Annotated in this window: 45 protein-coding genes, 1 tRNA gene and 1 pseudogene (2 of these 47 cut by a window edge); 13 read left to right on the top strand and 34 right to left on the bottom strand. The window is 34.2% G+C overall.

Going from position 1 to position 57,671, the window contains the following annotated elements; all coding sequences use genetic code 11:
* The 4 genes from LPC23_RS09065 to LPC23_RS09050 all read right to left on the bottom strand — a co-directional run.
* On the bottom strand, positions 1–48 hold the 5' end (the start) of the coding sequence (locus LPC23_RS09065) for a hypothetical protein (RefSeq protein ID WP_229329702.1). It extends 147 nt beyond the left edge of the window; only the first 48 of its 195 coding nucleotides appear in the window; the start codon lies at positions 46–48; the stop codon falls past the left edge of the window.
* A gap of 3 nt (positions 49–51) precedes the next feature.
* Positions 52–888 (bottom strand): cation transporter, encoded by an 837-nt coding sequence (locus LPC23_RS09060; protein WP_229329700.1) that lies wholly within the window; start codon positions 886–888, stop codon positions 52–54.
* Positions 889–1,002: 114 nt separating this feature from the next.
* Positions 1,003–2,421 (bottom strand): MBL fold metallo-hydrolase, encoded by a 1,419-nt coding sequence (locus LPC23_RS09055; protein ID WP_229329698.1) that lies wholly within the window; start codon positions 2,419–2,421, stop codon positions 1,003–1,005.
* Positions 2,422–2,499: 78 nt separating this feature from the next.
* Complete coding sequence (locus LPC23_RS09050; protein ID WP_229329697.1) at positions 2,500–3,288, bottom strand: sulfite exporter TauE/SafE family protein; 789 nt, start codon at positions 3,286–3,288, stop codon at positions 2,500–2,502.
* A gap of 319 nt (positions 3,289–3,607) precedes the next feature.
* On the opposite strand from LPC23_RS09050, the gene LPC23_RS09045 reads away from it, so the two are divergent.
* From LPC23_RS09045 to LPC23_RS09030, 4 genes are all read left to right on the top strand, one after another.
* Positions 3,608–3,919 carry a rhodanese-like domain-containing protein gene (locus tag LPC23_RS09045; RefSeq protein WP_229329695.1) on the top strand — a complete coding sequence of 104 codons (312 nt, stop codon included), beginning with the start codon at positions 3,608–3,610 and terminating at the stop codon, positions 3,917–3,919.
* Between the two features lie 29 nt (positions 3,920–3,948).
* Positions 3,949–5,529, top strand: coding sequence for an NADP-dependent glyceraldehyde-3-phosphate dehydrogenase (locus tag LPC23_RS09040; RefSeq protein ID WP_229329693.1), 1,581 nt, complete (start codon positions 3,949–3,951; stop codon positions 5,527–5,529).
* Between the two features lie 311 nt (positions 5,530–5,840).
* On the top strand, positions 5,841–14,027 hold the full coding sequence (locus LPC23_RS09035; RefSeq protein ID WP_229329691.1) for a T9SS type B sorting domain-containing protein: 8,187 nt from the start codon (positions 5,841–5,843) through the stop codon (positions 14,025–14,027).
* 6 nt (positions 14,028–14,033) lie between these two features.
* The gene (locus LPC23_RS09030; protein WP_229329689.1) at positions 14,034–15,044 is read left to right on the top strand and encodes a type IX secretion system membrane protein PorP/SprF; all 1,011 of its coding nucleotides are present in this window, start codon (positions 14,034–14,036) and stop codon (positions 15,042–15,044) included.
* A gap of 61 nt (positions 15,045–15,105) precedes the next feature.
* Here LPC23_RS09030 and LPC23_RS09025 read toward each other — a convergent pair whose 3' ends face one another.
* The 9 genes from LPC23_RS09025 to LPC23_RS08985 form a co-directional block, all read right to left on the bottom strand.
* Positions 15,106–17,514 (bottom strand): alpha-ketoacid dehydrogenase subunit alpha/beta, encoded by a 2,409-nt coding sequence (locus LPC23_RS09025; RefSeq protein WP_229329687.1) that lies wholly within the window; start codon positions 17,512–17,514, stop codon positions 15,106–15,108.
* A 161-nt stretch (positions 17,515–17,675) separates the two neighbouring features.
* Positions 17,676–20,423 carry a gluzincin family metallopeptidase gene (locus LPC23_RS09020; protein ID WP_229329685.1) on the bottom strand — a complete coding sequence of 916 codons (2,748 nt, stop codon included), beginning with the start codon at positions 20,421–20,423 and terminating at the stop codon, positions 17,676–17,678.
* Positions 20,424–20,571: 148 nt separating this feature from the next.
* Entirely contained in the window at positions 20,572–21,300 is a 729-nt protein-coding gene (locus LPC23_RS09015; RefSeq protein WP_229329683.1) for an LOG family protein, read from the bottom strand.
* 58 nt (positions 21,301–21,358) lie between these two features.
* Positions 21,359–24,190, bottom strand: a complete 2,832-nt coding sequence (gene uvrA, locus LPC23_RS09010; protein WP_229329681.1) for an excinuclease ABC subunit UvrA — start codon at positions 24,188–24,190, stop codon at positions 21,359–21,361.
* Positions 24,191–24,291: 101 nt separating this feature from the next.
* The gene (locus LPC23_RS09005; protein WP_229329679.1) at positions 24,292–25,245 is read right to left on the bottom strand and encodes a Fic family protein; all 954 of its coding nucleotides are present in this window, start codon (positions 25,243–25,245) and stop codon (positions 24,292–24,294) included.
* Positions 25,246–25,307: 62 nt separating this feature from the next.
* Complete coding sequence (locus LPC23_RS09000; protein ID WP_229329676.1) at positions 25,308–27,092, bottom strand: chloride channel protein; 1,785 nt, start codon at positions 27,090–27,092, stop codon at positions 25,308–25,310.
* Between the two features lie 29 nt (positions 27,093–27,121).
* A complete protein-coding gene (locus tag LPC23_RS08995) occupies positions 27,122–27,787 on the bottom strand; it encodes a DNA alkylation repair protein (RefSeq protein ID WP_229329674.1) in 666 nt (221 codons plus the stop codon).
* 9 nt (positions 27,788–27,796) lie between these two features.
* Positions 27,797–29,479: a gamma-glutamyltransferase gene (ggt, locus tag LPC23_RS08990; protein ID WP_229329672.1), complete on the bottom strand. Its 1,683-nt coding sequence runs from the start codon at positions 29,477–29,479 to the stop codon at positions 27,797–27,799.
* Positions 29,476–30,060: an acyl carrier protein phosphodiesterase gene (locus LPC23_RS08985; RefSeq protein ID WP_229329670.1), complete on the bottom strand. Its 585-nt coding sequence runs from the start codon at positions 30,058–30,060 to the stop codon at positions 29,476–29,478. The genes ggt and LPC23_RS08985 overlap by 4 nt, the downstream gene beginning before the upstream one ends.
* Before the next feature lie 148 nt (positions 30,061–30,208).
* Between LPC23_RS08985 and glmM the strand changes: the two genes are divergently transcribed.
* On the top strand, positions 30,209–31,597 hold the full coding sequence (gene glmM / locus LPC23_RS08980; protein WP_229329668.1) for a phosphoglucosamine mutase: 1,389 nt from the start codon (positions 30,209–30,211) through the stop codon (positions 31,595–31,597).
* Positions 31,598–31,650: 53 nt separating this feature from the next.
* On the opposite strand, the gene LPC23_RS08975 is transcribed toward glmM, so the two are convergent.
* Positions 31,651–32,523 carry a lysophospholipid acyltransferase family protein gene (locus LPC23_RS08975; protein ID WP_229329666.1) on the bottom strand — a complete coding sequence of 291 codons (873 nt, stop codon included), beginning with the start codon at positions 32,521–32,523 and terminating at the stop codon, positions 31,651–31,653.
* Positions 32,524–32,634: 111 nt separating this feature from the next.
* Between LPC23_RS08975 and LPC23_RS08970 the strand changes: the two genes are divergently transcribed.
* Positions 32,635–33,273, top strand: a complete 639-nt coding sequence (locus LPC23_RS08970) for a rhomboid family intramembrane serine protease (RefSeq protein WP_229329664.1) — start codon at positions 32,635–32,637, stop codon at positions 33,271–33,273.
* A gap of 54 nt (positions 33,274–33,327) precedes the next feature.
* Here the strand turns inward: LPC23_RS08970 and LPC23_RS08965 are convergent.
* The 5 genes and pseudogenes from LPC23_RS08965 to LPC23_RS08945 form a co-directional block, all read right to left on the bottom strand.
* Positions 33,328–33,408: transfer RNA gene (locus LPC23_RS08965), tRNA-Tyr, on the bottom strand.
* Positions 33,409–33,585: 177 nt separating this feature from the next.
* Positions 33,586–33,972, bottom strand: a pseudogene (locus LPC23_RS08960) (peroxiredoxin family protein); the annotation flags it as partial.
* An 18-nt stretch (positions 33,973–33,990) separates the two neighbouring features.
* Positions 33,991–34,746, bottom strand: coding sequence for a DUF4369 domain-containing protein (locus tag LPC23_RS08955; RefSeq protein WP_229329662.1), 756 nt, complete (start codon positions 34,744–34,746; stop codon positions 33,991–33,993).
* 192 nt (positions 34,747–34,938) lie between these two features.
* A complete protein-coding gene (locus tag LPC23_RS08950) occupies positions 34,939–35,379 on the bottom strand; it encodes a KTSC domain-containing protein (RefSeq protein ID WP_229329660.1) in 441 nt (146 codons plus the stop codon).
* A gap of 146 nt (positions 35,380–35,525) precedes the next feature.
* Complete coding sequence (locus LPC23_RS08945) at positions 35,526–35,771, bottom strand: hypothetical protein (protein WP_229329658.1); 246 nt, start codon at positions 35,769–35,771, stop codon at positions 35,526–35,528.
* An 88-nt stretch (positions 35,772–35,859) separates the two neighbouring features.
* On the opposite strand from LPC23_RS08945, the gene LPC23_RS08940 reads away from it, so the two are divergent.
* The 4 genes from LPC23_RS08940 to LPC23_RS08925 are packed head-to-tail and all read left to right on the top strand — an operon-like array spanning position 35,860 to position 37,179.
* Positions 35,860–36,405 carry a hypothetical protein gene (locus LPC23_RS08940; RefSeq protein WP_229329656.1) on the top strand — a complete coding sequence of 182 codons (546 nt, stop codon included), beginning with the start codon at positions 35,860–35,862 and terminating at the stop codon, positions 36,403–36,405.
* 7 nt (positions 36,406–36,412) lie between these two features.
* Positions 36,413–36,568, top strand: a complete 156-nt coding sequence (locus tag LPC23_RS08935; RefSeq protein ID WP_229324757.1) for a hypothetical protein — start codon at positions 36,413–36,415, stop codon at positions 36,566–36,568.
* 3 nt (positions 36,569–36,571) lie between these two features.
* Positions 36,572–36,793 carry a hypothetical protein gene (locus LPC23_RS08930; RefSeq protein WP_229329654.1) on the top strand — a complete coding sequence of 74 codons (222 nt, stop codon included), beginning with the start codon at positions 36,572–36,574 and terminating at the stop codon, positions 36,791–36,793.
* A gap of 5 nt (positions 36,794–36,798) precedes the next feature.
* Complete coding sequence (locus LPC23_RS08925) at positions 36,799–37,179, top strand: YchJ family protein (protein ID WP_229329653.1); 381 nt, start codon at positions 36,799–36,801, stop codon at positions 37,177–37,179.
* Position 37,180: 1 nt separating this feature from the next.
* On the opposite strand, the gene LPC23_RS08920 is transcribed toward LPC23_RS08925, so the two are convergent.
* The 10 genes from LPC23_RS08920 to mnmE all read right to left on the bottom strand — a co-directional run bounded on the left by LPC23_RS08920 (position 37,181) and on the right by mnmE (position 50,113).
* Positions 37,181–37,900 (bottom strand): DUF4339 domain-containing protein, encoded by a 720-nt coding sequence (locus LPC23_RS08920; RefSeq protein ID WP_229329652.1) that lies wholly within the window; start codon positions 37,898–37,900, stop codon positions 37,181–37,183.
* Between the two features lie 973 nt (positions 37,901–38,873).
* Complete coding sequence (locus LPC23_RS08915) at positions 38,874–39,122, bottom strand: hypothetical protein (RefSeq protein WP_229329651.1); 249 nt, start codon at positions 39,120–39,122, stop codon at positions 38,874–38,876.
* 197 nt (positions 39,123–39,319) lie between these two features.
* Positions 39,320–41,584 carry a multicopper oxidase domain-containing protein gene (locus LPC23_RS08910; RefSeq protein ID WP_229329650.1) on the bottom strand — a complete coding sequence of 755 codons (2,265 nt, stop codon included), beginning with the start codon at positions 41,582–41,584 and terminating at the stop codon, positions 39,320–39,322.
* Positions 41,585–41,641: 57 nt separating this feature from the next.
* Positions 41,642–42,505, bottom strand: a complete 864-nt coding sequence (locus tag LPC23_RS08905) for a DUF3347 domain-containing protein (protein ID WP_229329649.1) — start codon at positions 42,503–42,505, stop codon at positions 41,642–41,644.
* A 192-nt stretch (positions 42,506–42,697) separates the two neighbouring features.
* Positions 42,698–42,910: a hypothetical protein gene (locus LPC23_RS08900; protein ID WP_229329648.1), complete on the bottom strand. Its 213-nt coding sequence runs from the start codon at positions 42,908–42,910 to the stop codon at positions 42,698–42,700.
* 732 nt (positions 42,911–43,642) lie between these two features.
* Positions 43,643–45,937 carry a DUF3987 domain-containing protein gene (locus tag LPC23_RS08895; RefSeq protein WP_229329647.1) on the bottom strand — a complete coding sequence of 765 codons (2,295 nt, stop codon included), beginning with the start codon at positions 45,935–45,937 and terminating at the stop codon, positions 43,643–43,645.
* 5 nt (positions 45,938–45,942) lie between these two features.
* Positions 45,943–46,242 carry a helix-turn-helix domain-containing protein gene (locus tag LPC23_RS08890; RefSeq protein WP_229329646.1) on the bottom strand — a complete coding sequence of 100 codons (300 nt, stop codon included), beginning with the start codon at positions 46,240–46,242 and terminating at the stop codon, positions 45,943–45,945.
* A 225-nt stretch (positions 46,243–46,467) separates the two neighbouring features.
* Positions 46,468–47,316, bottom strand: coding sequence for a hypothetical protein (locus LPC23_RS08885; RefSeq protein ID WP_229329645.1), 849 nt, complete (start codon positions 47,314–47,316; stop codon positions 46,468–46,470).
* Positions 47,317–47,390: 74 nt separating this feature from the next.
* On the bottom strand, positions 47,391–48,491 hold the full coding sequence (locus LPC23_RS08880) for a site-specific integrase (RefSeq protein ID WP_229329644.1): 1,101 nt from the start codon (positions 48,489–48,491) through the stop codon (positions 47,391–47,393).
* A 221-nt stretch (positions 48,492–48,712) separates the two neighbouring features.
* Positions 48,713–50,113: a tRNA uridine-5-carboxymethylaminomethyl(34) synthesis GTPase MnmE gene (gene mnmE / locus LPC23_RS08875; protein WP_229329643.1), complete on the bottom strand. Its 1,401-nt coding sequence runs from the start codon at positions 50,111–50,113 to the stop codon at positions 48,713–48,715.
* 171 nt (positions 50,114–50,284) lie between these two features.
* Between mnmE and LPC23_RS08870 the strand changes: the two genes are divergently transcribed.
* Positions 50,285–51,118, top strand: coding sequence for a universal stress protein (locus LPC23_RS08870; protein ID WP_229329642.1), 834 nt, complete (start codon positions 50,285–50,287; stop codon positions 51,116–51,118).
* 73 nt (positions 51,119–51,191) lie between these two features.
* On the opposite strand, the gene dnaN is transcribed toward LPC23_RS08870, so the two are convergent.
* From dnaN to LPC23_RS08845, 5 genes are all read right to left on the bottom strand, one after another.
* Entirely contained in the window at positions 51,192–52,310 is a 1,119-nt protein-coding gene (dnaN, locus tag LPC23_RS08865) for a DNA polymerase III subunit beta (RefSeq protein ID WP_229324745.1), read from the bottom strand.
* Positions 52,311–52,394: 84 nt separating this feature from the next.
* Positions 52,395–54,080 carry a gliding motility-associated ABC transporter substrate-binding protein GldG gene (gldG, locus tag LPC23_RS08860; RefSeq protein ID WP_229329641.1) on the bottom strand — a complete coding sequence of 562 codons (1,686 nt, stop codon included), beginning with the start codon at positions 54,078–54,080 and terminating at the stop codon, positions 52,395–52,397.
* Positions 54,080–54,805, bottom strand: a complete 726-nt coding sequence (gldF, locus tag LPC23_RS08855; protein WP_229329640.1) for a gliding motility-associated ABC transporter permease subunit GldF — start codon at positions 54,803–54,805, stop codon at positions 54,080–54,082. Before gldF ends, gldG begins: the two co-directional genes overlap by 1 nt.
* Positions 54,806–54,871: 66 nt before the next feature.
* Positions 54,872–55,168 (bottom strand): putative quinol monooxygenase, encoded by a 297-nt coding sequence (locus tag LPC23_RS08850; protein ID WP_229329639.1) that lies wholly within the window; start codon positions 55,166–55,168, stop codon positions 54,872–54,874.
* A gap of 7 nt (positions 55,169–55,175) precedes the next feature.
* Positions 55,176–56,006 carry an SAM hydrolase/SAM-dependent halogenase family protein gene (locus tag LPC23_RS08845; RefSeq protein ID WP_229329638.1) on the bottom strand — a complete coding sequence of 277 codons (831 nt, stop codon included), beginning with the start codon at positions 56,004–56,006 and terminating at the stop codon, positions 55,176–55,178.
* Positions 56,007–56,179: 173 nt separating this feature from the next.
* Between LPC23_RS08845 and LPC23_RS08840 the strand changes: the two genes are divergently transcribed.
* Positions 56,180–57,130, top strand: a complete 951-nt coding sequence (locus tag LPC23_RS08840; RefSeq protein ID WP_229329636.1) for a PhoH family protein — start codon at positions 56,180–56,182, stop codon at positions 57,128–57,130.
* A 21-nt stretch (positions 57,131–57,151) separates the two neighbouring features.
* Positions 57,152–57,671 carry the 5' portion of a Cof-type HAD-IIB family hydrolase gene (locus tag LPC23_RS08835; protein ID WP_229329634.1) on the top strand. Its footprint extends 293 nt past the window's final position, so only the first 520 of its 813 coding nucleotides appear in the window; it begins with the start codon at positions 57,152–57,154; its stop codon lies off the right edge, out of view.

Genomic DNA, 57,671 nt, shown 5'->3' with positions numbered 1-57,671 from the left:
ACGTACCCAGCGCATTAAATGCCAATTGGTTAAAAGTAAGTTTTTCATAGTTTAGTAATTCGCTTTTATAATTTTATATTTTTCATCATAGGAAACCGTGTCTTGTAGTTTTTTAAGCGCTACTTCTTCAGTACTGGTAATTACTACTTCGCTAAAATTGGAATTCATATTAACATTTAAAACGGTGTCTAATGACGTTAATTTTTCAGAAACAGTGGCTTTACAACCACTACAAGTGATGCCTTCAAAATTGTATAAATGAACTTCGGCAGCGGTGTTTTTTTCTAATTCAATAAACAATTCAGAATTGGCTCTTGGCGTTACCGAATTGGTACAAACGTCCATTTTTAGAATAGTAAAAGCGCCAAAAAATAAGTTCATATACTCTAGTTTGTTTCCACCAAAAGGAGGTCCTTCTTCAAATTCGCGATTAAACAACAATCCTGCAATTTTTCCTTTAGGAGCTAACAATTGGTGCATTTTCCAAACGTATTTTGGTCGCATCGTTGGCGGAAGCGCACAGAAAAAAGTTTGTTCAATGATCCAGTCGTATTGTCCTTGGTGTTCAAAGAAATCGCTTAAAATGATTTTGACATGGGGCTGATTGACAAATTTTTGTTGCAGTACTTCTATTAAAGTGGGCGCAATATCAATTACAGTTATATTGGTAAAACCTTGCTGCAGCAAGTATTCTGCTTCATACGAATTCCCACCACCGGGAATTAAAATGGCACTATTTTTATCTTCAATAGTATCAATTAGTTCTTGGATAGGAGGGGAAACGGTTCCCAAATCCCAGCCTGTAGCTTTCGCTCTGTATTGAGCATCCCAATAGGCTTGGTCTAAAGGTTTATCGCAAGAAGCAACACAACATTTTAAATCTTCCATGATGTATTTTTATTTTTTGCCACGGATTACACAGATTAATTTAAATTAAACATTCTAATCCCTTAATCTGTGGCAAATATTTGAGATAATTGGGAAGTACTAAAAAGCAAATTTTTATTGTTTTAGAACCTTACTTTGACAAACAAAATTAGTTTTTGGAACATCAGTTTTTGCAATCGCATTAAAACCACCTTCCACTTCGCTAAAGTTTCTGAAACCGCGCGCCTCTAAAATAGAAGCTGCAATCATAGAACGATAACCACCAGCACAATGCAAGAAAAAATGCTCCTCTGGATTGATGTCTTTTACCCATTCGTTGATGTAAGCCAAAGGTTTGCTATAGGCTTCTTCGATATGTTCCGCTTCGTATTCAATTTCTTTACGAATGTCGATAATTTTGCTTTCGCCAATGGTTACTTGTTTTTCAAACTCTTCTGCCGAAATTCGGTTAACAGTATCTATTTCGTGACCAGCGATTTTCCAAGCCTCAAATCCTCCATCTAAATGTCCGATTAAGTTGTCAAAACCAACGCGGCTTAAACGAGTTACCGTTTCTTCTTCACGTCCGTTAGCTGTTACAAGTACAATAGGTTGTTTCACATCGGCAATTAAAGCACCTACCCATGGCGCAAAATCACCATCGATTCCAATATTGATGGATTGAGGAATGAATCCATGAGCAAACTCGGCATTGTTACGTGTATCAAGGATTAACGCTCTAGTTTCTTCGACTAGTAACTCCAATTGAGTCACAGGAATAGCGCGCATTCCGTTGTTTAAAACCGTTTCGAAACTTTCGTATCCTTTTTTATTCATGGCTACATTCATACCAAAATAAGCAGGTGGAGGCAACAAACCATCTGTTACTTCTTTGACGAATTCAGCTTCAGTCATATTAGCTCTCAACGCATAATTATTTGCTTTTTGGTTACCCACAGTAGAAACTGTTTCCTTACTCATGTTTTTTCCACAAGCACTTCCGGCACCGTGAGCAGGATATACAATTACATCATCAGCTAAAGTCATGATTTTGTTTCGAAGCGAATGAAATAAAGTAGCGGCCAATTCTTCTTGTGTCATTGAAGCCGCTTTTTGAGCCAAGTCAGGACGTCCTACATCTCCAATAAATAAGGTGTCTCCAGAGAAAATCGCGTGGTCTTTTCCGTTTTCGTCAATTAATAGATAAGTAGTACTTTCCATAGTATGACCAGGAGTATGCAATACTTTTATTTTTATTTTACCAATATCAAAAATTTGTTCGTCAGAGGCTACAATAGCTTCAAATTCTGGATTAGCGGTTGGCCCATATACAATTTTAGTTTGGGTTGCTTTAGCTAAATCTATGTGACCCGATACGAAATCAGCATGAAAATGTGTTTCGAAAATGTATTTTAATTTGACGTTATCGCGTTTTAATCGATCCAAATACGGTTGTATTTCTCTCAATGGGTCAATAATCGCTGCTTCTCCATTAGAAGTAATATAGTAGGCACCTTGTGCTAAACATCCTGTATAAATTTGTTCTATTTGCATGATATATTGTGTGATTTTATTTTTTTTACAAAGGTAATTTAGAATTACTATTTGATTTGTGACATTGGTTACAATTAATTAATTAAAAAAAACTTCTTTAGTGATGATGTAAATCCCCATAATTAAAACGAACCATCCAAAAATGGGTTTTAATTTAGCGCCATCTATTTGTTTTGATAATTGAGTTCCAATAAGCATTCCGATAAATGCTATTCCTGATATGATAAACAAAAAGCCATAATCTATTGGAGTTCCAATATACAAATCGCCGCCAAATCCAATACTTGAATTGATGAAAATGATTAACAATGAAGTTCCTATGGCTTGTTTCATTGGTAATTTTGCAAAAAACAACAAGGCCGGAATAATTAAAAATCCGCCTCCAGCACCCAAAAATCCAGTGACAATTCCAACAAAGAAACCAATGATTCCTAGCTGAATATAGTTGGTTTCCCCAGTAGTTGTAGTGACCTCATTTTTTCTTATCATAGATACTGAGGCTGCAATCATAAGCAAAGAGAAAACAATCATAATTAGAAAACTCTTTGAGACTTGGTAAGAAGCTATGGAAAATAGTGTTTCGGCAATTTGCGGAAAAATTACTTCGCGAATTATCAAAATTGAAACAATTGAAGGAATTGCAAAATACAGTGCTGCTTTTATTTGTAAATTTCCCATTCGGTAATGGCTAATACAACCCATTAATGAGGTAATTCCAACAATAAATAAGGAATAACTTGTGGCTAGCTCAGGATCAATTTTAAATAAATAGACTAAAATAGGAATCGTTAATATGGAACCGCCACCTCCGATTAAACCAAGTGAAAGCCCTATAATTATTGACGCAAAATAACCTATGTATTCCATAATTAATCAATTTAAAATACAAAAATGAACATTTTGTATTAGAACGAATGTAACATTTGTTACAAATCTAAGAATTTAAAGGTATCCATTTAAAATTTCTACTATTAGAACTCAGTCAAATAGTCACTAAAGTAGTTGTATTAGAAGAGATTTGAATTAGTAAGCATTTTATTATTGCAAATAATGGTTTAAATAGTCCAATTTGCTGACAATTATTACAATAGGAAATCGTTTTCGTAAATTATCTTTTTAATTCGTAACTGTCTCATTTATTGTTAACTATAAAAAATGTATTTTTACACAAACAAATTTTTTTACTATGAATTTAACACAAGAAGATTGGATTGCTCAATATGAGTCAGACGAAAATGCTGTGATACTGGATGTGAGAACAGCAATGGAATTTAATGAAGGATTTATTGCTGGTGCAATTAACTATGATTTTCATCAAGGTGCCGGCTTTATTGCTGATTTAGAAACATTGGATAAATCCAAAAACTACTATGTTTATTGTCGTTCAGGGGCAAGAAGTGCTAATGCCTGCTTCATGATGAATGAGATGGGATTTGAAAACACCTATAATTTATTAGGTGGAATTATTGAGTGGGACGGCGACATTGTCGAACCCTAAATTACTAAACAACAACACAACAACACATTATGAGTACAATTCCTCAAGAATTTCAAATTACGTCCCCCTTAATCCAAGACACTTATTTAGTTAATGGTGAATTAAAGAAATGGACAGGAGCCACGTCTTCAGTTTATTCAACCATTTCGTCTACGCTAGATTATGCGCCTACTTTGTTAGGTACGATTCCGGCTATGGGAGAAAAAGAAGCTATGGAAGCGGTGGAATCAGCTGATTTAGCCTTCAACAACGGTCAAGGTTTGTGGCCTACTATGAAAGTAGGAGATCGTATTAAGTGCATGGAAGATTTTGTAACCAAAATGAAAGACACTCGTGCTGAAGTTGTAAAATTATTAATGTGGGAAATTGGAAAAACCCTAGGCGATTCTGAAAAAGAATTTGACAGAACGGTGGAGTACATTTATGACACGATTGATAGTTTGAAAGAATTGAATAGTCGAAGTGCTCATTTTAGTAAAGTGCAAGGCATTCACGCTATGGTTCGTAGAGGACCTTTAGGTGTTGTTTTGTGTCTTGGGCCTTACAACTATCCTTTGAACGAAACCTTCTCTTTGTTGATTCCTGCTTTAATTATGGGAAATCCTGTGGTTTTTAAACCAGCGAAACATGGAGTTCTATTATTAACTCCGCTATTGGAAGCGTTTAGAAGTAGTTTTCCAAAAGGCGCCATTAATATTTTATATGGTAGGGGTAGAGAAGTAGCTTCGCCAATAATGAAATCGGGTAAAGTTGGTGTTTTGGCTTTGATTGGAAACAGTACATCAGCGATTGCCTTGCAAGACCAACACCCTAACAAAAACAGATTGCGTTTGATTTTAGGATTGGAAGCCAAAAATCCAGCGATTATTTTACCAGATGCCGATTTGGATTTGGCTATTCAAGAATGTATTACAGGTTCGTTGTCCTTTAACGGTCAGCGTTGTACCGCTTTGAAAGTGTTGTATGTTCACGAATCGATAGCACAAGAATTTAATACACGTTTTGCTGCTAAAGTAAACGCATTGGCTTTTGGTAATCCATGGGAAAAAGGAGTGATGTTAACACCACTTCCTGAGAAAGAAAAACCGGCCTACATTCAAGAATTGATAGATGATGCCAAAGCAAATGGCGCTCAAATTTTGAATGCAAAAGGAGGGGAGCATAGTGCAAACTTCATCTTTCCAGCAGTTTTATATCCTGTTAACAAAAAAATGCGCGTGTATCACGAGGAGCAATTTGGTCCGGTAGTTCCTATCATTTCATTTAAAGACATTCAAGAACCTTTGAATGATATGGCCGAATCCAATTATGGACAACAAGTGAGTTTGTTTGGAAAAGATATTAAAACGATTGCACCGCTTATTGATACTTTAGTGAATCTAGTTTGTCGAGTTAACTTGAATAGTTCTTGTCAGCGGGGCCCAGATGTATTTCCATTTACTGGTCGTAAAGATTCTGCTGTAGGAACTTTGAGTATTCACGACGCCTTGCGTTCGTTTTCTATTCGAACTTTTGTCGCATCAAAAGACAACGATTACAACAATGCTATCTTACAAGAATTATTAAATAGCAAGGAGTCTAACTTCATTAATACCGATTATATTTTGTAGTCTATTTTTTATTAAATAAAAGCGCCTTATTGTTAAAATAAGGCGCTTTTTTTATTTGTAGTTATTAACAATAAAATGTTGAAAACTTTAATTTATGAGTATTATTTTTTTAATCAATCGTAAAAAATATGAATGTGCCATCGATAAGAAGTAATTTTGATTAATTATGGTAGTTGCTAATTCAATTTGATGTAAAAATCGTTTTTAAAATAATTATTCTCATTTTAATATTAGCTGTAAAGACTATATAAATTGAAGAAGAAAACAGGAATAATCTTTCTTCTTTTAAAATTAATTTATTGAAAAATAGTATGAAAAACACCCACTTATTTCAGTCTGTTCTAATTGTATTATTTCTATTAGCTAGTGTTTCTTCTTATTCTAAGAAATACCTTATAGAGTACAATATAAAATCAAATGATTTAATTCAAACTAGTTTGCCAGTTACTTCAGGGATTCAGTCTAGCTTGGTTGGACCAACTATAGGGACATCACCTGCAAATCAATCAGTTTGTGTGGGTAGTACAATTTCATTATCTGTTGTTGCAACAGGAAATGGTAATTTAAATTATGTTTGGAAAAAAGATGGAAATATTCTATTCGATAATACAGGATTTGTAGTTGGTAGTAGAACTGCTAATTTATCTGTTATTAATGCACAAAGTACTGACGCGGGAACTTATACTTGTGAAGTAACAGATTTAGACGGCACTACGGTGTCTTCCAATGCTGTAATTATAGTTAATTCTTTGCCGAATATTACAATTACTAATCCTACAGCAGTATGTGCTCCTGCTATTATCGATTTAAGTGCTTCTTCAGTTACATCAGGATCATCTTCTAATTTAACATATACTTATTGGACAAATTCTACGGCTACTAGTCCGTTATCTAATTTTAATGCGATTACTTCATCTGGAAGTTATTATATAAAAGGAACCAATTCGAATGGCTGTTATAAAATTGAGCCAGTAAGTGTCACTATAAATTCTTTGCCTAATGTTGTAGTTACCAATCCAGCGGCTGTTTGTTCACCTGCTACGGTGAGTATTACATCAATAGGAGTGACCACAGGTTCGGATGCTAATTTGGCTTATACTTATTTTACGAACTCAACAGCTACAACCGTATTGGCTAACCCAAGCGCTATAAATGCGTCAGGAACGTATTATATCAAAGGAACCAATACAACCACAGGATGTTCTGTTATTAAAGCTGTTGTGGTTACCATTAATGCATTACCTAGTGTTGTGATTTCTAATCCTGCAGCAGTATGTGCACCAGCTACAGTTGATTTAAGTGCGTCATCTGTGACGGTTAGTTCTTCATCGGGCTTGACCTATACATATTGGCGCGATGCTTCGGCAACAACTTCATTGTCAAATTTTACAGCTGTTAGTGCATCAGGTACGTATTATATCAAAGGTTCCAATGCTAACGGATGTTCATCCATTCAACCAGTTAGTGTTACAGTTAATTTAGAGCCAGTCTTGACTGTAGTTAATCCTTCTGCAGTTTGTGCTTCAAGTACAATAGATTTAACTGCACCAGCAGTTAGTTCGAATTCGACTTTTTCATTGAGTTATTTTCGAGATGCCTCGGCTAGTGTTCAATTAGTAAGTCCAGAAGCAGTTAGTGTATCGGGGACCTATTATATCAAAGCTACTAATGTAACTACAGGTTGTTTTACAATAAAGCCTGTTGTAGTTAGTTTTAATCCAGCTCCTAATGTTGTAGTTACCAATCCAGCGGCTGTTTGTTCACCTGCTACGGTGAGTATTACATCGATAGGAGTGACCACAGGTTCGGATGCTAATTTGGCTTATACTTATTTTACGAACTCAACAGCTACAACCGTATTGGCTAACCCAAGCGCTATAAATGCGTCAGGAACGTATTATATCAAAGGAACCAATACAACCACAGGATGTTCTGTTATTAAAGCTGTTGTGGTTACCATAAATGCATTACCTAATGTTGTGATTTCTAATCCTGCAGCAGTATGTGCACCAGCTACAGTTGATTTAAGCGCGTCATCTGTGACGGTTAGTTCTTCATCGGGCTTGACCTATACATATTGGCGCGATGCTTCGGCAACAACTTCATTGTCAAATTTTACAGCTGTTAGTGCATCAGGTACGTATTATATCAAAGGTTCCAATGCTAACGGATGTTCATCCATTCAACCAGTTAGTGTTACAGTTAATTTAGAGCCAGTCTTGACTGTAGTTAATCCTTCTGCAGTTTGTGCTTCAAGTACAATAGATTTAACTGCACCAGCAGTTAGTTCGAATTCGACTTTTTCATTGAGTTATTTTCGAGATGCCTCGGCTAGTGTTCAATTAGTAAGTCCAGAAGCAGTTAGTGTATCTGGGACCTATTATATCAAAGCTACTAATGTAACTACAGGTTGTTTTACAATAAAGCCTGTTGTGGTTAGTTTTAATCCAGCTCCTAATGTTGTAGTTACCAATCCAGCGGCTGTTTGTTCACCTGCTACGGTGAGTATTACATCAATAGGAGTGACCACAGGTTCGGATGCTAATTTGGCTTATACTTATTTTACGAACTCAACAGCTACAACCGTATTGGCTAACCCAAGCGCTATAAATGCGTCAGGAACGTATTATATCAAAGGAACCAATACAACCACAGGATGTTCTGTTATTAAAGCTGTTGTGGTTACCATAAATGCATTACCTAATGTTGTGATTTCTAATCCTGCAGCAGTATGTGCACCAGCTACAGTTGATTTAAGCGCGTCATCTGTGACGGTTAGTTCTTCATCGGGCTTGACCTATACATATTGGCGCGATGCTTCGGCAACAACTTCATTGTCAAATTTTACAGCTGTTAGTGCATCAGGTACGTATTATATCAAAGGTTCCAATGCTAACGGATGTTCATCCATTCAACCAGTTAGTGTTACAGTTAATTTAGAGCCAGTCTTGACTGTAGTTAATCCTTCTGCAGTTTGTGCTTCAAGTACAATAGATTTAACTGCACCAGCAGTTAGTTCGAATTCGACTTTTTCATTGAGTTATTTTCGAGATGCCTCGGCTAGTGTTCAATTAGTAAGTCCAGAAGCAGTTAGTGTATCTGGGACCTATTATATCAAAGCTACTAATGTAACTACAGGTTGTTTTACAATAAAGCCTGTTGTGGTTAGTTTTAATCCAGCTCCTAATGTTGTAGTTACCAATCCAGCGGCTGTTTGTTCACCTGCTACGGTGAGTATTACATCAATAGGAGTGACCACAGGTTCGGATGCTAATTTGGCTTATACTTATTTTACGAACTCAACAGCTACAACCGTATTGGCTAACCCAAGCGCTATAAATGCGTCAGGAACGTATTATATCAAAGGAACCAATACAACCACAGGATGTTCTGTTATTAAAGCTGTTGTGGTTACCATAAATGCATTACCTAATGTTGTGATTTCTAATCCTGCAGCAGTATGTGCACCAGCTACAGTTGATTTAAGCGCGTCATCTGTGACGGTTAGTTCTTCATCGGGCTTGACCTATACATATTGGCGCGATGCTTCGGCAACAACTTCATTGTCAAATTTTACAGCTGTTAGTGCATCAGGTACGTATTATATCAAAGGTTCCAATGCTAACGGATGTTCATCCATTCAACCAGTTAGTGTTACAGTTAATTTAGAGCCAGTCTTGACTGTAGTTAATCCTTCTGCAGTTTGTGCTTCAAGTACAATAGATTTAACTGCACCAGCAGTTAGTTCGAATTCGACTTTTTCATTGAGTTATTTTCGAGATGCCTCGGCTAGTGTTCAATTAGTAAGTCCAGAAGCAGTTAGTGTATCTGGGACCTATTATATCAAAGCTACTAATGTAACTACAGGTTGTTTTACAATAAAGCCTGTTGTGGTTAGTTTTAATCCAGCTCCTAATGTTGTAGTTACCAATCCAGCGGCTGTTTGTTCACCTGCTACGGTGAGTATTACATCAATAGGAGTGACCACAGGTTCGGATGCTAATTTGGCTTATACTTATTTTACGAACTCAACAGCTACAACCGTATTGGCTAACCCAAGCGCTATAAATGCGTCAGGAACGTATTATATCAAAGGAACCAATACAACCACAGGATGTTCTGTTATTAAAGCTGTTGTGGTTACCATTAATGCATTACCTAATGTTGTCACTATGGCGCCACTGGCAGTATGTGCACCAGCTACGGTTGATTTAACTCTTCCATCAGTTACAGCAAGTTCTACCTCTGGATTAACCTACACGTATTGGAGAGATTCATCTGCTTCTAATGCATTAACTAATCCATCTGCAGTAAGTGCATCAGGTACATATTTTATCAAGGGAACTAATGTTAATGGATGTTCATCTACAACATCGGTAAGTGTTACGGTCAGAACATTACCAGTACTTAACATATCCAATCCAGCAGGTGTATGTTCTCCTTCAACAATTGATTTAGGAGCTCCATCTGTTACTTCAGGTTCTACCTCAGGATTAACCTATACTTATTTTTCGGATGCAGCTGCTTCAAACGAATTGTCTAGTCCAATCGTTAATACAGCTGGGACTTATTATATAAAAGCAACAAATCCAAATCCCAACGGATGTTCAGTTATTAAACCTGTTCAAGCGAGAATTAATTTACCACCAATTATAGCTGTAAATTCTCCAATAAGAATATGTGCAAATACCACATCTTATACCTTGAATAGTAGTGATGTCAGAGTTGTGGATTATGACTCTCTTGCTTGGACTTATGATGGATTTGGACAACTAACAATTAGTGATCCCTTAAGGCCAACCTATACACCTAATGCTGCAGATATCAGTAGAGGTAAAGTGACGTTAACGTTGACAGCTACTTTTTGTAATTTAACAAGTACTCGATCAATAGATATTGAATTTATTGCGATGCCAACAGTGGATATAGGTCCAGATGTAACAATTTGTGAGAATTCTGTATCGTACGTTATTCCCGATACGGGAGGAACTACAGGGTATTCAACTTTAGCATGGACTTCTTCAGGAAGTGCAGGGACTTTGAATGATACTACTATACTAACGCCAACTTATACGCCATCACCATCAGATATATTAGATGAGGAAGTAGTTTTTACTTTGAGAGTCAATAGTGGGGTTCCTTGTAATACAATTTTAACTGATACGAAAAAAATTACAATTCAAAGGTTACCTGTTATAACAACAGTGTCAAGCGCAGAAATTTGTGAAACAGAAAATGTATATGATATAAGCGGAACTACAATTACTAATTCCTATGATGTTAATTCTGTTAATTGGACAAGTAGTGGTACTGGAAGATTTGTATCTTCTACTAGAGGTGTCAATAATCCGTCTTATATACCATCGACTTTGGATAAAGCTAATGGGTTTGTAAATTTAATTATATCAGTAACCCCTTTAGGTCAGTGTAGTGATATTGTAACTAAATCATTCAGACTTAATTTTATTAAGTCACCTGAAATAAGTGTAGGTCCAGATTTGACGAAGTGTGGTGAACGTTTTCAAATTTCTGGAGCTACGGCTGAGTCGGGAACATATAGTAACTTACTTTGGACTAGTTCTGGAACTGGTACATTTGAAGATAATACTGTACCAAATCCATTTTATATTCCAAGTGCTTTGGATATCCAAAATGGATTACCAATTACTTTAACATTAACTGCTACACCTATTTCACCTTGTGTTGCAACAACAGCTTCGGTTTCATCATTACGTTTGAATTTAGTAAAATCACCTGTGATTACAGTAGTTAACCAAGCTGATATTTGTGAATACAATACTAATGTTACTGTTTTAGGAACTATAATCGAAAATCAATCAAGTTTTGTTTGGTCATCCACTACAGGGACAATTATTTCAGATATACGTGCTAGACAACCTCGTGTTACACCAAGTTTAGTTGATATTAATCAAGGGTTTATGGATTTAACTATAACGGCACAAAATGATGTTTGTAGTTTGCCAGTTTCAAGAACTGTAAGAATTAATATAAATAGAAGACCAGTGTTAAGAGTTGGTACAACAATAACAGTTTGTATTCATGATGGTTCAATATCTCCAATTGTATCTACTTTTGATAGTACAGTTTTAGACGCTACTGTAACTGGGCTGCCTAATGGATTATCTGGTTTTTATAATGTAATAAATAAAACATTTACAATTTCTGGAATACCCACATCTTTAGGTTCTTATCCGTATACAATTTCCTCTTTGTCTGCTTGTGGAGAACTTGAATCTGGTATTATTACCGTTACCGATAAAACAATTTCTTATAAAACAATAAACTATGTACAGGCTACTTGTCAAAATTCGTCGATAGATCCAATTGTTTTTAATGTGTATAAAGGTATAACTGGTGTTACTATTTCGCCACCTTTACCATCAGGGATTGTGTATACATTGAATACTACAACTGGAATATTAACAATTTTTGGAACGCCCACAGTTGCTGTCCCTTCTTTACAAACATATACAATTACTCCTACAGGTACATTTTGTGGTTCAGTAGGCGATAATACGTTCAGGATTAGTGTTAGTCCAGAAGCTACAATTACCTTCTTGTCTAATTCAGGAGCTTTGAGTCAATCAGTATGCCAGAATGCTCCAATAGTACCAATTACTTTTAGAATAGGAGGAAGTGCTACAGGAGTGAATGCAAGTTTATTACCACCTGGAATTACATTGTCTTATGCAACTTCTACAGGTATTTACACAATTGAAGGGAATCCAACTTTAAGCGGTGTAATTACAATTCCTATTGCAACTACTGGTTGTATTAGAACAATTAACGCATCAATAACTAAGGTAGATACAGTTGTTTCAATAAATTTAATTTCAGGAGTAGGAACAGATAATCAATTAATTTGTCAAAATAATTTTAATTCTCCAATCCTACCTATTCAATATGTATTGACGGGAGCAACTGGAGCCACAGTTACTGGTCTACCAAATGGTGTTACAAGTACTTTTGATATAACAACAGGTATTGTATCTATTGTTGGTGCTCCCATAGTATCTGGTGTTTTTAATTATCGTATTGAAACTTCACCTTGCCCAATTATTAAAAATGGTGTATTAAAGGTAGCTACTCCAATTTCAATAACGAATGTAAGAGTAACTAATGTGAGTTGTAGCGATAGTAAAGATGGTAAAATAGAATTAACTATTGTAGGAGGAGATTCTAGCAATTACACTATTAATTGGACTGGTCCAAATGGGTTTAAACAAAATCAAGCTAGTATATTTGGTCTCTACTCTGGAGATTATACGATTTCAGGCACAGACGCAATTGGTTGTCCTATTCCATCAAACACTTACACAGTCTTGCCTGTTCCTCCTATAAAAATAGAATTGGAATCATCTACAAATGTTAATTGTAGTGGTACTTTAGGGTGTGCTAATTTTAATATCACTGGGGGTAGCGGTACATATAATTCATTTGTGTTACAATTTTTAGATCCAATTTCACAGACTTTACAAACAGTTATTCCTTTAAATAATAACTATTTTAATATTTGTAATTTACAAGCTGGATTATATTATTTGACAGTTAGAGATACAAATAATTGTTCTACAAGTCCTTATCCTTTTACAATTTATGATTTTGGAAACTTGAATATAGATGCAATTAATTTAGACACAAGTTTATGTTCGGGCATATCTGGAAAAGTTAGAGTTACAGTATCTACTTTAGATCCTAATTTAACATTCTATTACAATAATATAATTGTTCCTCATACCGTTGTTGCAGATAATGTTTATGAATTAGCAATTAGTAATCCAACTTCTCCAAACGGAATTATTAAAGTAATAAATCAACAGAATTGTTGGGATTCGGAGACAGTATCAACAACCCTACCTAGTCCAGATCAATTGAACTATTCATCTGTAAATCTTTCGACTTATGGCGTAATTTCTGTTAATGAGAGTGTTAAATTTACAAATGGATTAATACCATCAAATATTCCAGCAGAATATGATTATTTGGTTTGGGATTTTGGAGATAACAGTCCATATAATGTTTTTTATAATCCAAAAGATGTAAACCCAAATAATAATGGAGAGAGTTTGACGACTGTATTTCATTCATTTGCTAAAGATGGTCTTTATCCCGTAACAATGACAGTATTTAATCAATTTGGTTGTTCTAAATCAATAACTGAAATAATTACTGTGGGGCAAGGTGCTAGTATAATGGCTCCAACTGCCTTCTCACCAAACAATGATGGAATTAACGATTTGTTTAGACCTTCATTGTTAGGATTAAAAGAAGTGAATGTAAATATTTATGATCATTGGGGTAATCTAATTTATGAGATTACTTCCGATACCGCTTCACTTCCAACCGATTGGGGTTGGAATGGTCTCGAGAATGGCAAGTCGGAACCTGTTAATGGAACCTATCGTTATTACATCATGGCTAAAACTATCAATGATTTAATTATTGAAAAAGAGGGTCAGTTTATTTTAATTAAATAATAATAGATGAAAACTAAATTTATATATATCTGTTTTGTTTTAACTTGTTGTCAGTCGATTTATGCTCAAGACTTTTTGGTGAAAAACCAAAATAAAGTAATGGGTATGATTAATCCGAGTTTTTATGGTTTTGGAGAATCTTCAAAGGCAGGAGTTGTTTATGGAACCGAGGGTTATAATGATGGCAATAAAATTGAGTCTCGTTTTGGTTTTGCCAATCATTATTTTGATAGGAGTGATTTTTCTTTAGCCTTGGATGTACAATCTACAAAAATAACGCAGCTAGGTTTTTCAACAGCTCAAGCAAATTTGCACTATATTTATAAAACACAATTATCGTATGATTGGACATTTAATCCTTCTGTATCTGTGGGTTATGGTAATAGCAGATTGGATTTTTCTTCACTCGTGTTTGAAGATCAAATTAATGTATTGACTGGTTTCATTGCTGGGGTTTCTAGAGATCCGGTAACTATTGATAATAGAATCAATTATATGGATATTGGAGCAGGAGCTACCGTGCATAATAATCGTAACTTATTCTTTGGATTAAATCTGAAGCATATCAATAGACCTGAAACTTCATTTAATAGTGAATCCAGTAACAAGAGAGAATTATCTATGTCATTTCAATCAGGATTTGAAAAAGATATCAATCCATACGGGCAAAGTTTATTTTTACCTGAGAATTCCTATTTGTATTTGTTTAATTCGATTACAAAACAAGGGGATAGATTGCGAATGGATTTGTATCAAGAATTAATTTTAGGTAATATTTCGGTGGGAATAAATCAGCACTTGAATAAGTTCGAATCTTTTTCGATTGGACAATTAGGAACTTCTTTGAGTATCTTTATTGAAGAAATTGAGATTGGTGCTAATTACTCCTTTGATATTGGTACTAATAAAATAGGAGGGACTACCTATAATACTTTTGAATTGTATGTAACTTTTGATTTTAATCCATTTAAGAAAAATAGAAGAGGTAACAATAGCCGTTTCTACGATATGCAATAAATTTTTATTAAAGTTGATTGTATTAAAAAAGGCTACCAACAGGTAGCCTTTTTTAATTGTATTAATACAAATCTGGAAATTGATTTGGTTTAACTTCTCCCATCATAGCGTATACTTTTTCAAATATATCTTCAACTGAAGGCTTTGAGAAATAATCTCCATCGGTGCCATAAGCTGGACGATGAGCTTTAGAGGTTAAAGTTTGCGGTTTGCTGTCTAAATATTCATACGCATTTTGTTCTTCTAGTATTTGTTGTAATATATAAGCTGAAGCGCCGCCCGGAACATCTTCATCAATTACAAGTAAGCGATTTGTTTTTGCCAAACTTTTGACAATGTCTTTATTAATGTCAAAAGGAAGTAGCGATTGGATATCAATCACTTCACACTCAATTCCGAATTCACTCAACTCATTTGCAGCTTGTTCCACTAAACGTAAAGTAGAACCGTAAGAAACTAAAGTAATGTCTTTTCCTTCTCTTAGTGTTTCTACAATTCCAATTGGTGTTTTGAATTCTCCATAATTTAGAGGTGCTTTTTCTTTTAAACGGTACCCATTCAAACATTCGATAACTAAAGCTGGTTCATCTGCTTCAAATAAAGTATTGTAAAAACCAGCAGCTTGCGTCATATTTCTTGGAACCAAAACATGTATTCCTCTCAAAGCATTAATGATCATTCCCATTGGCGATCCAGAATGCCAAATTCCTTCTAAACGATGTCCTCGGGTACGAATAATTAATGGAGCTTTTTGTTTTCCACTAGTTCGGTATTGTAAAGTGGCCAAATCGTCACTTAAAATTTGCAAGCCATAAAGTAAATAATCTAAATATTGGATTTCAGCAATAGGACGAAGTCCTCTTAAAGCCAAACCAATACCTTGTCCAATAATAGTAGCCTCTCTAATTCCTGCATCCGATACTCGAAGCTCACCATATTTTTCTTGCATTCCTTCTAAACCTTGATTCACATCGCCAATATTTCCTGCATCTTCCCCAAAAACAAGTGCTTCAGGGTATTTGGTAAATAAGGCGTCGAAATTATCTCTTAAGATAACTCTGCCATCGGTATCTAATTCACTTTTTTCAGAATATCGAGGCGCACTACTTGATATGTTTAATACGTTAGAATTCGATTCAGAAAATAAATTACTGCTAAATTTCTTTTGAGTTTTGTTAAGGTAGTAGGTAATCCATTCTGAAATTTCTTGTTTGCCACTTTCATTAACAACTAAACGAAGAATTTTTCTAGCGGTACCTAAAATTTCTTTTTTTAATGGATCTTTAATTCCTCTAAGCGAATTTAAAAGTTGGTTGATTTTTACTTTATTGGAACTGTTAAAAGTAGCTTTTTCTACTAAATCTATAAATTCTTTTTGTTCATTAATAATTGGGCCAATAAAATTTTTCCAAGCCTCTTTTTTGCCATCTAAAACTTCTTTTTTAGCCTCTATTTCAATCACATCTAATTCTTCTGGTGAAGCAATATTAATAGCAATCATCCAAAGTCTCATTTGTCTAATGCAATCAAACTCTCTTTCCCAGGCTAATCTTTCAGTGCTTTTGTATCTTTCATGTGATCCTGAAGTAGAATGCCCTTGAGGCTGCGTCAACTGTGAAACATGAACTAAAACAGGTACATGTTCTTCACGGGCAATTTTTGCTGCTTTTTCATACGTAGTAATTAAATCAGCATAATCCCATCCTTTGACATTGAATATTTCGTACCCTTTATTCTCACTATCTCTCTGATATCCTTTCAAGATTTCAGAAATATTCTCTTTTGTAGTTTGGTATTTAGCATGTACAGAAATTCCATACTCATCATCCCAAACACTCATAATCATAGGGACTTGTAATACTCCTGCAGCATTAATTGTTTCAAAGAAAATACCTTCTGAAGTGCTTGCGTTTCCTATAGTACCCCAAGCAACTTCGTTACCTTCATTAGAAAAATTAGAGGCAATTTTAATTCCTGGGACTTGTTTGTAAATTTTTGACGCATAAGCCAATCCAAGTAGTCTTGGCATTTGAGCAGCAGTCGGAGAAATATCTGAACTTGAATTTTTTTGTTTTGTTAGGTCTTTCCATGAACCATCAGGATTCAAACTATGGGTCATAAAATGTCCTCCCATTTGTCTTCCTGCTGACATTGGATCAGAATCAATATCCGTATGTCCGTATAGGCCAGCAAAAAACTCTTGAATGGTTAATTTACCAATAGCCATCATGAAAGTTTGATCTCGATAATAACCGGATCTAAAATCCCCATCTTTGAAAAATTTAGCCATAGCAAGCTGAGGCACTTCTTTTCCATCTCCGAAAATACCAAACTTAGCTTTACCGGTTAGCACTTCTTTACGTCCTAAAAGGCTGCATTCTCTACTAACGACTGCTAATTTGTAATCACTTAAAACCTCAGTTTTAAAGTCTTCAAAGGTTAACGTGGTTTTTGTTTCTTCTTTTACCATGATTTAATGAGCTAACATATTCTACAAATTTAAGTAAAAACTAACTATTTTCAACACAGCAATAGGATTAAAATTTTATTTTCAATAATTTTTAGGTAAAAAAAGCAATTTTTGTTGAATAATTATCTTTAAAATGACGATTTGTTAAATAATTATGTAATTTAAAACCATTTCCTATTAAATAAATTGATTAGGGTAGCTGGAGATAAAGTCAAAACAAAACGTATTTTTTCATTGTAACTGTTTTGAAGTGGTTCGAAACCATTACTAGAGTACAATGGGAAATACACTTCAAAATAGTCTGTTACTAAATTCAATCGCAATCCACTATCATATAAAAACTGACCTTTTGAATGTCTATTTTTTAGATAACCGATATCTCCATATAGTTCTATCCAATTCCAAATATTAAAGCTTCCATTTAAGGTAGACATCCATTGATTTGAAAAAGATTGATTTAATTTTGATTTAAAACCTCCTTCACTTTGAATGTATTGTTGACTAAAAAAACCACTACTTTCTGACCTTCCATAAAAGCCATAATCAAATAAGTAATCCGTAGGTCTATCCAATCCAAAACTAAAAAAATCGGAATTAGTTGTATTGAATAAGAATACTCCAGTATAAAAGCGAATGTTAATTTGCCTATTATTTTCAAATAACTTTCTATACTCAATTTCACTAGCAATCTTGCCAAAATTTCTAGCGAACTGAACATCAGTTAAACTGCTAAAGTGATGAGTTACTTCTGTTTTTGAATTGGAATATCTAAAATTGAAAATGGAATAGTTTTCGGTTAAATCGGAACTATTTATTTCACTTTGTTCTCTATTGACCATAACCTGTCGAGCCATAAAGCTTTGCTTTCTATTATCCCTCAAATCTGCTTCTCTAATTCTAAATTCAACTGATGGAGTTATTTTTGAGTACGAGGCGTTAGGAGCATAATGAAAATACGATCCAGATAATGCATAGCGAATAGTATATAAACTACTATTCCTGTAATTTTCATTCATGATTAAAGCGCCACTACCTATTAAATTATTTGTTTTTGAAGAAAAAGCAGGATTTATATCAAAGGTTATTGGCTTGTCTAAAATAGTTTTATTGTGTAATCTAATTCCTGGTGAAACGCCATCATAAAGGTTATAGGTTACTGTAGGAATGTAGAGTATCTGATTAAAGTAGGGATCTTCTAAATCCTTCATAAAAACGAATTTTATCGGTCGATTATTTGGAAAAAAACCTTCTAATTTTTTCCAATTATTACGTAAATTAATTTCAGGAACTTCATTATTATAGTTGAGTATAATTCGGTCAGCTTGATTTCTTTTAATTGTAAAGGTGCTATCACATTCTTTCAAATCAAGCCAATCTTTGAAAACAATTTCTTTTTTCTTCACTCCATAAATTGGAATAGGAATGGGTAAATCTGTTTTATTTTTGATAGAAAAAGTAATACTATCTTTTGTTTTGGAAACTTTAGCAAACTTGTAGTCAATTAATTCTCTTGAGTGTACAATCGTACTAAAAAACCAGTTAATATTTTTGGTAGCATTCGATTTTAAAATACTTTCAAAATCTTTGCTTGAAGTTTGTTTCGACTTGTTTAGAGTATAAAATTCTTGAATGCTTTTCTTTACAATTCCGTTTTGCAAGTATTTGTCTAAGAAGTTGATACTTAATCCAGCTCTGTATTTACTAGCAATTTGTTCGTTAAACTTTATCAATTCAGTTTTTGAACTACTTAACGATTGATCCAAATTCTTTCTTGCCATTAACATATAAAAATAGCTGTACTGTTGGTTGAATTTCAGTGTAGCTAGATTGTAATTTTTTAATAATTTAAATTGAGATGCCTTTCCCAACATAGTCGTATTTGGATGAAACTGTTCAACATATTTGATCATCAAATCCATTTGGATGGCATCATAAATCCAATTGTCTTTTCTAGGATCTAAACGTAAACTGCTTTTTAAATAGGTCTCAACATAGGTTTTTAGAAATTTTATTTCAAACAAAAAATCATCCTCAAAGGGATTTAAAAATTGAGGCAATTGATTCAGTCCATAAAATGGATTTCGATCATAATTGGTTTGAGTTACCAGTATTTTTGGATGAGGATATGCTCCTATAATTTCATCAACAAAATGTGCAATCCTATTAATAATTAATATTTTTTGGATAGTATCCAATTTAGTAGAATTGATATCTGTAATCACTTCATTTTTATCGTTTTGATAGCTTATGAAATTGGATTTTGATTCAATAAACAAATTAAAATCAGTTCTACTTTTTCCTTCTAAATGATAATTAATTTGTGCTTTATCTTCGATTTGATTAGTTACAACTAGGTCAGTGGTTAAAACAGCTTCTTTAGGTATTTTGAATTGAATAAAGAAATCTACTGTTCCATTAGCGCTATCGTCTAAGTTGCAATTGCTGTATTTAACAAACGCGCTGTTTTCATATCGAGCAGGGGTTACATACCAATTTTTGAGATTCAAATTTCCATTAGAAGCATATCCATATTTGGTAAACTGATTACTCGGAATTTTAGAGAAATAGGTAAGGTAAAGTGTTACGGATTGATTTGGCATTAATTTATCCCGTAAATCGACAGTAATTAAATCAGGGTTTTCTGTAGTTCTGTTCCATGAAAGAAATAATTTATCGAAATTTAAAATCGTTAAATTAGAAGTTCCCCCACGTTCAGAATCCCTTGCCAAATGGAATCCTCTATAAAATTCATCAGAGAATCGTTGCGCTAAGGGAGTATTTTTATCAGAATAAGCGTGATTCCAATCGTTTAAAACAATCGAACTTAATGTATCATTGGATGCATTAATAAAAGTAATCTCTTGTTGAATTCGAAGTGTGTGCGTTGTAGGAACTAATTCAACAATCATTTTTGATTGATGTTGCGCTAGAGTTCCAATAGAACTAAATACTATTAAATAATAAAGAACTATTTTGTACAATGATTTCAAAACAAAAAGATTTACCTACAAGATACGTTATATTGTCTAAGAAAATCAATAAAATGGGAACCTAATTTTAAAAATTAGGACTTAAATCATATTTTTTATAAAAAGAGTCTAAAACAGCAAGAACTTCATCTTCTGTATCAACAATCTTGATTAAATTTAAATCGGAATCACTTACAGTTTTTTCTTGTTCTATTAATGTAGTTGTTATCCAATCCACCAATCCAGACCAAAATGATTTACCAACAAGAATTATTGGGAAACGACCTATTTTTTTAGTTTGTATTAATGTAATTGCTTCAAAAAGTTCGTCTAATGTTCCGAACCCCCCTGGCATTACTACAAATCCTTGGGAATATTTTACAAACATTACTTTTCGAACAAAGAAATAATCAAAGTTCAAATTTTTATCTCTGTCAATATACGGATTGTGGTGCTGTTCAAATGGTAATTCAATATTCAATCCTACAGAAGTTCCACCCCCTAAATGAGCTCCTTTATTTCCAGCTTCCATAATTCCAGGACCACCACCAGTAATTACTCCATAACCGGCTTTACTGATTTTATAAGCAATTTTTTCAGCTAACAAATAATAGGGATCTTCAGGTTTAATTCTAGCTGAACCAAAAATACTCACACAAGGCCCGATTCGTCCCATAGATTCATAACCATTAACAAATTCAGACATGATTTTAAAAATACCCCAACTATCATTGGTTCGTATTTCATTCCATGTTTTTTGTTTCAATTTATCTTGGATTACCTTTTCGTCGTCGTTTTCAAAATCTTGTAATTTCATATTTCGTATTATTTATTTCTTTTACTGAATACTTTTTTCCACTTCAGGATTTACAATACTAAACTAATTCTTTTTTCAAAAATTGCGCAGTGTAACTTTTTTTATTTTTAATTATTTCTTCGGGAGTTCCTTTTGCAACTAGTTGTCCACCACCTTTTCCACCTTCTGGGCCGATATCAATAATGTAATCGGCTAGTTTAATCACATCCATATTGTGTTCAATAATTAAAATGGTATTGCCTTTGTCTACCAATTTATTAATTACGCCCATCAAAACCCGAATGTCTTCAAAATGCAATCCAGTAGTAGGCTCGTCTAAAATATAGAAAGTATTTCCTGTGTCTTTTTTCGACAATTCGCCAGCTAGTTTGATACGTTGTGCTTCGCCTCCCGAGAGTGTTGTGCTTTGTTGTCCTAAAGTGATATAACCCAATCCTACTTCCTGAATGGTTTTTACTTTTCGGTAAATTTTCGGAATGTTTTCAAAGAAAGGAACAGCTTCATCCACTGTCATATTCAATACATCCGAAATGGACTTTCCTTTATATCGAATCTCCAAAGTTTCTCTGTTAAAACGTTTTCCTTGACAAGTTTCGCATTCTACATAAACATCGGGTAAAAAGTTCATTTCAATAGTTCGTACCCCCGAACCTTCACAAGTTTCACAACGACCGCCTTTTACGTTAAAACTAAAACGACCAGCTTTATAACCGCGAATCATACTTTCGGAAGTCATCGTAAATAAATTTCGAATCTCAGAAAATACTTCAGTATATGTAGCTGGATTCGACCTTGGCGTACGCCCAATTGGACTTTGATCAATATCAATAACCTTGTCAATGTTTTCTAAACCTTCAATTTTTGTGTAAGGTTGTGGTTTTTTAACTCCGTTGAAATAATACGCATTCAAAATAGGATAGAGGGTCTCGTTAATCAAAGTCGACTTTCCACTTCCTGAAACTCCAGTCACGCAAATTAGTTGCCCTAAAGGCAATTCGATGGAGACATTTTTTAAATTGTTTCCTGTGGCTCCCGTTAGTTTTAAGAATTTGCCATTCCCCTCACGACGCTTTTTAGGAACTTCGATTTTCATATCGCCATTCATAAATTTAGCCGTAATAGTATTGCTTTTTAAAATCTCAGTAGGCGTTCCCTGACTGATGATTTCACCTCCAAATTTTCCGGCTCTTGGACCAATATCAATCACATAATCGGCACGTTCAATCATGTCTTTATCGTGTTCTACCACTATGACAGAATTTCCAATATCTCGCAATTGTTCCAAAGAATGAATCAATTTTTCATTATCTCTTTGGTGTAAACCAATACTTGGTTCGTCCAAAATATACAACACGCCAACTAATTGTGATCCAATTTGAGTAGCTAGTCGAATGCGTTGTGCCTCGCCACCTGACAGGGATTTTGAACTTCGGCTTAACGCCAAATAATTCAAGCCCACATTCATTAAGAAATCTAATCGGTCTTTGATTTCTTTGATGACTTCAGAAGCAATCTTTTTTTGTTTGTCAGTTAACTTACTTTCTAATTCTTGGAACCATTTGGTTAAATCTGAAATATCTAAATCACTTAATTCGGCAATGTTTTTATCGTTTACTTTAAAAAACAATGCTTCTTTTTTCAATCGTGAACCCTCACATTCTGGACATTTTACTTCGTCCATGAATTCTTTAGCCCAGCGTTTAATTGTAGCCGAACCACTTTCATCGTGTTGGTTTTTGATGAAATGAGCGATACCTTCAAAGTCTATTTTGTATTCTCTGGTTACTCCTAAATCTTTTGAATTAATGGTAAATTTTTCTTTACCGCCGTTCAAAATCATTTCCATGGCTTCTTCTGAGATGGTTTCTACCGCATCGGTTAACTTGAAACCATATTTCTCACCTATAATTTCCAATTGCTTAAAAATCCAAGATGATTTGTATTCACCCAAAGGTGCAAAACCACCATTTTTAATCGATAATTTCGGATTCGGAATAATTTTTTTACGATTGATTTCATTCACTGTTCCCAATCCGTTACAATGCGCACAAGCACCTTTTGGTGAATTGAAAGAAAATAAATTAGGTTCTGGATTTTGATACGAAATCCCGGTAGTTGGACACATTAAATTCCTACTAAAATAGCGTACTTCGTTGGAATCTTGGTCTAAAACCATTAATACATTTTCACCATGATGCATCCCCGTATTAATACTTTCTGACAATCGTTTCTGATTGTCTTCGCTGCTATCCACAACGAGTCTGTCCACCACTATTTCAATATCATGGGTTTTGTAACGATCTAATTTCATACCGCTAACCAAATCTTGAATTTCACCATTCACACGTACTTTTAAAAAGCCTTGTTTGGTAATTTGTTGGAAAAGCTCAGCATAATGTCCTTTTCTAGCTCGGATAATTGGTGCTAAAATATTGATTCGTTTTCCTGTGAAATCTTGAATTATCAACTCTTTGATTTGCTCATCAGAGTACGAAACCATTTTTTCTCCCGTATTGTAACTATAGGCATCAGCACCACGGGCATACAACAAACGAAAAAAATCATAGATTTCAGTAATAGTACCCACAGTTGAGCGCGGACTTTTACTGGTTGTTTTTTGCTCAATGGCAATTACTGGTGAAAGCCCATCAATTTTATCTACATCTGGACGTTCTAATCCGCCTAAAAACTGTCGTGCATAGGCCGAGAAGGTTTCGACATAACGACGTTGACCTTCGGCATAAATGGTATCAAAAGCCAAGGATGATTTTCCAGAACCCGAAAGCCCAGTGATCACTACTAATTGTTCACGCGGAATTGAAATATCGATGTTTTTTAGGTTGTGAACGCGCGCGCCTTGAACGTCAATTGTATTCTCAGTTTCTACCATAATTTTTGCAAAAAAACAAAGTTACCATTTTGATTGATTCTTTTGGTACAACAGTATAGAAGTTTATGTTAAAATGAAGCATAAAAAAACGCTAATTTATCTTAGCGTTTACGTTTTCTATTACGAATGTAATCTTCAACGGCTTCTCTTGTTGTGAGCCAATTCCGACCTTCTTTGTACGCATCAATCTTACCTGTTCTAGCTAATAAGCTGATATATTCTTGACCATAAGGCATGTTAGGTTCTTGAACCAAATTAGAAATTTCAACATATTCAGTGTCATTATCAGGTAACGCATTGATGTAAATGTTCAAAGTACGCTCTAAAGATTGACACATCAACAACGTTAATTTTTGATAATTACCATTATTGGCCTGGTTGAGTGCTTCGTAATATTTCTTACGATCATTTTTTAAAATGATTGCAGGCGGAAAACCACAACGCATTAATAATAAATTAATTGACAAACGAACGGTTCTTCCATTACCATCAAAAAAAGGATGAATCCAAACTAATTTATGATGAAAAATAGTTGCTAATTCAATAGCATTCAAATTCAAAGGATTGGTATTTATAAAATCAATCAATTCATCTAATAAATCAGGAACTTTATTGGCATTTGGTGGAGTAAAATTAGCTCCTGTAATGCGAACCCCTCCATTGCGAATACGACCTGCAAAATCCTCCTCAATAGACCGAAGTACTAAACCGTGTAAAGATAAAATATCGATACTTCGTAGTGTATATTCTTCATTAATGATGGAATACAAATAATCAATGGCTTTGTCGTGATTATGGGTTTCAAAATGCTCTCGCAGTGATTTGCCTTTTACAGTAATTCCTTCTTGCAAAACCATTTGAGTCTCACGCAAGCTCATAGTATTGCCTTCTATACTATTGGAATTGTAAGTCCATTCTATGGAAAGACTTTCTCTAATTTTATTTAATGCAATTGCTGGCAGCGGTCTGCTTGATTGCAAATGCTTTTTTTTGTGATACAATCTTTCAAAAGTAGATTGTAGTTCTTCTCTGTATGATAAATCTAATTTCCACATAACACCACAAAGATACAATAATATCGGTTGAATTAAAAAAATAATACTATCCGATATTAAAATTATTCTATTGTCATGGATTTTAGTTTGGTACGATAAGCTTCTAATGCAAGTGATTTGGAGATAAAACCGTAGTATTTATCGTTTTTAAGTACGGGTAAAAAGGCTACTTTGGTTTGTTCAAATTTATCCATTACCATTTCCATACTGTCATCAAGCGTGATGATCTGTTTTGGAGCGGTCATAATTTCTTTAATTTGCGTGTACTTTACTCGGTAGCTATTGAAGATAATTTCCTTGATATCATTGAAATAGACTACGCCAACCAATTCGTTTTCTATGTTGACCACTGCGAAAACAACTTGAGTAGAATTGGAAATTAAGTCTACTAATTTATCTAAATTTTCTTCTGGAGAAACAGTCAAATAATCCGTTTGTATAACTGAGTTCATATCTAAAGTAGATAGTACATTGGCATCTTTATTACTAGTAAATGCATGACCTTTCTTGGCTAAATTCTTCACATCCATTGAATGTTTTTCGAAACGTTTTGAAATAGCAAAACTAATCGATGAAACAATCATCAAAGGAATCATCAAGTTATATCCTCCGGTAATTTCTGCAATTAAGAAAATAGCAGTTAATGGTGCGTGAAATAAACCACTTAATATTCCTGCCATCCCTACTAAAGTAAAGTTGCTTATCGGTAATTTGGCAAGACCAATTAGATTAATCAATTTCGAAAAGAAAAAACCTACATAGGAACCTAAGAATAAAGAGGGAGCAAAGTTACCACCATTTCCTCCACTTCCGATAGTTAAACCTGAAGCAAAAGCTTTAAGTAGCATCGTACAGCCAACAAAAAGTAAAAGCGCCCAGCTATTGTTTCTAAATCCGCTAAACAAAGTATCTTCTAATAATTGTCCAGGATCACTTTCTGATAAAATTCGGATACTTTCGTATCCTTCGCCAAAAAGCGTAGGGAATACATAAATTAAAATAGCTAAAAGTGTCGAACCAAAAAGTGCTTTTTTGTAAGGACCTAATTTTAAACGACTGAAAAAATGTTCCACTCGTTGAAAATTTCTAGAATAATAAATAGAAACTAAACCGGTAAAAACTCCTAAGAAAGCATAAAATGGGATGTTGTGAAAATTAAAATCTTCTTGTTGCTGAAAGGAAAGTAAGATACTTTCGTCCAAAACAATTACTGAAACTAATGCACCTGTAGCAGCAGCAATCATAATAGGAGTGAAGGCTGCAATACTAACGTCTACCAAAAGAACTTCAATAGCAAATAAGACCCCTGCAATTGGTGCATTAAATGCCGCAGCAATACCTGCAGCCACTCCACAACCAATGAGTAAAGTTCTATCTTTATAACTTAATCTGTATTTCTGTGCAAAATTAGAACCGAAGGCAGCCCCAGTTATTACAATGGGACTTTCCAATCCAGCAGAACCACCCATACCCACTGTTAATGAGCTGGTGATGATTTGTGCATACATTTGTTTTCTTGGAATTATACTGGCTTTTTTAGCAACGGCATACAAGATTTGAGATGTCCCTTTTTGAATTGTGCCACTCAAGAACTTTTTGACAACAAAAACGGTTAATAGAATACCAATAATAGGTAAAAAACTATTTAAAAAACCTAATTTTAAAATTCTACTAACATAAGTAGCAAAGGTAAAAACCCCATGAGCAAAAGCTTTTAATAAAATAACTGCTAAAGCCGCTGAAATACCGACTAATACTGCTGATAAAAAAATAAATTGTTTGTCACCCAATTTTGATCTTGACCAAGCAATAGTGCCTTCTATTTTAAGAATAATTTTTTTAAGCATGTGATTTTTTTCAGCGCGCTAATTTACAATTAAATATTTTTTAATGCTTCTTTTTTACTCAAAGGCTTTAAGTTGGATTGCAATACAAATTCCCGAACCGCTTCTGGATCGGTTTTGGCATACTCGCGAAGCGCCCAACCAATTGCTTTCCGAATGAAGAACTCATTAGAATGACTGTGTTTTAGACATAAAGATTGTAAAAGATGAAAATCAGTTTTTGATTTGTAACCTAGTTGGAACAAGATTACGCTTCGGTTCAACCACATATTTTCTGCATTTGAAAATCGTTGTACAACAGTAGCAATTTCTGTTGGGAATTGTTCCAAATAACTACCAAGAATATATTTAGAAATAGTATCTACACTATCCCACCAAGAATTGGTAATCAATAATTTTTCTATCCAAACTATATCTTCAATTATATAGTTATTTTTTAAGCTTTTAATTATGATTTCAATTCCACAGTACTGTAGTTCTCTTTCTTTCTTTAGAAATAGCTCCCACGCAATTGTTCTTGCATTACTATCAATCTCTGCCTGGTGTTTTTTGCAAACGGACTTTAAAATAGCTCTTCTTTCGTCTGTTTTGATTCCATAAAACGGAAATAAATCCTTCATGTATTTTGCCATAGACAAAGCATTTTCTGCATTGGAACTCGCAGCGAATGTATTTTCTAATTCAGTAATAAAGGTCATAATTGATATTTAAAATCCAACCGCTTTGTCATCTCCTCTATAATCGGCACCACCTTCTAGTTTTCCATTAGGTAAAACCAAAACAGCGTCTACCTTACCTATAATAGGAGTAGTTTTTTCGTTAATTAAATAAGATTTTGATTTTAATGTTTCTAATGTTTTTGTATCAAAAGCTTTAGGTTCAAAAGTAATTAAATCGGGCAACCATTGATGGTGGAAGCGAGGCGCATTGACCGCCTCTTGCATCCCTAAACGAAACTCATATACATTTAAAATAGTTTGCAAAACGGATGTAATAATTGTAGAACCACCTGGCGAACCCACTACCATAAACAATTTTCCATTTTTTTCGACAATTGTTGGTGTCATGGAACTTAACATACGTTTTTGAGGAGCAATACTGTTGGCTTCATTACCAATCAATCCAAACATATTAGGTTCTCCCGGTTTGGCACTGAAATCATCCATTTCGTTATTCAAGAAAAAACCCAATTCTTCGCAATAGTATTTGGAACCATAACCCGCATTAATGGTTGTAGTAGCCGACACTGCATTTCCAAAAGAGTCGACAATTGAATAATGTGTAGTTTCTTTACTTTCATTAATTGAAATCGTACCTGCCTTTACAGTAGAGGATAAAGTAGCTTTATTGAAATCAAAATTGGACATTCTGTCTCTAAGGTATTGGTCGTCAATTAATTCTTTTAGCGGAATTTTTGTAAAGTCAGGATCACCTAAAAAGAAACTTCTATCAGCATAGGCTCTTCGTTCTGCTTCTACAATAACTTGAATGGCATCAGGCGAATTATGACCCATTGTTGCCAAATCAAAGGGGGCAATCATTTTCATGATTTGTGCCAGGCAAATTCCGCCACTGCTTGGTGGCGCCATAGAAATTATCTTTAAATCTTTGTATCCAAATTCGATTGTCTTTCTCCATTTCGCTTCGTATTGTGCCAAATCTTCTTTGGTAATGATAGCGCCAATTTTTTTAAAATATCCTATTAATGTATTCGCTGTCTCTCCAGTATAAAATTCTTCTTTTCCATTTTGTGCAATTCGTTTGAGCGTTTCAGCTAGTGCTGGATATTTGATGGTGTCATTTTCTTTGAATACAGTAGCAAATTTGGTGTTCTTTCCATTGGCTTTGATAATAGATTCGCGATATTCATTTAAACTTTTTTCTTGTTTTTTAGTAACAATAACTCCTTTCTCTGCTAATTCAATTACAGGTTTCATAATTTCAGACATAGGTAGCGAACCCATTTTTTCATGAACAGCAAATACGCCAGCAATAGTTCCAGGAACTCCAATGGCTAAAGGAGAATCGGTGCTTTTATCAGGTATGATTATACCGTTTTTATCCAAGAACATATTTTTAGTGGCAGATAGTGGGGCTTTCTCCCGATAGTCTAAAGAACCTGTTTCTCCATTCGCTTTGCGATAAACCATAAAACCACCGCCTCCAATGTTTCCAGCGAAAGGGTAGGCTACAGCCAAAGCCAATTCAGTAGCTACCATAGCATCAAAGGCATTACCGCCTTTCTTGATGATAGCAACCCCAATTTTAGAAGCTTCTTCTCGAGCGGATACAACCATAGCTTTATCGGCAACTAAACCGCTTTGTGCTTTAGTTAAATTGGAAATAAATAGTACTATAAAACAATAAAAAATACGGTAAGTTAACTTCATAATTCGTTGAGTTTATTTTTTGAAAATAGTTGTACTTCTTTATAAAAAAACGAAAATTCTGCTTCAAATTCATCATAGTGAGCCACTAGTTCTTCGGCGGCAAATCGCATCAAAGATTGATTTTTGGTACGATGATCCATTTGACTTAAAATACGTTCTATTCCTGAAACGGATTGGTAATTGACTAACCAATTGTATTCCATCATATAGGGCAGTAAATGTTGTGCTTTAGAAGTTAGAATCGAATGATTGTCTAACAACGATTGGTAAAATTTTTCAGAATAAAGTGCTAAACTTTCATTGTGATAATCCGACCAGTTTTTAGCCAAAAAATGATCGTAATACATGTCCACAATTACTCCGGCGTAATGGTGGTATCGTGAGTGTAATTTTTTAGTGCTTTGTCTAAAGACGGGATGCGCATCAGTAAAAGTATCGATAGCCCGATGCAACAAAATTCCTTTTTGAATTGCTAGAGGAAAATTTTCATATTGCTTGCCACGAACCCCATCGGCCATAAAATTGCCAATTTTGATCATTTCGTTTTCGCCTGAAAGATGAATATGAGCAAGGAAATTCATTGTGATTGTTGAGTTGTTACTTTTCAAATATACAAAGATCAGTTCATAAAAGAATTTCATTTTTAAGAAAAAAGGTAGTAATTATATGGTTTAGCTTATCGCGAACTTTTATATTTGTATTTCAAATAAAAATTTAATTCAGATATACATGACTTTAATAAAATCAATCTCAGGAATTCGAGGAACAATAGGTGGCAAAGTGGGCGATAATTTGACGCCAGTTGATGCAGTCAAATTTGCTTCGGCATACGGAACTTGGTTAAAAAACTATTCGGGCAAGGAAAAACTATCAGTGGTAATTGGACGTGATGCTAGAATTTCAGGGCCGATGATTCACAATTTAGTTGTAAACACTTTAGTTGGACTAGGAATTGATGTAATTGATTTGGGATTGTCTACTACACCAACAGTAGAAGTAGCCGTGCCTTTAGAAAAAGCTGACGGTGGAATTATCTTAACGGCTTCTCATAATCCAAAGCAATGGAACGCCTTGAAGTTACTAAACGAAAAAGGAGAGTTTTTGAATGGAGTAGAAGGGGAGAAAATTTTAGAAATTGCTGAAGCAGAAGCTTTTGATTTTTCAGATGTGGATTCGTTAGGAACTATTTTAGAAAATGATGCCTATATGGACATTCATATTGATGAAGTGTTGAATTTGCCTTTAGTGGACGTCGCTGCTGTAAAAGCGGCTCAATTCAAAGTTGTAGTTGATGGTGTGAATTCGTCTGGCGGAATAATTATTCCGAAATTATTGGAATTAATGGGTGTGGAAGTAGTGAAATTATACTGCGAACCTAACGGACATTTCCCTCACAATCCTGAACCACTGAAAGAGCATTTGACGGATATTTCAGAATTAGTTGTCAAAGAAAAAGCCCATCTTGGAATTGTTGTAGATCCAGATGTAGATCGTTTGGCTTTCATTTCTGAAGATGGCGAAATGTTTGGGGAAGAATATACTCTTGTAGCTTGTGCCGATTATGTGTTGAGTAAAACTCCTGGAAATACGGTTTCTAATATGTCTTCGTCTCGTGCATTACGTGATGTGACCAATTCACATAATGGAAGTTACGAAGCTAGTGCTGTGGGTGAAGTAAATGTGGTTGAGTTAATGAAGAAGAACAATGCCATTATTGGTGGTGAAGGAAACGGCGGAATTATTTATCCTGAATTGCACTATGGTCGTGATAGCTTGGTGGGAGTAGCTTTGTTTTTAACTCATTTGGCCAACAAAAAAATGACGGTTTCTGCTTTACGCGCTTCATATCCAGAATATTATATGAGCAAAAATAAAATCGAATTGACTCCTCAAATTGAAGTGGATGCGATTTTGGTAGCGATGACTGAGAAATACAAAAACGAAGATATAACGACGATTGATGGCGTAAAAATTGATTTTGCATCAGAATGGGTGCATTTAAGAAAATCAAATACAGAACCGATTATTAGAATCTATACTGAGGCTCCTTCGCAAAAAGAAGCAGATGTTTTGGCATTGCGCATTATTGATGAGATCAAAATGATTGCAGGAATCTAATTTCAAACTGATTTAAAATTAAAATCCCCTTTCTGAAAAGAAAGGGGATTTTTTTATGATTTACGATGTTTCCATCTTTTGTGTGTCCAAAAATAATACTCTGGTGCTTCTAAGATTTGCTGCTCTACTTCTTTCAAGTAGGCGTCTGTAATTTCGTAATTTGGGATTGATTTCGGCGAATCACTGATTGGAACAAAAGTGGCTTCATAGTAGCCTCGTTTTACCTTTCTTACTTGGGCGAAAAGCACGTCCAAATCGTATTTTTTAGCTAACATTTCAGCCCCAGTATGAACTGGAACTTCTATTCCCATGAATTTTTGCCAATGAAACGTTTTATGAACTTGTGGAGATTGATCACTAGCCAAGCCGTAAAGACTCATTATTCCATTGTTTTCATTTTCGTTGATCAATGCAATGGTTTTATCGGTGGTAACTAATTCCGATTTGAATTTGGATCGAATGGCTCTAACTTTAGCATCAAAGTATTTGTTGTTTACTTTTTTATAGACGCCATAACATTTAAACGTTGTACTTTCATTAATGGATAAAAGCCATTCCCAGCTGGCATAATGCGAAGCTAATAGGATAACACTTTTGCCTTTGTTTTCATATTCTTTGAGTAATTCAATATTGGTAATAACAAATCGGTTATTCATTTCCTCGGATGAAATGGACATGGTTTTAATCATTTCTAAAAACATATCGCACATATGGCGATAGAATTTTTTTTCAATTTGCAATCGTTTTTCTATTGGAAATGAAGGTAATGCAATGGATAAATTATAGCGAACAATTTTTTTACGATAGCCTGTAATATAATAAACGATGAAGTAAACGAAGTCTGATAACCAATAAAACACTCGAAAAGGAAGTATGGAGATGATCCAAAGTAAAGGAAAACTTAAAATATAAATCAGGAATTGCATGCGATTATTTTTGACAAATATAATTCAAAAAAAATGAAAATTTTAACTAAAACAGTAACAACTTCATTTTAACTGAATGACTATCTTTACCCATACGATAAACGATAATTTATGAACGTGATTTTAATTATAGTCATCGCTGTTACAGTTTTGATTAGCTACAAAGGGTTTAACGATACCAGTTTTTTTAGAAAGTTTGAGTTTCATTTAGGAAGCATTCAAAAAGGAGAGCAAATTAGGATGATTTCTTCAGGTTTTTTCCATGTCGATATGACGCACCTATTATTAAATATGTTGACGCTTTGGTTTTTTGCGCCTTTAGTTTTAGCCTATATGGGCAATTGGACTTTTATACTGATTTATATGGGTAGTTTGATTTTCGGAAACTTATTGACTTATATTTTCAAAAAAAACGATTATAATTATCGCGCTGTCGGAGCATCTGGCGCAGTTACTGGCGTCTTATATTCTGCTATTCTATTGCAACCCGACATGATGTTGGGGCTTTTCTTTATAATTCCTATACCAGCTTACTTATTCGGAATTTTGTACTTACTGTATTCTATTTACGGAATGAAATCTCAAAATGATAACATTGGACATTCTGCTCACTTTGGAGGTGCAGTTGGTGGTTATGTCATTACATTGATTGAACAACCACAATTACTAGTGGACCATACTTTAATGGTCATTTTGTTAACGATTCCAATCATTGTGCTATTTATATTGCAGCGTTTAGGGAAGTTGTAATAAGTAGTATTATAATCAAATAAAAAGTCCCAATTTACACTGGGACTTTTTTTGTGGGGAGAGCAGGATTCGAACCTGCGAAGTTTTCACAGCAGATTTACAGTCTGCCCTCGTTGGCCGCTTGAGTATCTCCCCATTTCCTAGACTTGGCCGTATGTATTTGTCTAAGCGGTTGCAAATATATAAACTGTTTTGATGTTTCCAAATTAAAATAACACTTAATTTCAGCATTATTTTTAACATATTGGAAGTGAATTAAATAAAAAAAATCTCCCGTTAAGGAGATTCTTTATATTTGATTGATGCTAACCTTTATTTAGACAAAAGTTCGGCAATTTTATTGCGCAATTCTACTCCTCTAAGGTCTTTTGCAACTACTTTACCTGTAGCGTCTAAAATGAAGGTAGCTGGAATCGATTCCACATTATATTGTTTAGCTATCGGTTCATCCCAAAACTTTAAATTCGATACATGAATCCAGTTCAATTGGTCTTTTGCAATTGCTTCTTTCCAAGCTTTCGCCTCTTTGTCTAAGGAAACTCCAACGATATTTAAACCTTTGCCATGAAACTCTTTATACAAAGCTACCATGTTAGGATTTTCTTTTCGACAAGGACCGCACCAAGACGCCCAGAAATCGACAATAGTAATTTTACCTAAACTTTCTTTTAAAGAAATAACTTTTCCTGCAGGATTAGGTGCAGAAAAATCCGCTCTTCATTTAGCACCACCCATAGAAGGTGCCGCAGTAGGTCCTCCTTTTAGTCTTGCTAAAGCTTCTTTTACTGCTTTACCAGGTTTTGAGTTTTGCAATTTTTCTTCAAACTCATTGAACATGGCTTCTGCCTTTTTAATGTCAGTACTTGGATCATTTAACATTCCTTGTAAAATAAGAACTGAAATGAATGATTTTGGATGACTTTCAGCATAAGCCAAATATTTAGCTTTAGTTGTAACTCCAACCTCTTCTTGAATTTTTCCAAATTCTTGCATTAATTTGTTGATTGCAACAGTATCTTTAGACTGCTGAGCCGCTTGCATAGCTGGTGTGTTTTTAGTTTGAAAATCAACTAATTTCTTTTGAATTTTAGTAAGCTCTTCAGTAAATTTCACATACTCATCATTATTGTAAGTTCCTGAAACTTTTGATTTTTGGATACTATCTTTGTTCAATTCAATAGTAACTTCTTCACCTTCTTCTAAGATAAAAGGAATAGGAGCTTGAGCACCTTCCACTTTAATGGTATAAAATGCAGGTTCAGTAATTTTACCTTTCATTTCAAATTTACCATTTTCTACCTTCACAGTATCTTTAGCAATAAGCATTCCTGTTTCGTCTTGTGTTTCAAGGATAATCGTTTTTCCGTTTTCAATTCCCTTTGCAGTACCAGAAATCATGTATTCTCCTTTTCCAACTTTGCTACAAGCAACAATTACTAAAGCTGCAGAAAGTAATAAAATTATTTTTTTCATTTTGATTTTGTTAAATGATTTAAGTGGCAAAAGTATTTAAAATTATAAATTATAACCACTTTTTACACCTAAATTTTTGTTATACTTAGTTTTTGGGTTTTAATTTGAGGATATAAGAGTGTATTTTCTTAATTTTCAAATAATTAGAATAAAAAAAGCACACTATTAAGTGTGCTTTTTTAAAACGTTATATTAATCTTGGTTAATGGTTTTTCTCCAAGTAAAATTATTTAGGATATGTCTTTTAGCAAAACGTCCCGGAGAATCAGCATTGACCATTTTTACGTAAGTCGCTTTAGGAACACTAATGTATTCGTATACACTACCGTTAGAAAAGTTGATGATTAATCTACCATTCACAAATTTATAATCAGTAATGGTTGATGTTGTAATAGTCTCAGTGTATTCTGGCATATTTTGTTTAATCGTTTCAGGATTAATACTTACTAAAAAGTGGTACGCCTCAATGATTAACTTACTATTTTCTTCAGCCGCTTTTAAACCAGCTTCATCACCTTGAAATTTATCAGGATGTGCATCTTTCATCGCATTGCGATAAATGGTTTTTAAATCTTTTAAATCGACATTTTTGTCAACATTTAATAACTTGCGGTATTCAACTATTTTTTTCATAAATAAAGATAACTATTTGTCGTTTAGTTTGTTTGTAATGGAAATTAGATCCAAAATCGACAAATTTTTTGCAAAGGTACACTTTTTTTTAAGTTTTCGGTTTGGACCAATAAATATTCTTACATAGAAGAGGGGTTTAGCGAAAGCTATTCCTCTTTGTAATTGGCTTTATCAAAGTTTTTCGATTTCTTCGGATATTTGTTGTAGCTGATGTCACTCGGATTTTCGATAACTGATTTAATAGTGATCCAATCACCAATTGCATGATTAGAATTAGCTAATTTATAGTCCAAAAGGTATTCGCCACAAAAGTAGTTGCCATTTTCATCCTGTTCCATTATTCCTGTAAAAACTCCTTTTTGAAGCATTTTATCATGAGAAGATTTAGACATAATCTTAAATTTAGTAATTTTTAGACTGCAAACTTAATCAATTATTGTTTGTTTAGGCTGAAAAGCAGATTCTACTTACTTTTGCAGTATGACAAAACAATTCCGTCCAAGTCCTAATGCGTTTAAAAACACCTTTTGTGTTTTTGACGAATTACCACTTACTGCTATTGAAGGATTGTCCGTTCAGTATGAAAGTAAGGCGGGAAGTTGGTATTATTATACCAAGCAAGGAATGTACCGATTGTCAAACCACTGGGGGAGACTCGCTAATAGTAAGTGGCGATTAGAGCCAATGGAACCGGAGTCGCCCACAAAATACAAATTAGGTTTTGCGCTTTGGACTAGTTTTTATCCAGATAATGCTACAGATAAGTTGTATTATCTACAAGCTAATTTCGAAAAGAAAACGGTAAATTACCAACACAAAAACAATCCTACTTACGATCAAAAAGCAGTGCTTCGAACCAGTTTTGAAACGGCTAAAAGAATCAAACAAGTTCGGAATTTATTCGAACTAACTTCTTGGGCAAAGTATTTTGAGTATGATGATATAGACGATTTAAGGATGAAGATTATTAACGGACTTATCTATACGGACAAGTCGTTGGAAGAAATAAAACGAGAACAACTGTAACATAAGCATGGGTAGAAATAACGAAAGGAATATCAAAAAGCATAACGACAAATTGCACAAGGAGCAAGACAAAGCCAAAAAAGCAGCTATGGCTCGTAAAGAAAAGCTAAAGCAAATTACCAAGCAATTTAACGCTAACAAGCAAGACGAAACAACTAATTAAGATATGGAACAGAACGATTTTAATTTATTGCAACAAGAAGTGCAAAAAATAATTGATTTAATTGCCGCCAAAAACGGTAAAGAGGCCAATAATAAATTGGTAGAAATTAGCCAACAACTGGATGATTTTCTTGATTTTTCTGACGATGATGCTGATTTGATTGAAATAAGTCGCTACCAAGTGTTATTGAATCAATTGCATCAAAAAATTAACGAACTTAATTAATACTAATGGATAATTGTTATTGTGATTCGGGAGTTTTATTTAATCAATGTTGTCAGCCCATTATTGAAGGAACGCAAGCTGCGATGACTGCCGTAGCTTTGATGCGTTCCCGTTATTCGGCCTACACAATTCATAATGTAGACTATTTAATTGCGACAACTCATTCTTCTCAAAGAGATAATTATTCGAAAGAAGAAATTTTAAATTGGGCGAAAACCAATGATTGGCAACGACTTGAAATACTTGCTGTTAAACCAACTACTGTAACTTTTAAAGCCTATTATTTAAACTCAAAGAAACAATCACAGATTCATCATGAACATTCCCGTTTTGTATTTGAAAATGGCGCATGGTTCTATGTGGATGGAGATTATTTTGATAATTAGATTAGTCAATCTTTTCTAATTCAAGATTCAATCGGTTTTGTTCGGCTTCTAAATCTTCTAATTCTTTTTCAAACGATTCAATTTCCAATTGTATCTTTTTTATCTCTTCTGATTTTTCATTGGATGTTCGTAATACCTTGAAATTAGAAGCTTTTGCCAATTTTTCTTTAGCAGTATCTAAATTATCTTTAATTTCGGCCATTTCGCTTTCAATTTCTGAAATACGATCTATCGCAGCTTGTTTTTTATCTCTAGCATTTCGTTCTTCTTCTGCTAATTGTTGTTCTTCGATTAATTTCTTTTGTTCTTCTATTTCTTTTTGCTGTAACAAAAACTGTCTGTTTTCAATCTCTGTTTTTTTGTTTTTTGCTTCTATTTCTTCACTTCGATTATTTTGAATAATATTGATAGCAATTGTAGAAGCAACCACAATTACGACAATAACCGTAATAAATGTATTTTTAGACAAACCCAAATAAGTCGCATTTGAAGTCGTTTGAGTCGTTTGAGTTGGTTGAGGAATACTTTTTTCTTCTACTTGAAAAGGAGGTGGAGTCACGGCAACTAATTCATACAGTTCTTCAACATCTTTTGCATATTTCCATTTTTCCATTCCTTCAAACCAAACTGGTGTGGTTTTGGTGATATTCATGGCTCTCAATTCGTCAAAACTAAATGGTCCAGAGCTTTCGGTTCCGTTATGTAAAAAATATTTTTTCATGAGTGAATTTATATTCAAAAATAGGGTTTTTATTTTCCGATACAATATTTGAAGTTGTCTTATTTTATAGTACTTAACAAGTATTGGGCAACAAATAGCCAACAATTATTCACAAAAATAAACAACATCATAGCAAGAATAAGCAATTAATGTTGTTATCTAACATAATTTGTTATTATTCATTGAATACATGTATTAATAGCAAATTTAGTTATCTTTTTAAAAGAAAAAAAGAAAAAAGAAAGCAACCTCCATTGAGGTAATGATGAACGAGAATGGAGGAAGTATTCCGACTGATAGTGAAGAATGCACTCTACATTTGCTGTACTTTTATCTTGATGTCTTAATTACTACTAAACGAGAATAACACCCCTGAGCACCGCAGAAATTTATGTAGAGCAACGAAATAAATTTTGAGGAGCGACGGTTGGTGTTGTGGCAATCGAACAAGCTACACTAGACCGAGAATGAAATGTAGCTTTAGCGAAATGGAATGTAGGGATAGTAGCGTGTAACGGCAAGGAAAATATTACCCACAGCAAAGCGTTCCTTGATTTGAAGCAAACGAAGTGAGCTAACCTTGATAGCTGAGAGAAAGCGCAACCACCAAATTATCATAGAGCGAAAGACAACAATATTGCTGAATGCAGAGAAGCGAAATGAAGCTGTATGTTGGATTGGGAGCTCTTAGGAACGCAATGAGTGCGCGTGTGAAGATTGGGAGCGCAGAAAGCAAAAAAGAGCTTCTATTTTTCATAGAGGCTCTTAGTTTTGGTTTCAAGTGGTATTTGGAACGGAGCTTGTTAAAGCGACTGGAAAAGCCCAACGTAACAAAGCAAACGATTGGAGAGAGACCGCTTGATTGCCAGTATTTGTTATGAACTGAAAAACAAATAAGATAAATGCAAAAATGTTCTTTATTGTAAATTAAGCCATTTCGTGAACCCGCTTTTAGCAATGGTTACATGCACATTTATGAACAAAAATTTATAAATCTTTTTACTAATTCCCAAATCATAATCAGCAACATTGTTCCAAAAAATATATAAAGGCGCCACGAAAATGATTTTGTGTAGCTATCTACGGTTTCATTTTTCTTTTCAAGTTCTATATCTCGTTTTTTATCGCTTGAATAAGTCCACCAAATTATTGCAACGCATATTAGTGCTAAAGCAATAATTAAAAAAACATTTTCGTCCTGAATATATTTTGGTTGGCTCATTAAATTTAGTTTTGTGGTGTAATCACTGCTAACGGTTTGGGGCTTTGCGAAGTTGGGGCATTCAAGGCACAAATGTTCAATTTAGCACAAATGTTCATTAGAATTACCAATGCTTAAATTTAGCACTTCTGCCCCAATTTTGCAAAACCCTTGTTATCGGCTGTTCTTCTTTCGTCCGTGTCCGTTTTTTTGTTGGTTTAGTAGTTTAAAAATACTCCGAAACCAAGTCCCATATCGCTGTCGTAATGTGTTGTTAATCCTATGTTTTTGTTTACAATGTAACGCAAACCTGCCATATATTCTTTGTCGGTATTTACCATAAATGATGCTCTAACTCTTTTTGAAATTGGAATATCTTCTCTCATTAGTTGTACTCTTAAATTCCCATCGTGGTAAATTTCGGTCTGTAAAACTACAAGCATTGGCAAAGTATAGGCAACTCCTAAACTAAACTGGCGTCTGTTGTCTTTGGTGTTGATTTGTCCAAAAAGGTTTTTTTCTCCGTGTACATTTCCCATTGCATCGGTTTCTAATTTTCTGTAACGCCAATCAAAACCGATAAACGGCATTAGCCATTGCATTTTTCCAATGTATCGTCCAATATGCGTTTCAGTTTCGTAGCCGTGATGGTCGTTGTATCCCAAACGCCATTCTGTCCCAATGCTCCAACGTGTGCCTTGAACCATTGCCATTCCATCGTTTCCATTGGTGGCAAAATCGTTTTCAGCCATAAAATGAAATGCTCTATCATCTGCAAATAATTTTCTTTGTGCCAATTTTGGATTTGGAATTAATGGATTTGGTGCTTGATTTTCATAACTAAAAACTCTACCCATTCCGCTCATCATATGGTACAAAATATGACAATGAAAAAACCAATCGCCTTCAACATTGGCGTTAAATTCCAAAGTGTCGGTTTCCATTGGCATAATGTCCACAATGTTTTTTAGTGGTGCATTTTCGCCTTGTCCGTTTAGCAAACGAAAGTCGTGTCCGTGCAAGTGCATTGGATGTCGCATCATTGAGCCATTGTAAAGCACAATTCTAACATTTTCGCCTTTTTTGATAAGGATTTTATCGGTTTCTGAAACTACTTTATTATCTAAACTCCAAACATAGCGGTTCATATTTCCTGTGAGTTCAAACTTTAATTCTTTTACAGGTGCATTTTGTGGCAAAGAAGTATTATTTGGCGATTTCAGCATTGCATAATTCAGCGTAACAATATCTGCCAAAGCATTGGCATTGTAGCGATTTGGGTCGTTTTCGCTTTGTTTGGGTTTGCTGTCGCCTGTAATTTCTGGATACATTACCACATTCATATCCATTTGGTTTAGGCTCATATTCATTCCCATATCGTCAAGGTCGCCATTCATTTTCATCATATCGTTCATCATTTTCATACCTTCAAAATACTTCAATCTTGGTTGGGGCGATTGTAATTGCTTAATGCCATTACCAATATACATTGATGCTGAATTGGTTCGGTCTTCGGTAGTTGCCAAAAACTCAAAAGCCGTATTTTCGGCTGGAATAGTTACAACAATATCGTAAGTTTCAGAAACGGCAATAATTAACCTATCCACTTCCACAGGTTCTACATCGTTGCCATCATTGGCAACTACGGTAATTTTCCCACCTGCATACGTAAGCCAAAAATAGGAAGATGCACCACCATTTGAAATTCTTAAACGAACTTTATCGCCTGCTTTTAATTCCTTGCCGTCAATGCTTTTTAAGTCAGAATTGGGTTTACCGTTCATCAATATTTTTTCATAATACACATCACTTACATCCATTGCCAACATTCTTTTCCATTCGTTTTTGAGTTTGGTTTTAAAATGTCCTGCTTTGATGGCTTCGCCATAACTCTGAACGGAATTTTTTTTCAACGCAGGGTAATCGTTGGCATTGTGCAACATTCTGTGAATGTTTTCAGGTTTTACGTTTGTCCATTCGCTTAAAACTATTGGTAAGGTCGGTAAATCATCAATTCCATTTCTAAATGTTTTATCGTCTGCTTTTTTAAGCATTACAAAGTTGCCATACATTCCAATTTGCTCTTGTAATCCTGAATGTGAATGATACCAATGTGTACCATTTTGTATAATTGGAAATTTATAAATATGGGTAGTGTTTGGCTTAATTGGCATTTGCGTAAGGTTGGGAACACCATCTTCTTTGTTGGGTAAAAATAAACCGTGCCAATGCAAAGAAGTTTCTTCTTTGAGCAAATTATGAACGTGAATTTCCGCTGTGTCGCCTTCGGTAAAAGTCAAAGTTGGCATAGGAATTTGTCCGTTTACCGCAATAGCTCGTTTTTCTTTCCCTGCAAAATTTACCAAAGTATCTTTTACATATAGGTCATAACGTACTACTTTTTGGGCGAATGTATTTGTAGTTGTCAATAGCAATATTGCTATCGGCAACAGTTTTTTATAAATATTTTTTTGATTATCCATTTTAAGAATTTCATCGTTAAAATTATTAATAGGGTAGCCGAAGGCTACCCTATATTTTTACTTAATTGTTTCAACTACTTTACCACAAGTAAGCATTTGAGAGCCGTAATATGGATTTTTAACTGCATTCTCTTTGCTCAGCCAATTGGCACCTTTTCCATCGTTTGCCATTGGGCAAAATTGATAGTAAGTAGGTGTTTCGGTTTTGGAAACTTTGATTAAAGCGTACATATTTTCTGAAAGGGGCATAAAATGGTCTCTTTGGTGTGAGGCATCTTTTGTGTCTGCAATGTGTTCAGCATCAAAAGCCAAATCTTTCATTACTTTCATCCAAACGGTATGTTCTTCGGTGGTTAATTTGTCCATTTTTACGGCATTGATTGCAGTAAGCAACTCCTTTGCTTTGGTAGATGAAGTATTTCCGTCAGTTTTTACCAAGGCATCTTTTACGGCAAAATAATTGTCAAAAACGGCTTTGAGTTGTGAAACATCTTGCCTTGTTTCTGTCATAGCCGAATGGTTATGTGTCGAATAGTCTTCTTTCACCTCCGTTTTTGGTGTTTCAACTTTTGCAACTGTTTGTGCTTTTCTTTCGTACTGGCAACAATCAGGCAATTTTGCATACACATCATTTGGGGCAAGAAATTTTTCGCTATCATAACCACTCAATGCTATGCGTTTCAAGATTTCGTCTGGATTGGTTAGCTTTGCATCGTAAGTGATGGTTGCCATTTTGGTGTCCTTATTCCAATCTACTTTGACAACTTTACTCTTATTTCCTGCTTTTTCAATGGTTGTTTCACACATACCACAATTACCGTATATTTTTACGCTTTCGGTTTTAGCGTTTTTGATTTGAGCGTTACACGCTGTGAACGATAGCAATACAGATATTGCCATCAATATTTTTATTGATTTCATTTTTTGAAAATTTAAACTTTGATAAATAATTGATTTTGAAAGCAATGTTTTTGCTTTCGATTAGACAGACCTCTGGTGTCAAGGTAAGAAATTAGCCTATATTAGGCGGTGTCCAAATGGATTTAAAACCATCAGAAAGATAGTTTTCGTTGTAGTAATTTTTTATTTTTTTGCTTTCAGCAAAGTAGGTTTTTACTTTTGTTTCAGTCCAAAATGGTAATGCAAAAGCACAATGATTTGTTGGGCAACTGCAATTTGAATTATTGCATTTTCCGTTACAACTATTTTTGTCTTTGTCGCTTTTAGACTTATGATTTTTGCAACAGTCTTTTTTGCTATTTTTTTCGGTTTCTGATTTTTTGCAACAAGATTTTTCTGTTTTTGTTGATTTTGTTCCACAAGCATAAGTCAGCGTTGACGTCGCAAAGAAACCAAGTGTCAAGATGATGAGTAATATGTGAAACTTTTTTGTCATTCTCTTTTAAAAACGGTCAAAGTTACAAATTATTTTCTATTTGTTGTACTTCTGTTGAAGTTTGTACGGTCGCTGTTAGAATAGCCGATAACTTGTATATATGTATGATATTATCATACAAAGCCACCTGAATTTGGGTAGATATGTATGACAAACGTCATACTTTATTTCAACTCAAATATATAAATAATTCTTTACAAATCATCAAACGGACTCTTTATTTGTTGAATACTTTTGGCAGTTATGCGTGTATAAATCTGGGTGGTTTATGGACTATTGTGTTCTAATTATTCTTGAACGTAGTATAAATCAACTCTACTTAAAAGCATCATAAAACTTTTTCGAATTAACAAGCACAACTTCATGTCTAACATCTTCAGGCGGGGCACTATCGGTATGAAATTAGTTATAGGGGGTCTTGACTGGGAGGTACCTTCTCCCTTGTTTACACAACAAAATAACTTAGCCAGTTAAAAATTTTAGAAAATAATTTTTTTTGTGAAATTCCAAAACACCAACTAATAGCTATATCTATTTATATTGGATGCTAAATTTAGTTTTGGGTTCAGAAGAGGCATTTAGGGTTGGGTGTGGATGCTCCTTTGATTTTACACATTTAAAAAAACAACCTGCTCTTTTTAGGAACAGGTTGCTTTAAATAATTACATCTTTTTATAAAAACCTGCTTTGGGTTGGTCTAAATACTTGCCAACACAAGATTGCAAGAAAGAATCAACTGAACGTGGTTTCATCTCAAACATTTCCCCAATCGTTACTGCTTCTTTTCGCTGAAAACTATCGGGTAAAGCATCGAAAAACATTTGTTTATTCTTACTCGATTTAAAAACTCCTTGCTCCCCTTGTTTAGGTAAATTGTTAAACATCATTATACTGTGTTCTAGATAAACTTTAGTCAGGGCTAATGCTGTTTTGAAATCAACATCAATACATTCAATTTCTTTGTAACGGCTTTTGTTTTCAAATTTTCTAATGGCTGAGAATACCATGCAGAAACGGTATAAAATCAATCCTAATCGCTTTACCACACTTAAAGCATCTTCACCAACAAAAGTGTTTACTTGCTCTAAAAACGTCTTAAATTCAACGTTAAGTTCTTCCCATTGATCGTCTTTTAAATGCAAAGTCATTTCTTCATCTTCAAAGAACTCTACCATTTCTAAAATTCGTTGGGATTGCTTATCGAAAAACGTTGTTAAATTAATTGGATTCCCCTTCGGAGATGGATCTAACCAAATAGAATCGGTTTTAAAAACATAGAAAATGAATCTACTGAACAATCCATCTTCTGCTGAGTTAATAATCCCAAACACTTGTTTTGGTGTTCCTGATAATGCAACTGACAATTGTGGTTCATTTACTTCAACAAATTCTGAATCTGTTTTTCTACTAATTGAAATTGTTTCGTGATGAAATGCCTTTCTCAACATGTCAGAGTATGACCCCCATTCATTTTTTAAAGTTTGTCCTAATGTGTCAGCTTCTGTTTCGCAAATGATACCTTTCCCTCCATTGTGTTCTAAATGCTGAATCACTTTTGCATTACTCGTATTTGCAGGGATGAACACCACTTTAAACTTCGGCTCTTTTGGCAAACCACCGATAAAGGTTGGATTAATTTTTTTAGGACCCTTTTTACTTGCTGCCATTTTAACATCGTAATCTTTTTTATCCTGAACACTTTTAGCCAATGTTTTAGCGTGGTATTTATTAGCCAAGACCTTTGCGAATTTTAAAGCTCCTTTACCTGATGCGGCTGGTGCTAAAATAAATGAGAACAAATTTGGGTATACCAAGCTACCACTATACTCCCCACAAACATTGGGTAAGCATCCTGAAAGAATTGCCAACGCTCCTGTTAAAAAAACATCTCTTTCTCTAGGATCAGAAAACACTTTACAACATTCCAATAGTGTTGGAGGTAAACTTTCATAAACAGAATTAGGAATACATGGCGTTGATTTTATTAAATCATCAGCGGGTTCTTCATTATCATTATTTGATTCTAAACTTTGCAACTTTGTAACCTTTGCAAAGCTTGCAAAATCAGCAATGTTGCTTTTGTAAACGCTTCCAACTGTTGCTCTAATTTCCTTTTCTTCCAAATCAAAATTAGTAGTGCAGAAGTTCAATGTGTCAGTTTCAAAAATACCCCAACGATTAGCATTGTTGGCAAAAAGACAAATGAAGTTATTCCTGTTCCCCTTGTAATACCGTTCTTTTTTCTCAGTGAATTTTAAACATTCATCTAATATTTCGAATGTTGGACTTTTATTGAAGTTTTCATGCCTCACGCCTGAAATTGCAGGCTGAGTTTTTTTCTCGAAACCAAACACTTCAGAATTTTCATTATAGAACAATTCAGGATCATATGATACAAAGCACAAACGTGTGATGTCTTTACATTTTGAGTCATATTCAATTCCCGTTAGGTCTTTATAAAAATTTGCAACTTGGATGTACACATCGGTGTGAGCATCAGCATTTGAATCAACTAGTGAAAACACTTTCAATCCTTGCCCGCTTGGGCTAATAAACGAAGCTAGAGTATATGGGCAACTATTTACAGATCGCTTCAGCTCTTCTAACTCTGTTTCTAGTACATTGTCAAAATCCAAGCATATTACTTGAGAATATGTTTCAATAGTGTCCTTAGACCTAGGTACCTCAAAAGTACCTGAAGTCGTAAATCCAAACAATTTATTTTTTAAACTGTTTGCTAAAACATCGTTACCCATTTGTTTGAAACCCCTGAGGCATTCTACATCATCTTTATAAATTCCTGTTTTGATTTCTTCAAAGATTTCATTTAAAGGAATGTTTTGAATACGTTTTACGAAATCTCGGTACAATCCCACGTACATTTTCTTATTTACCACTTCATTGGCTTGCCCTTGATTAACTATTGAATCGATGGGCTTTGGTTTTAAATTTTTCATTGTTACTATACTCTTTTGTGTTTTAGTAAATAATTTGCAGCCCTAGCTTCAACTTCATCACAACTATCTTGACGATTACTTTGAAGCCATAGATCTAATTCTTCTCGTTTGAAATAGAGTTTTTTACCTTGTGGACAGAAATGAGGAATTCGCTTTTGGCTTGTTAATTTGTACATATGAGACGGACTTATTTCTAAGTATGCACATGATTCATTTAGGCTAAGCACATCTTTATGCAGAAGAGTTTGTTGTTGCAACATCGTCTCAATGTTTTCCAGTTTTTTAATAATGGTTGTATTTTCCATTGATTTTATTTTTAAAATTATAGTCTCTTTTGTGCTTGAAAGAGAGACTTTTAACTCTCAAACACGTGACAAAGATATATGTGATAAAGAGTAAAAAAGAACTCCGCCTTTTAGGGGCGGAGTGGAGGCGGAGTAGTAATTTTATTTGAATCGACTGTTGTTGGCTAGGCGAAAGAAAGCGTGCTTTAAAAATAATAAAAAAAAGTAATTGATGCGGAGTAGTAATCAAATTCGATTAACTATGGTTTTTATATAGTGTTCATGCTTGGCTTTTTTTGTACTATTAATAGTTTCAGGGGTAAAGTCCTTATCTGAGAATCTAAAATTAGCTGCTGTGATTATCCATTTGCTAGATCTGCAGTCATCAATTTTATTTTCTTCGATTAATAAATTGATGAACAATTTTAATTCTCCTTTTAAACCTTGCCAATCAATCTTGTGCTCTGGCTGTTGTCCTGTAAATAATTTAATAAAGTCTTTTTTACAATCCTTTACTAAATACTCATTTTTCAATAGTGAATCATATAGGTCGATTGCTTTATCTTTTATATTTTTTTGTGTGTCTCCTTTTAATTTAAATGTTTGAGAAGTAATGACATCAGTTTTTTTGTTGTCATTTGGCGCTTTTAATAATTGATCAATGAGACGAATAATTTTTGTTACCTCCATAAATACGGCATACAAATAAAAATCTTTTTGCATTTCTTGTGCTTTATTTTGTATTTCCAAGTCCAAAAAAGGTTGCTCTATCCATATATCTAGCAAATTTTTAACTTCTTCATTTTTTAAAAAAGGAAAATCTGAAGTATTCAAATGAGTAGTCTCAGCCCACTTGTCTATTGTTGGAATGCTAATTTTATTTAAAATTTCAACTATAAAGCGTTCTTTAACATAGTTTAAATAATGTATATTTTTTTCAGAGGCAATTGCCACAAATTGACCTTTTATTTCTTGTTGAACCTTATAGCTGTCTGAAATTATTTCATCATATAAACTTGAAAAAGGAGTAACAGATAGGATAGTTTGCCTGCTAAATTTTTCAATGAAAGTATTTATTAATAAGTGTTCTTCCATTTTACTAGTTTAATTTTTTTAAATATATCAATGCTAAAATAATGTACTGTTGTTTCTTCTAATACATATTTGTACTACAAGTCTAATTTTATTTTATTAGCAGCTTCTCTTTTCCTTTCATCAATAATCTTTGCATAGACTTGTGTAGTTCGTATGTCTTTGTGACCTAATAATTTAGATACAGTAAATATATCGGTTCCTAATGTTAATTGCAAGGTTGCATAAGTGTGACGAGCGCAATGAAACGTAATTGTTTTGCTAATACCTGCTTTCATTATCCATTGTTGTAATTTTAGATTATGCCATGCACTATATTTTAAACCTTTAAAGACTCTCTCGTCAGGGGCTCCTATTTTTCCTAACAATTTACAAGCTTGCTCTGATATTGGTAATGTTTCAGTCGATTTAGTTTTTTTTTGTCTAAATCTAATGTACCATCCACTTTCATTCGAATGTTGGATTTCTGACCAAACCAATTTGTTTATATCAGACCACCGTAACCCAGAAAGGCATGCAAAAATAAATGCAGTTTTCATTATTGGTATTTCACATTCTTCTTTCACGACTTTTTGTAGTTCTTCGTATGTCAAAAATTCTCTTTCAGTATCACCAGGAGGCAAACTGTCAACATTTTCTGAAGGATTAGTTCTTAAAATACCATTCTTCACTGCTTGTTTTAATGCTGCTCTGAATTTGTTAAAATAGGATTGAGCAGAATGGGCTGCTAAAGGTTTATTAGATGGAGTTCTTGCTGTTTTACTTAGATAGTCTCTGAAGCTTTCTACAAATTTGCTGTCTAATTGAGAGAATAAGATATCTTTAGGAGCGTGCTTTCTTAAATGCTTAATAGTACTATCCCAATTATCATAATTCCCTTTGCTTTCTAATCTTTTTTCAGCCAGAGTTTCCATGTAAATAATAAATTGGCCTTTTAACTTCTCTTTGTCGTTAAAGCCATATATTCCATTTTGAATTTCTAAGTGTCTTTTAGATCGAATGCTTTCGGCTAAAGAAAGCATTTTAGAATTTTCATCTTTCTGAGCTTTGGTTAACTTTCCCTTTCCCTTTTCAGGTTCAGGTATTAAGTATAGTTTTAAATACTCATATTCTCGTTTTCCATTATTATAATAATCGAGATACAAACTAATCTTATTGCCCTTCTTTCTTTGTCTCAAAGTTACTTTCATAATGTAATAATATATTTATTTAAAAAATTAGTGTTGCCTCATCCAATTTTAACTCTTGTTGCCTTTTAAAAAAGGCAACAAAAAATTGTCTATTGTATCAATAATGGCAACAAAAATAATTAATTAAAAGAAGTAAGGCAACAAATATTAGAAAATAAATTTTTATAATATCAATAAAAACAAGCAGTTAGAAAATAAAAGAAGTATAATTACTTTCCGATACAAAAATTGGCAAATATATTTCCAAGTAACTCATCGTTAGTTACTTGTCCTGTGATCAATCCGAAATGATACAAGGCTTCTTTAATGTCCAAAGCCATTAAATCACTGGATAATTTGGATTCCAATCCAAATTTTACTTTTTGAATTTCGTCCAAAGCTTTGAGTAACGAATCATAATGACGCGTGTTGGTCACAATCGTTTCATTATTGCGCAAAGCACCTGTATTGACAAAAGAAAGCAAGGTGTTTTTCAGTTCGTCAATGCCCGTTTTTTGTTTGGCTGAGATTAAAATTTGTTTCAGGTTTAATGTTTCAAGTTGTTGAAGCAAACTTTGTGTTTCTTCAGCTGAAATTAAATCCGATTTATTGATTACAATTACAAGAGGTTTAAGCGGATATTTGTTTTTAACTTTTTCAATTTCAGTAATATATTCAGAACCTGAAACTTTAAACTTTAAACTTTCAAACAAATATAATACGACTTGCGCTTGTTCAATTTTCTCAAATGTTTTTTGGATTCCAATGCTTTCCACCACATCTTTCGTTTCGCGAATTCCAGCCGTGTCGATAAATCGAAAGCCAATACCGCCAATATTCAATTCGTCTTCAACGGTGTCGCGCGTGGTTCCAGCAATGTCCGAAACAATAGCGCGTTCTTCATTCAGCAACGCATTCAGCAAAGTAGATTTTCCTACATTGGGTTCGCCCACAATGGCCACAGGAATCCCGTTTTTTATGACGTTACCTACCGCAAAAGAGTCAATCAATCTTTTGAGAACAAACTCGATTCGGTTCAATAATTCATGAAATTGAGTTCGGTCAGCAAATTCTACATCTTCCTCGGCAAAGTCCAATTCCAATTCAATAAGCGAAGCAAAATTCAATAATTCTTCACGCAATTTGGCAATTTCGTTAGAGAATCCGCCACGCATTTGTTGCATCGCAATTTGGTGGGACGCTTCATTGTCTGACGAAATCAAATCAGCTACGGCTTCGGCTTGGGATAAATCGAGTTTTCCATTTAAGAAAGCTCGTAAGGTAAATTCACCAGCATCAGCCATGCGACATCCTTTCCGAAGTAATAATTGAATAATTTGTTGCTGAATATAAGTAGATCCGTGACAGGAAATTTCAATCGTGTTTTCTCCTGTGTAGGAATTGGGTCCTTTGAAAATAGAAATCAAAACTTCGTCTAAAGTCTTTCCTTCATCAATAATATGACCTAAATGTAAGGTATGGGTTTTCTGTTGGGTTAAATCCTTGTTTTTGATAGATTTAAACACACTAGCACCAATTTGAATGGCGTCTTGACCAGAAACCCTAATTATTGAAATTGCTCCCGCCCCCGAAGGGGTTGCTAAGGCTACAATAGCGTCGTTTTGTATCATTTTTTCGATTCTTCTAAGTCACAAAGATAATAAAACTCTAGCTCTCTATTTTCATATTGTTGGTTGTGTGATTTTATTTATTGCTTAATTGTAAATAACTGATAATTATCATATTGAGTGATATGAATTATGACTAACTTAGAGGTAGATAAATACATTAATCTAATAAAAATGAAAAAGATTCTATTTCCAACAGATTTTTCTGAAGCTTCACATAATGCTTTTGTTCATGCATTAAAGTGGGCTAAATTGGTTCAGGGCGAACTGGTTTTGTTGCACTCATTTGAGTTGCCAATTTATGATAACCAATTTTTCCCTGAAAATTATATTACAATATATGATTCAATTGAGTTGAGTGAATTTGAAATGTTTAAGGACGAAATTCCTAAATTGAGAGCCATTGCTGAAAAGGAACATCTTGATAAAATAAAAATGTCTCATCGACTCAAGCAAGGTGATTTAGTTTCCAATATAAAAGAAACCATCAAGGAAGAATCAATTGATTATGTGGTTATGGGAACTTCGGGAGCGACCGGTTGGGAAAGTTTTTTTATTGGAACCAATGCTACTTCAGTAATTACAGATGCGGGTATTCCTGTCTTTTGTGTTCCGTCTGATGCGCCCTTTCAAAATATCAATACAATTGGATTTACTACACGTTTTAGAGCAAAAGATAAAAAAGCTTTAGAATTGGTTTTACAATTGGCACACAAAGCCAAAGCAAAGGTGAAATGTTTGTATGTTAAAACCTCAGATTCCGATGTTGCTAAAGCTACTATTGCCGAATGGAAAGAAGAATACAAATCAGAACCTATTGAGTTTTTTGTAATTGAAGACGATGATGTCCAAGCAATAATTACCGATTTTATAATGTACAAAGAAGTGGACTTATTGATTATGTTGCCCTATAAAAGAGGTTTTTTTGAAGGACTTTTCAAACCAAGCTTGACTAAAAAATTAACAACAGATTTTGAAATTCCTATTTTGTCCATCCCTGTGGAATAATCTCTTGTAAAAAAGAAAAACCGCTATCCTTTTATGAATAGCGGTTTTTTTATTTCAATTTTGAATGGTTGTTTTAGGCATTCAACATTACTGGCATAACTAACATCGTTACGGTTTCTCCTTCTTCTAAACCATCAACAGGTGTAAGGATTCCGGCACGGTTAGGTAGTGACATTTCTAACATAATCATATCCGATTGTAAGTTGGTCAACATTTCAGTTAAGAAACGAGAGTTAAACCCAATTTGCATATCGTCTCCTTGATAATCACAAGTCAATCTTTCTTCTGCTTTGTTAGAGTAGTCAATATCTTCTGCAGAAACGTTCAATTCAGCACCTGCAATTTTCAAACGAATTTGGTGAGTGGTTTTGTTAGAGAAAATCGCCACACGACGAACAGAACTCAAGAATTGAGAACGATCAATCATTAATTTGTTTGGATTTTCTTTAGGAATAACCGCTTCGTAGTTTGGATATTTTCCATCAATCAAACGACACATCAACAAATAATTGTCAAATGAGAAAGTCGCGTTAGAATCGTTGTATTCAATTTTTACTTCTGCATCTGAAGCACCTAAAATACTCTTTAAGATGTTCAACGGTTTCTTTGGCATGATGAAATCAGCTACTTGAGAAGCGGTAACATCAGTACGTGCATATTTTACTAATTTATGAGCATCAGTTGCCACAAAAGTCAAGCCCTGAGGAGAGAATTGGAAAAACACTCCTGACATAACGGGACGTAAATCATCGTTTCCAGCAGCAAAAATAGTTTTGCTAATAGCAGTTGCTAATACATCAGCTGGAACTAAAGTTACAGATGGTTCGTCTAAGTTAACTGATTTAGGGAATTCTTCGCCTGGAGCATACGCCAATGCATATTTTCCAGAATTAGAACTGATTTCGATAGTACTGTTTTCTTCAACTGTGAAAGTTAAGGGTTGTTCAGGAAAAGTTTTTAGGATTTCCAAAAGCAATTTAGCAGGAACAGCAACACTTCCTTGACTGGTAGAATCAATATCCAAAGTAGCCGACATAGTAGTCTCTAAATCAGAAGCTGAAACAGTCAAAAGATTGTTGTTCAATTCAAATAGGAAATTATCTAAAATAGGTAAGGTATTGTTACTATTGATAACGCTCCCTAGAACTTGTAATTGTTTCAATAAGTACGAACTCGATACTATAAATTTCATCTGTTATATTTTATATTTTTTGGGATATACTTTTTTACAAATATATCGTAAACTAGTTTAGTATGGAAAATTTTTTATTAACATCTATCGGCTGTATTTTCTTTTTCTGAGGAAAGTAAATAGAAAGCCAAAAGCTGCTAAAATTACTATTGGCAGTCCGATAGTTAGGAATTGTATGTAGGTGTAGTTTTCATAGACCTTTTCTTTGTCTAATAAAGGCAAATCTAAATCCTTGGAGCGAATGTTAATAAGTCCAGTATCATCTAATAAATAATTGACACAATTCATTAGAAAATCTTTGTTGTCGTATAAATTTCCTGAGCGTTGATCGTAGCCCAATTCGACAGGAAGCAAATTTTTATCCAATTGGTTTTTTATCACATCTCCATCTGAAATGACAATCATTTTACCGCTTTTTCCACTAGATTGAAAATTAGTTTGGTCAAAAGCCAACACTCTGTTTTCAAACATCGAATGGAAATTACCCTCTAAAAGAACCGCAAGTGGAATAGTGCCTTTATTCAAATAATCCGCAGGCGTAGTTTCCTCGTTAACGCTATTCAAGTTGATTTCGGTTGGTGTACCAATTCGTTTCGAATAAAGTGAAGATTGTAACAAAACCGTTTTCTTAATGCCGTTTTTCAAGGTATCAATGGCATTGGCAAAATCAAATTTAATTCCGCCCAAATTTTTCACAATGGGATGCTTGCTTTGTGGATAAACCTGAGGTGCAAATTTCCAATTGAATTCTTGAAATTGAGTGGCACTTCCTTGTTCGCCAGCAGCTAATTTTATAGGACTTCCTTGTTCGTCTTTGACTAAATCAGGATAAATTCGAACGCCATATTTAAAGAAAAAATCATTCAGATTTAAGTCTCTTGAAAACGCCATTGCACTACCAGTTGGACTATACAAACTATCCATTTCGGCTACAACTTGTTCCATTAACCAAATGGTTTTTCCTCCATTGACAATGTATTGATCCAATACTTGTTTTTCGCTTTCAGAAAAAGCTTCTGTCGGTTTAGCAATAATGGCTAAATCGTATTTTTTTAATGCCTCAAGCGTATTGACAGGTTGTTTGGTTACCGAATCCAAAGTAAACGGTCCAATGTGGTAACTCTCTTTGGTTTGCAACAAAAACTTAGCAATATAGGCTTCGTGCAATTCGCCGTTTCCTTTGATAATGGCGATTTTCTTTTGTTTTTCTTTTGTGATTTTATTCAGCGCATCGGCAATGGAATATTCCAGATGTTGCACCGAACCGATTACTTTATCGGTAGTCGATGCGCCCATGATATTTTTCAATAGAGGAATGTTGACTTCTTTGTTGTCATAAACTGCAATTGCCCAAGGAAATACCATCGCTTGCGACTGCTTTCCTTTGTCGTCCACTGAAATGTTGATAGGCGTAAGCCCTTTACGGTACAATTCTTTGATATTGTCCATGCTGGTTGCTTCGTCTTCCAAAGGATCGATGAATTCAAATACAATTTTGGAATTATAGCCTTGAAATTCTTCCAACATTTGGCGCGTTTCCAATTGCAATCGTTTGAATTCAGCAGGTAATTCTCCTTGCATATATACTTTGATGTACAACGGATTTTTAACCTGTTCAATAATTTGTAACGAAGTAGGAGAGAGTGTATATCTTTTGTCTTTGGTTAAATCAAATCGAAAGAAAAAGAAACTCCCAATGGTATTTAAAACCAATAGTAGTACTATAGTTATTCCTACTGATTTCAGCCTGTTTTTAGTTGCAGTATTCATTAGGATTGAAACGATTTTAATTGGTTAACAGTCAAAGAAAGAAAAACCACAATGATACTTGAAAAATAGAGAATATCTCGAGTGTCCAACACGCCACGGCTCATACTTTTATAATGATCTTGCATGCCTAAGTAGGCAATTGTATTTGAAATATCAGGCAAAACCGAAGCTAAACCCTCAAAACCAAAAAAGAACAGAAAACATAAAAACACAGCAAGTATAAAGGCAACAATTTGATTCTCTGAAAGTGTCGAGGTAAAAATTCCGATAGCAGCATAAGCACCTATTAGGAAAAGCAATCCAAAATACGATCCTAAAGTGCTTCCCATATCAATATTTCCTTCGGGCATTCCTAAACTGGAAATGGTTTCTACGTAGATAAAAGTAGGAACAATTGATATAACAATTAGAAGTGTTGCTCCGATGAATTTGCCAGAGACAATTTCCCAAACACTCAAGGGTTTGGTAAGCAATAATTCTAGGGTGCCTTGTTTTTTTTCATCCGAAAAACTGCGCATCGTTACCGCAGGAATTAAGAAAATCAGAATCCATGGTGCTAAAGTGAAAAACGGAGTCAAATCAGCAAACCCTGAGTTTAAAATATTGTAATCGCCTTCGAAAACCCAAAGAAACAGTCCGTTTAAAATAAGAAAAATAGCAATCACCAAATACCCAATTGGTGAGCCAAAGAACGATTTTATTTCACGTAATACTATTGATTTCATATTGACTTTGCGAGTGATTCATACTGTCATTGCGAGGAACGAAGCAATCTTAAACTCTTTATTATTTTATACCAAACTAGCTAATTTATCGACACTCCAGGCTTCTGGTTTGTCACTGAATAATTTCTTAGTAAAATCCCAAACTTCATTAAAAAACGCTGATTTTCTATAGTTTTCCAAATCTTCTTCGCTTTCCCAATAACTGTAAGTAAAGAAAATCGATGCATTGTTTTTGTCTTGATACAATTCTAATAAACGATTTCCTGGGAAATTTCGTATTTGATCCTTAACCAATTCAAAATTTTCTAGAAACGCAGGAATATTTTCCTCGTGAAAACTCAATTTTACGATGCGTATCAACATAGCCGAATTAATTTTTAAATTGAATTAGTACAACGTCTCTGTAACTCAAACCAAGTAAACTACTTGCCGAACCAATTTTTGATGGATTACTTCTAAAAATGGCAATTTCTAAAAAACCAGCTTCGTTAAAAAGAGCTAATTTTTCGCCCTCATAATTCTTTATGGCATATTTTTCATTGGTTGCAATAGAAGAATAGTTAGGTAAAATAGTTTTGATATTTTTGGTTTTCATAACAATTTCATAAGGCCTTCCTTTGGCAACATCTAGAAATTGTTTTTTTGAAATATTGGTGACCACATTACCAAAATGATCGATGTAAATCACATTCCCTTTGATAGAGTTGAAGTCGTTAGCCACAGTTGCTTGTAAACCAGTTACTGCTTTTAATTGGGTAATTTCTTTACCAATTACATTTAGTAAACCACCTTTAGATAAATGGCAGGCTACTTTTACAAATACATCCAAATCAGTAGCGTCGTTATGCAGACGGTCGTGAATGGTAATAGCCACCATTTTTTGAGGAACCACTTTTTGCGTAAGCATACTCAAAATACCATTATCAGCACCAATGAAGTACTGATCGTTCCATTGGATGGCAATGTGTTGGTTTTCTTTATTTCGCTCACTATCCACACCAATGATATGTACTGTTCCTTTTGGAAAACTGCTGTAAGCTCCTCCAATAATATAACTGGCCTCAAGTATGTTGAACGGATCGATGTCGTGCGAAATATCAATAATGGTAATTTCAGGATATTCAGAAATAATTTTCCCTTTAAGAGCACCCACAAAGTGATCTTTCAAGCCGTAATCGGTAGTAAGGGTAATTATTGACATAATTTTGTTTATAAGTATTGGGGTTGGGTAAGCCTTATTTTCATTAAATTTGAGAATTGCAAAGCTAACAATAGTAAATTCAAAAACGAAATAAAGAAAAATATTTTCTAATTTGAATCTTTAATTATTTTAGACGTGCTCAAGATGAATTAATCTACTAAATACTACCACTTTTGAACGAAAGAATAATTGAATTGGTTGACATCGCTCCAAAGGAATTTTGGGGAGACCAAGATGCTCATTTGGAAACCATAAAAAAATACTATCCTAAATTAAAAATTGTAGCTAGAGGAACTACGCTTAAAGCGTTTGGCGAAAAAGAAGTTCTGGACGAGTTTGAAAAACGATTCCAACGTTTGATGCTGCATTTTAGTCGCTACAACAATATCGATGTCAATGTAATTGAACGCGTGATTCTAGGCGATGGTCAGGATGAGCGAAAAATCCAAGGACACGACAAAATATTAGTTCATGGTGTAGGCGGAAAATTGATCAAAGCTTTAACTCCAAATCAACAATTACTCGTTGATACCTTACTGAAAAACGATATGGTTTTTGCTGTTGGACCTGCAGGAACTGGTAAAACCTATACTGGTGTGGCGATGGCGGTTAAAGCCTTAAAAGAAAAAGAAGTCAAGCGAATTATTCTAACTCGCCCAGCAGTTGAAGCCGGAGAAAATCTTGGTTTTTTACCTGGAGACATGAAGGAAAAACTAGATCCGTACATGCAGCCTTTGTATGATGCGTTGCGAGATATGTTACCTAGTGAAAAAATTGAAGACTATATTTTGAAAGGAATTATTCAAATTGCACCTTTAGCCTTCATGCGCGGTCGAACCTTAGATAATGCGTTTGTTATTCTAGACGAAGCACAAAACACAACCCATTCCCAAATGAAAATGTTTTTGACCCGTATGGGGAAAAATGCCAAGTTCATGATTACGGGAGATCCTGGGCAAGTCGATTTGCCTCGCCGAACCATTTCAGGTTTAAAAGAAGCGCTTTTGGTTTTGAAAGATGTTGAAGGTATTGGAATCATTTACTTGGATGATAAAGATGTCGTTCGCCACCGATTGGTTAAAAAAGTAATTGAGGCCTACAAAAAAATAGAGAATAACGATTAATTAAGTCGAAGCAGTTATACAATGATTAGAGAAAATTGTAAAGTTATTATTAGTGACTTGGATGGGACTTTATTAAATCAACATCACGTAATTTCGGATTACACAAGATCCGTTTTTCAAGAATTACATCAGCAAAATTATTTGATTGTTGTGGCTACAGGTCGGCATCATTTAGATGCGATGCCTTTAGTTGAAAGATTAGGAGTTCCTTTGTATTTAGTGACTTCCAATGGTGCAAGAATCCATTCGCCTGAAAAAGAATTGCTTTTTTCAATTAACATGAATAGCCAAACCGTAAAATCAATTTTGGATTTGGATATTGATCCAGATATTACCACTGTTTTGTTTAAGGAAGAGGTGTGGCAAACCAACATCCACAATGAAAAATTGAATAGTTTTTCTAAAGAAGTAACCTATCATCGCGAGTTAGTTAATTTTGGAGAGTTAGAGGATTTTGAAGCAATTAAAATTTTCTTTACGCATGAAAACCAAGAGAAATTAATTGCGGTTCGTGATTTGATTTTAGAACATCACCCAGGAT

Source organism: Flavobacterium ammonificans (assembly GCF_020885975.1).
Taxonomy (GTDB): Bacteria; Bacteroidota; Bacteroidia; order Flavobacteriales; family Flavobacteriaceae; genus Flavobacterium; species Flavobacterium ammonificans.
This window is presented reverse-complemented; position numbering and strand designations above follow the sequence as displayed.

What these genes read in the sequence shown, in the direction of transcription:
- LPC23_RS09060 (WP_229329700.1), bottom strand. Translation starts at nt 888, where the DNA reads ATGGAAGATTTAAAATGTTGTGTTGCTTCTTGCGATAAACCTTTAGAC.
- LPC23_RS09055 (WP_229329698.1), bottom strand. Translation starts at nt 2,421, where the DNA reads ATGCAAATAGAACAAATTTATACAGGATGTTTAGCACAAGGTGCCTAC.
- LPC23_RS09050 (WP_229329697.1), bottom strand. Translation starts at nt 3,288, where the DNA reads ATGGAATACATAGGTTATTTTGCGTCAATAATTATAGGGCTTTCACTT.
- LPC23_RS09045 (WP_229329695.1), top strand. Translation starts at nt 3,608, where the DNA reads ATGAATTTAACACAAGAAGATTGGATTGCTCAATATGAGTCAGACGAA.
- LPC23_RS09040 (WP_229329693.1), top strand. Translation starts at nt 3,949, where the DNA reads ATGAGTACAATTCCTCAAGAATTTCAAATTACGTCCCCCTTAATCCAA.
- LPC23_RS09035 (WP_229329691.1), top strand. Translation starts at nt 5,841, where the DNA reads ATGAAAAACACCCACTTATTTCAGTCTGTTCTAATTGTATTATTTCTA.
- LPC23_RS09030 (WP_229329689.1), top strand. Translation starts at nt 14,034, where the DNA reads ATGAAAACTAAATTTATATATATCTGTTTTGTTTTAACTTGTTGTCAG.
- LPC23_RS09025 (WP_229329687.1), bottom strand. Translation starts at nt 17,514, where the DNA reads ATGGTAAAAGAAGAAACAAAAACCACGTTAACCTTTGAAGACTTTAAA.
- LPC23_RS09020 (WP_229329685.1), bottom strand. Translation starts at nt 20,423, where the DNA reads ATGATTGTTGAATTAGTTCCTACAACGCACACACTTCGAATTCAACAA.
- LPC23_RS09015 (WP_229329683.1), bottom strand. Translation starts at nt 21,300, where the DNA reads ATGAAATTACAAGATTTTGAAAACGACGACGAAAAGGTAATCCAAGAT.
- uvrA (WP_229329681.1), bottom strand. Translation starts at nt 24,190, where the DNA reads ATGGTAGAAACTGAGAATACAATTGACGTTCAAGGCGCGCGCGTTCAC.
- LPC23_RS09005 (WP_229329679.1), bottom strand. Translation starts at nt 25,245, where the DNA reads ATGTGGAAATTAGATTTATCATACAGAGAAGAACTACAATCTACTTTT.
- LPC23_RS09000 (WP_229329676.1), bottom strand. Translation starts at nt 27,092, where the DNA reads ATGCTTAAAAAAATTATTCTTAAAATAGAAGGCACTATTGCTTGGTCA.
- LPC23_RS08995 (WP_229329674.1), bottom strand. Translation starts at nt 27,787, where the DNA reads ATGACCTTTATTACTGAATTAGAAAATACATTCGCTGCGAGTTCCAAT.
- ggt (WP_229329672.1), bottom strand. Translation starts at nt 29,479, where the DNA reads ATGAAGTTAACTTACCGTATTTTTTATTGTTTTATAGTACTATTTATT.
- LPC23_RS08985 (WP_229329670.1), bottom strand. Translation starts at nt 30,060, where the DNA reads ATGAATTTCCTTGCTCATATTCATCTTTCAGGCGAAAACGAAATGATC.
- glmM (WP_229329668.1), top strand. Translation starts at nt 30,209, where the DNA reads ATGACTTTAATAAAATCAATCTCAGGAATTCGAGGAACAATAGGTGGC.
- LPC23_RS08975 (WP_229329666.1), bottom strand. Translation starts at nt 32,523, where the DNA reads ATGCAATTCCTGATTTATATTTTAAGTTTTCCTTTACTTTGGATCATC.
- LPC23_RS08970 (WP_229329664.1), top strand. Translation starts at nt 32,635, where the DNA reads ATGAACGTGATTTTAATTATAGTCATCGCTGTTACAGTTTTGATTAGC.
- LPC23_RS08955 (WP_229329662.1), bottom strand. Translation starts at nt 34,746, where the DNA reads ATGAAAAAAATAATTTTATTACTTTCTGCAGCTTTAGTAATTGTTGCT.
- LPC23_RS08950 (WP_229329660.1), bottom strand. Translation starts at nt 35,379, where the DNA reads ATGAAAAAAATAGTTGAATACCGCAAGTTATTAAATGTTGACAAAAAT.
- LPC23_RS08945 (WP_229329658.1), bottom strand. Translation starts at nt 35,771, where the DNA reads ATGTCTAAATCTTCTCATGATAAAATGCTTCAAAAAGGAGTTTTTACA.
- LPC23_RS08940 (WP_229329656.1), top strand. Translation starts at nt 35,860, where the DNA reads ATGACAAAACAATTCCGTCCAAGTCCTAATGCGTTTAAAAACACCTTT.
- LPC23_RS08935 (WP_229324757.1), top strand. Translation starts at nt 36,413, where the DNA reads ATGGGTAGAAATAACGAAAGGAATATCAAAAAGCATAACGACAAATTG.
- LPC23_RS08930 (WP_229329654.1), top strand. Translation starts at nt 36,572, where the DNA reads ATGGAACAGAACGATTTTAATTTATTGCAACAAGAAGTGCAAAAAATA.
- LPC23_RS08925 (WP_229329653.1), top strand. Translation starts at nt 36,799, where the DNA reads ATGGATAATTGTTATTGTGATTCGGGAGTTTTATTTAATCAATGTTGT.
- LPC23_RS08920 (WP_229329652.1), bottom strand. Translation starts at nt 37,900, where the DNA reads ATGAAAAAATATTTTTTACATAACGGAACCGAAAGCTCTGGACCATTT.
- LPC23_RS08915 (WP_229329651.1), bottom strand. Translation starts at nt 39,122, where the DNA reads ATGAGCCAACCAAAATATATTCAGGACGAAAATGTTTTTTTAATTATT.
- LPC23_RS08910 (WP_229329650.1), bottom strand. Translation starts at nt 41,584, where the DNA reads ATGGATAATCAAAAAAATATTTATAAAAAACTGTTGCCGATAGCAATA.
- LPC23_RS08905 (WP_229329649.1), bottom strand. Translation starts at nt 42,505, where the DNA reads ATGAAATCAATAAAAATATTGATGGCAATATCTGTATTGCTATCGTTC.
- LPC23_RS08900 (WP_229329648.1), bottom strand. Translation starts at nt 42,910, where the DNA reads ATGCTTGTGGAACAAAATCAACAAAAACAGAAAAATCTTGTTGCAAAA.
- LPC23_RS08895 (WP_229329647.1), bottom strand. Translation starts at nt 45,937, where the DNA reads ATGAAAAATTTAAAACCAAAGCCCATCGATTCAATAGTTAATCAAGGG.
- LPC23_RS08890 (WP_229329646.1), bottom strand. Translation starts at nt 46,242, where the DNA reads ATGGAAAATACAACCATTATTAAAAAACTGGAAAACATTGAGACGATG.
- LPC23_RS08885 (WP_229329645.1), bottom strand. Translation starts at nt 47,316, where the DNA reads ATGGAAGAACACTTATTAATAAATACTTTCATTGAAAAATTTAGCAGG.
- mnmE (WP_229329643.1), bottom strand. Translation starts at nt 50,113, where the DNA reads ATGATACAAAACGACGCTATTGTAGCCTTAGCAACCCCTTCGGGGGCG.
- LPC23_RS08870 (WP_229329642.1), top strand. Translation starts at nt 50,285, where the DNA reads ATGAAAAAGATTCTATTTCCAACAGATTTTTCTGAAGCTTCACATAAT.
- dnaN (WP_229324745.1), bottom strand. Translation starts at nt 52,310, where the DNA reads ATGAAATTTATAGTATCGAGTTCGTACTTATTGAAACAATTACAAGTT.
- gldG (WP_229329641.1), bottom strand. Translation starts at nt 54,080, where the DNA reads ATGAATACTGCAACTAAAAACAGGCTGAAATCAGTAGGAATAACTATA.
- gldF (WP_229329640.1), bottom strand. Translation starts at nt 54,805, where the DNA reads ATGAAATCAATAGTATTACGTGAAATAAAATCGTTCTTTGGCTCACCA.
- LPC23_RS08850 (WP_229329639.1), bottom strand. Translation starts at nt 55,168, where the DNA reads ATGTTGATACGCATCGTAAAATTGAGTTTTCACGAGGAAAATATTCCT.
- LPC23_RS08845 (WP_229329638.1), bottom strand. Translation starts at nt 56,006, where the DNA reads ATGTCAATAATTACCCTTACTACCGATTACGGCTTGAAAGATCACTTT.